The 55,878-nt window shown below is 71.9% G+C and carries 55 protein-coding genes (1 of these 55 only partly in view); 36 read left to right on the top strand and 19 right to left on the bottom strand.

Features of this window, described 5'->3' with window-relative positions; genetic code table 11:
• Both eat and ABTX60_RS19075 read right to left on the bottom strand, forming a co-directional pair.
• Positions 1-1,386, bottom strand: the 5' portion of a protein-coding gene (gene eat / locus ABTX60_RS19080) for an ethanolamine permease (protein WP_352098185.1). The gene continues 60 nt to the left of window position 1, outside the view; only the first 1,386 of its 1,446 coding nucleotides appear in the window; it begins with the start codon at positions 1,384-1,386; the stop codon falls past the left edge of the window.
• A 155-nt stretch (positions 1,387-1,541) separates the two neighbouring features.
• Positions 1,542-2,279 (bottom strand): FadR/GntR family transcriptional regulator, encoded by a 738-nt coding sequence (locus ABTX60_RS19075; RefSeq protein ID WP_352098184.1) that lies wholly within the window; start codon positions 2,277-2,279, stop codon positions 1,542-1,544.
• 98 nt (positions 2,280-2,377) lie between these two features.
• Here ABTX60_RS19075 and ABTX60_RS19070 point away from each other — a divergent pair, with 98 nt between their 5' ends.
• From ABTX60_RS19070 to ABTX60_RS19055, 4 genes are read left to right on the top strand one after another with little or no spacing between them, the layout of a single operon-like run.
• Positions 2,378-3,742, top strand: coding sequence for a glutamine synthetase family protein (locus ABTX60_RS19070; protein ID WP_352098183.1), 1,365 nt, complete (start codon positions 2,378-2,380; stop codon positions 3,740-3,742).
• 8 nt (positions 3,743-3,750) lie between these two features.
• A complete protein-coding gene (locus ABTX60_RS19065; RefSeq protein WP_352098182.1) occupies positions 3,751-5,124 on the top strand; it encodes an aldehyde dehydrogenase family protein in 1,374 nt (457 codons plus the stop codon).
• Positions 5,121-5,906, top strand: coding sequence for a 3-oxoacyl-ACP reductase (locus ABTX60_RS19060; protein ID WP_352098181.1), 786 nt, complete (start codon positions 5,121-5,123; stop codon positions 5,904-5,906). Before ABTX60_RS19065 ends, ABTX60_RS19060 begins: the two co-directional genes overlap by 4 nt.
• A 42-nt stretch (positions 5,907-5,948) precedes the next feature.
• A complete protein-coding gene (locus tag ABTX60_RS19055; protein ID WP_352098180.1) occupies positions 5,949-6,854 on the top strand; it encodes a DUF2510 domain-containing protein in 906 nt (301 codons plus the stop codon).
• A gap of 3 nt (positions 6,855-6,857) precedes the next feature.
• On the opposite strand, the gene ABTX60_RS19050 is transcribed toward ABTX60_RS19055, so the two are convergent.
• A complete protein-coding gene (locus tag ABTX60_RS19050) occupies positions 6,858-8,060 on the bottom strand; it encodes an amino acid deaminase/aldolase (protein WP_352098179.1) in 1,203 nt (400 codons plus the stop codon).
• A gap of 267 nt (positions 8,061-8,327) precedes the next feature.
• Here ABTX60_RS19050 and ABTX60_RS19045 point away from each other — a divergent pair, with 267 nt between their 5' ends.
• From ABTX60_RS19045 to ABTX60_RS19035, 3 genes are read left to right on the top strand one after another with little or no spacing between them, the layout of a single operon-like run.
• Positions 8,328-10,334, top strand: a complete 2,007-nt coding sequence (locus ABTX60_RS19045; protein ID WP_352098178.1) for a hypothetical protein — start codon at positions 8,328-8,330, stop codon at positions 10,332-10,334.
• Positions 10,331-11,548: a type VII secretion-associated serine protease mycosin gene (gene mycP, locus ABTX60_RS19040; RefSeq protein ID WP_352098177.1), complete on the top strand. Its 1,218-nt coding sequence runs from the start codon at positions 10,331-10,333 to the stop codon at positions 11,546-11,548. The genes ABTX60_RS19045 and mycP overlap by 4 nt, the downstream gene beginning before the upstream one ends.
• A 42-nt stretch (positions 11,549-11,590) precedes the next feature.
• The gene (locus ABTX60_RS19035; RefSeq protein ID WP_352098176.1) at positions 11,591-12,319 is read left to right on the top strand and encodes an SseB family protein; all 729 of its coding nucleotides are present in this window, start codon (positions 11,591-11,593) and stop codon (positions 12,317-12,319) included.
• Between the two features lie 8 nt (positions 12,320-12,327).
• Here the strand turns inward: ABTX60_RS19035 and ABTX60_RS19030 are convergent, their stop codons facing one another.
• A complete protein-coding gene (locus ABTX60_RS19030) occupies positions 12,328-12,684 on the bottom strand; it encodes a DUF1844 domain-containing protein (RefSeq protein ID WP_062925865.1) in 357 nt (118 codons plus the stop codon).
• Positions 12,685-13,078: 394 nt separating this feature from the next.
• Here ABTX60_RS19030 and infC point away from each other — a divergent pair, with 394 nt between their 5' ends.
• The 10 genes from infC to ABTX60_RS18980 all read left to right on the top strand — a co-directional run bounded on the left by infC (position 13,079) and on the right by ABTX60_RS18980 (position 23,977).
• On the top strand, positions 13,079-13,729 hold the full coding sequence (gene infC / locus ABTX60_RS19025) for a translation initiation factor IF-3 (RefSeq protein WP_107458419.1): 651 nt from the start codon (positions 13,079-13,081) through the stop codon (positions 13,727-13,729).
• Between the two features lie 108 nt (positions 13,730-13,837).
• The gene (gene rpmI, locus ABTX60_RS19020; RefSeq protein WP_003977225.1) at positions 13,838-14,032 is read left to right on the top strand and encodes a 50S ribosomal protein L35; all 195 of its coding nucleotides are present in this window, start codon (positions 13,838-13,840) and stop codon (positions 14,030-14,032) included.
• A gap of 98 nt (positions 14,033-14,130) precedes the next feature.
• On the top strand, positions 14,131-14,514 hold the full coding sequence (rplT, locus tag ABTX60_RS19015) for a 50S ribosomal protein L20 (RefSeq protein WP_003989074.1): 384 nt from the start codon (positions 14,131-14,133) through the stop codon (positions 14,512-14,514).
• Between the two features lie 87 nt (positions 14,515-14,601).
• Positions 14,602-15,462: a TrmH family RNA methyltransferase gene (locus ABTX60_RS19010; protein WP_352098175.1), complete on the top strand. Its 861-nt coding sequence runs from the start codon at positions 14,602-14,604 to the stop codon at positions 15,460-15,462.
• Positions 15,463-15,515: 53 nt separating this feature from the next.
• Positions 15,516-16,667, top strand: a complete 1,152-nt coding sequence (locus ABTX60_RS19005; RefSeq protein WP_352098174.1) for a sensor histidine kinase — start codon at positions 15,516-15,518, stop codon at positions 16,665-16,667.
• A gap of 165 nt (positions 16,668-16,832) precedes the next feature.
• Positions 16,833-17,960, top strand: coding sequence for a phenylalanine--tRNA ligase subunit alpha (gene pheS / locus ABTX60_RS19000; protein WP_352098173.1), 1,128 nt, complete (start codon positions 16,833-16,835; stop codon positions 17,958-17,960).
• Complete coding sequence (pheT, locus tag ABTX60_RS18995; protein WP_352098172.1) at positions 17,960-20,473, top strand: phenylalanine--tRNA ligase subunit beta; 2,514 nt, start codon at positions 17,960-17,962, stop codon at positions 20,471-20,473. The genes pheS and pheT overlap by 1 nt, the downstream gene beginning before the upstream one ends.
• A 221-nt stretch (positions 20,474-20,694) precedes the next feature.
• On the top strand, positions 20,695-21,726 hold the full coding sequence (locus tag ABTX60_RS18990; RefSeq protein ID WP_352098171.1) for a PP2C family protein-serine/threonine phosphatase: 1,032 nt from the start codon (positions 20,695-20,697) through the stop codon (positions 21,724-21,726).
• 258 nt (positions 21,727-21,984) lie between these two features.
• Complete coding sequence (locus tag ABTX60_RS18985) at positions 21,985-23,325, top strand: NsdA family TPR-like regulatory protein (protein ID WP_352098170.1); 1,341 nt, start codon at positions 21,985-21,987, stop codon at positions 23,323-23,325.
• 106 nt (positions 23,326-23,431) lie between these two features.
• Positions 23,432-23,977: an NUDIX hydrolase gene (locus ABTX60_RS18980; RefSeq protein WP_352098169.1), complete on the top strand. Its 546-nt coding sequence runs from the start codon at positions 23,432-23,434 to the stop codon at positions 23,975-23,977.
• A gap of 15 nt (positions 23,978-23,992) precedes the next feature.
• Here ABTX60_RS18980 and ABTX60_RS18975 read toward each other — a convergent pair whose 3' ends face one another.
• The gene (locus ABTX60_RS18975) at positions 23,993-24,250 is read right to left on the bottom strand and encodes a hypothetical protein (RefSeq protein WP_234847293.1); all 258 of its coding nucleotides are present in this window, start codon (positions 24,248-24,250) and stop codon (positions 23,993-23,995) included.
• A 220-nt stretch (positions 24,251-24,470) separates the two neighbouring features.
• On the opposite strand from ABTX60_RS18975, the gene ABTX60_RS18970 reads away from it, so the two are divergent.
• Positions 24,471-24,698 (top strand): hypothetical protein, encoded by a 228-nt coding sequence (locus tag ABTX60_RS18970; RefSeq protein ID WP_352098168.1) that lies wholly within the window; start codon positions 24,471-24,473, stop codon positions 24,696-24,698.
• Positions 24,699-24,719: 21 nt separating this feature from the next.
• Here ABTX60_RS18970 and ABTX60_RS18965 read toward each other — a convergent pair whose 3' ends face one another.
• On the bottom strand, positions 24,720-25,595 hold the full coding sequence (locus ABTX60_RS18965) for a 3-hydroxybutyryl-CoA dehydrogenase (protein WP_352098167.1): 876 nt from the start codon (positions 25,593-25,595) through the stop codon (positions 24,720-24,722).
• 181 nt (positions 25,596-25,776) lie between these two features.
• Between ABTX60_RS18965 and ABTX60_RS18960 the strand changes: the two genes are divergently transcribed.
• On the top strand, positions 25,777-27,036 hold the full coding sequence (locus ABTX60_RS18960; RefSeq protein ID WP_502992351.1) for a glycoside hydrolase family 10-like protein: 1,260 nt from the start codon (positions 25,777-25,779) through the stop codon (positions 27,034-27,036).
• A gap of 178 nt (positions 27,037-27,214) precedes the next feature.
• Here the strand turns inward: ABTX60_RS18960 and ABTX60_RS18955 are convergent, their stop codons facing one another.
• Together ABTX60_RS18955 and ABTX60_RS18950 are read right to left on the bottom strand one after the other, a co-directional pair.
• Positions 27,215-27,415 (bottom strand): DUF1918 domain-containing protein, encoded by a 201-nt coding sequence (locus tag ABTX60_RS18955; RefSeq protein ID WP_053668217.1) that lies wholly within the window; start codon positions 27,413-27,415, stop codon positions 27,215-27,217.
• A gap of 92 nt (positions 27,416-27,507) precedes the next feature.
• The gene (locus ABTX60_RS18950; protein ID WP_352098165.1) at positions 27,508-28,428 is read right to left on the bottom strand and encodes a DMT family transporter; all 921 of its coding nucleotides are present in this window, start codon (positions 28,426-28,428) and stop codon (positions 27,508-27,510) included.
• Between ABTX60_RS18950 and ABTX60_RS18945 the strand changes: the two genes are divergently transcribed.
• From ABTX60_RS18945 to ABTX60_RS18935, 3 genes are all read left to right on the top strand, one after another.
• Positions 28,427-29,863: an aminotransferase-like domain-containing protein gene (locus tag ABTX60_RS18945; protein ID WP_352098164.1), complete on the top strand. Its 1,437-nt coding sequence runs from the start codon at positions 28,427-28,429 to the stop codon at positions 29,861-29,863. The two genes, ABTX60_RS18950 and ABTX60_RS18945, sit on opposite strands and share 2 nt — an antisense overlap.
• A 40-nt stretch (positions 29,864-29,903) precedes the next feature.
• On the top strand, positions 29,904-30,344 hold the full coding sequence (locus tag ABTX60_RS18940) for a GNAT family N-acetyltransferase (protein ID WP_352098163.1): 441 nt from the start codon (positions 29,904-29,906) through the stop codon (positions 30,342-30,344).
• 73 nt (positions 30,345-30,417) lie between these two features.
• Positions 30,418-31,014 carry a histidine phosphatase family protein gene (locus tag ABTX60_RS18935; protein ID WP_352098162.1) on the top strand — a complete coding sequence of 199 codons (597 nt, stop codon included), beginning with the start codon at positions 30,418-30,420 and terminating at the stop codon, positions 31,012-31,014.
• Here ABTX60_RS18935 and ABTX60_RS18930 read toward each other — a convergent pair.
• Positions 30,996-31,442 carry a DUF6314 family protein gene (locus ABTX60_RS18930; RefSeq protein WP_352098161.1) on the bottom strand — a complete coding sequence of 149 codons (447 nt, stop codon included), beginning with the start codon at positions 31,440-31,442 and terminating at the stop codon, positions 30,996-30,998. The genes ABTX60_RS18935 and ABTX60_RS18930 overlap by 19 nt on opposite strands.
• A gap of 132 nt (positions 31,443-31,574) precedes the next feature.
• Here ABTX60_RS18930 and ABTX60_RS18925 point away from each other — a divergent pair, with 132 nt between their 5' ends.
• Positions 31,575-34,061, top strand: a complete 2,487-nt coding sequence (locus ABTX60_RS18925; protein WP_352098160.1) for an alpha-L-arabinofuranosidase family protein — start codon at positions 31,575-31,577, stop codon at positions 34,059-34,061.
• A gap of 24 nt (positions 34,062-34,085) precedes the next feature.
• On the opposite strand, the gene ABTX60_RS18920 is transcribed toward ABTX60_RS18925, so the two are convergent.
• Complete coding sequence (locus ABTX60_RS18920) at positions 34,086-34,778, bottom strand: DUF6215 domain-containing protein (protein ID WP_352098159.1); 693 nt, start codon at positions 34,776-34,778, stop codon at positions 34,086-34,088.
• Positions 34,779-34,949: 171 nt separating this feature from the next.
• On the opposite strand from ABTX60_RS18920, the gene argC reads away from it, so the two are divergent.
• From argC to ABTX60_RS18895, 5 genes are read left to right on the top strand one after another with little or no spacing between them, the layout of a single operon-like run.
• Positions 34,950-35,978, top strand: a complete 1,029-nt coding sequence (gene argC, locus ABTX60_RS18915) for an N-acetyl-gamma-glutamyl-phosphate reductase (RefSeq protein ID WP_189589450.1) — start codon at positions 34,950-34,952, stop codon at positions 35,976-35,978.
• Positions 35,975-37,126, top strand: a complete 1,152-nt coding sequence (argJ, locus tag ABTX60_RS18910; protein WP_352098158.1) for a bifunctional glutamate N-acetyltransferase/amino-acid acetyltransferase ArgJ — start codon at positions 35,975-35,977, stop codon at positions 37,124-37,126. Before argC ends, argJ begins: the two co-directional genes overlap by 4 nt.
• Positions 37,123-38,037, top strand: coding sequence for an acetylglutamate kinase (argB, locus tag ABTX60_RS18905; RefSeq protein WP_352098157.1), 915 nt, complete (start codon positions 37,123-37,125; stop codon positions 38,035-38,037). The genes argJ and argB overlap by 4 nt, the downstream gene beginning before the upstream one ends.
• On the top strand, positions 38,034-39,233 hold the full coding sequence (locus ABTX60_RS18900) for an acetylornithine transaminase (RefSeq protein ID WP_352098156.1): 1,200 nt from the start codon (positions 38,034-38,036) through the stop codon (positions 39,231-39,233). Before argB ends, ABTX60_RS18900 begins: the two co-directional genes overlap by 4 nt.
• A gap of 7 nt (positions 39,234-39,240) precedes the next feature.
• The gene (locus tag ABTX60_RS18895) at positions 39,241-39,786 is read left to right on the top strand and encodes an arginine repressor (RefSeq protein ID WP_352098155.1); all 546 of its coding nucleotides are present in this window, start codon (positions 39,241-39,243) and stop codon (positions 39,784-39,786) included.
• A 158-nt stretch (positions 39,787-39,944) separates the two neighbouring features.
• Here ABTX60_RS18895 and ABTX60_RS18890 read toward each other — a convergent pair whose 3' ends face one another.
• The 6 genes from ABTX60_RS18890 to ABTX60_RS18865 form a co-directional block, all read right to left on the bottom strand.
• Positions 39,945-40,748 carry an FAD:protein FMN transferase gene (locus ABTX60_RS18890; protein ID WP_352098154.1) on the bottom strand — a complete coding sequence of 268 codons (804 nt, stop codon included), beginning with the start codon at positions 40,746-40,748 and terminating at the stop codon, positions 39,945-39,947.
• Positions 40,741-41,817, bottom strand: coding sequence for an FMN-binding protein (locus ABTX60_RS18885; RefSeq protein ID WP_352098153.1), 1,077 nt, complete (start codon positions 41,815-41,817; stop codon positions 40,741-40,743). The genes ABTX60_RS18890 and ABTX60_RS18885 overlap by 8 nt, the downstream gene beginning before the upstream one ends.
• Before the next feature lie 40 nt (positions 41,818-41,857).
• A complete protein-coding gene (locus ABTX60_RS18880; protein WP_352098152.1) occupies positions 41,858-43,240 on the bottom strand; it encodes a ferredoxin reductase family protein in 1,383 nt (460 codons plus the stop codon).
• A 125-nt stretch (positions 43,241-43,365) separates the two neighbouring features.
• The gene (locus tag ABTX60_RS18875) at positions 43,366-44,082 is read right to left on the bottom strand and encodes a L,D-transpeptidase family protein (RefSeq protein WP_352098151.1); all 717 of its coding nucleotides are present in this window, start codon (positions 44,080-44,082) and stop codon (positions 43,366-43,368) included.
• A gap of 3 nt (positions 44,083-44,085) precedes the next feature.
• Complete coding sequence (locus tag ABTX60_RS18870) at positions 44,086-44,673, bottom strand: pyridoxamine 5'-phosphate oxidase family protein (protein ID WP_352098150.1); 588 nt, start codon at positions 44,671-44,673, stop codon at positions 44,086-44,088.
• Positions 44,674-44,813: 140 nt separating this feature from the next.
• A complete protein-coding gene (locus ABTX60_RS18865; protein ID WP_352098149.1) occupies positions 44,814-45,674 on the bottom strand; it encodes a hypothetical protein in 861 nt (286 codons plus the stop codon).
• Between the two features lie 223 nt (positions 45,675-45,897).
• Here ABTX60_RS18865 and argH point away from each other — a divergent pair, with 223 nt between their 5' ends.
• From argH to ABTX60_RS18845, 4 genes are all read left to right on the top strand, one after another.
• Positions 45,898-47,334 carry an argininosuccinate lyase gene (gene argH, locus ABTX60_RS18860; RefSeq protein ID WP_352098148.1) on the top strand — a complete coding sequence of 479 codons (1,437 nt, stop codon included), beginning with the start codon at positions 45,898-45,900 and terminating at the stop codon, positions 47,332-47,334.
• 169 nt (positions 47,335-47,503) lie between these two features.
• Positions 47,504-48,475, top strand: coding sequence for an aldo/keto reductase (locus ABTX60_RS18855; RefSeq protein WP_352098147.1), 972 nt, complete (start codon positions 47,504-47,506; stop codon positions 48,473-48,475).
• 88 nt (positions 48,476-48,563) lie between these two features.
• A complete protein-coding gene (locus tag ABTX60_RS18850) occupies positions 48,564-49,115 on the top strand; it encodes a TetR/AcrR family transcriptional regulator (RefSeq protein WP_352098146.1) in 552 nt (183 codons plus the stop codon).
• The gene (locus tag ABTX60_RS18845) at positions 49,112-50,644 is read left to right on the top strand and encodes an MFS transporter (RefSeq protein WP_352098145.1); all 1,533 of its coding nucleotides are present in this window, start codon (positions 49,112-49,114) and stop codon (positions 50,642-50,644) included. The genes ABTX60_RS18850 and ABTX60_RS18845 overlap by 4 nt, the downstream gene beginning before the upstream one ends.
• Positions 50,645-50,843: 199 nt before the next feature.
• Here the strand turns inward: ABTX60_RS18845 and ABTX60_RS18840 are convergent, their stop codons facing one another.
• Positions 50,844-51,518: a lysophospholipid acyltransferase family protein gene (locus ABTX60_RS18840; RefSeq protein WP_352098144.1), complete on the bottom strand. Its 675-nt coding sequence runs from the start codon at positions 51,516-51,518 to the stop codon at positions 50,844-50,846.
• Between the two features lie 386 nt (positions 51,519-51,904).
• Here ABTX60_RS18840 and ABTX60_RS18835 point away from each other — a divergent pair, with 386 nt between their 5' ends.
• The 3 genes from ABTX60_RS18835 (at position 51,905) to ABTX60_RS18825 (ending at position 54,214) form a co-directional block, all read left to right on the top strand.
• Entirely contained in the window at positions 51,905-53,074 is a 1,170-nt protein-coding gene (locus tag ABTX60_RS18835; RefSeq protein ID WP_352098143.1) for a glycerophosphodiester phosphodiesterase, read from the top strand.
• 91 nt (positions 53,075-53,165) lie between these two features.
• Complete coding sequence (locus ABTX60_RS18830) at positions 53,166-53,660, top strand: RNA polymerase sigma factor (protein ID WP_352098142.1); 495 nt, start codon at positions 53,166-53,168, stop codon at positions 53,658-53,660.
• 56 nt (positions 53,661-53,716) lie between these two features.
• Positions 53,717-54,214: a GNAT family N-acetyltransferase gene (locus ABTX60_RS18825; RefSeq protein WP_352098301.1), complete on the top strand. Its 498-nt coding sequence runs from the start codon at positions 53,717-53,719 to the stop codon at positions 54,212-54,214.
• 70 nt (positions 54,215-54,284) lie between these two features.
• On the opposite strand, the gene ABTX60_RS18820 is transcribed toward ABTX60_RS18825, so the two are convergent.
• Together ABTX60_RS18820 and ABTX60_RS18815 are read right to left on the bottom strand one after the other, a co-directional pair.
• Positions 54,285-54,713 (bottom strand): hypothetical protein, encoded by a 429-nt coding sequence (locus tag ABTX60_RS18820; RefSeq protein ID WP_352098141.1) that lies wholly within the window; start codon positions 54,711-54,713, stop codon positions 54,285-54,287.
• A complete protein-coding gene (locus tag ABTX60_RS18815; RefSeq protein ID WP_053668244.1) occupies positions 54,694-55,053 on the bottom strand; it encodes a hypothetical protein in 360 nt (119 codons plus the stop codon). Before ABTX60_RS18815 ends, ABTX60_RS18820 begins: the two co-directional genes overlap by 20 nt.
• 69 nt (positions 55,054-55,122) lie before the next feature.
• On the opposite strand from ABTX60_RS18815, the gene ABTX60_RS18810 reads away from it, so the two are divergent.
• Complete coding sequence (locus ABTX60_RS18810; RefSeq protein ID WP_352098140.1) at positions 55,123-55,773, top strand: HAD family hydrolase; 651 nt, start codon at positions 55,123-55,125, stop codon at positions 55,771-55,773.
• The last annotated feature ends 105 nt before the right edge of the window (positions 55,774-55,878 follow it).

Here is a 55,878-nt window from a genome sequence, read left to right as displayed (position 1 = left end):
CTTCGCCACCAGGCGCTTGCGGCTGTACAGGCCGAAGTAGGCGACGGCCACGGCGTACACCAGCAGGGCGATCAGCGCCGCCGTCACGTCCACCAGGAACGTCGCCACCAGTGCGGCGCACGCGAGTACCAGGGCGACCGACGACGTCAGCACCCCGCCCGGCGTGCGGTACGGCCGCTCCAGCTCCGGTTCCCTGCGGCGCAGCACGATGTGCGACAGGGACATCAGCGCGTAGGAGATGGTCGCGCCGAACACGGCGATGTTCAGCATCCGCGCGCCGTTGCCGGAGACCGCCGCCAGCAGGAAGCCGATCGTGCCGGGCACGAGCAGGCCCAGGTACGGCGCCTTGCGGCGGCTGGTGAGCGACAGGAACCGGGGCAGGTAGCCCGCGCGGGACAGGGCGAACAGCTGGCGCGAGCCCGCGTAGATCAGGGAGAAGAACGACGCCACCAGGCCGGCGAGGCCCGCGTAGTTCACGATCCGGCTCAGCGTCGTCGCCTCGCCCTTCGGCTGCAGCGCCTCGACCAGCGGGTTGCCCGCCTCCTGGATCGCGTCGGAACCGCGCGCCCCCGCCGCCGCGAAGAAGGTGACCACCGCGAGCACCACCAGGATGCCCATCGACCAGCGGATCGCCTTCGGCAGCGTGCGCGCCGGGTCCTTGGTCTCCTCGGCGGCCAGCGGCACGCCCTCGACACCGAGGAAGAACCACATGCCGAAGGGGAACGCCGCCCAGATGCCGAGCAGGCCGAACGGCAGCCAGGAGCTCGACCCCGCGGCGGAGGAGTCGACCGGGATGTCGTCCAGCGACGCGAAGGAGAAGTCGGGCAGCGCCGCCAGCGCGAACACGATCAGGGCCACCACGGCGATGCCGGTGACGACGAAGCTGAAGCGCAGCGCCTCGCCCACGCCCCACAGGTGGATGCCGAGGAAGATCACGAAGCAGACCAGGTACACCGGCCAGCCGGACTCCAGGCCGAACAGGCCCAGCGACTCGACGTAGTCGCCGATGAAGATGACGATCGCGGCGGGCGCGAGGACGTACTCGATCAGGATCGCCGTGCCGGTCAGGAAGCCGCCCCAGGGGCCGAGCGCCCGCCGGGCGAAGCCGTAGCCGCCGCCCGCGGTGGGCAGGATCGAGGACAGCTCGGCGAGCGCGAAGACCATGCAGGCGTACATGGCGCCCATGAGCACCATGGCGATCGCAAGGCCCCCGAATCCGCCTTCCGCCAGGCCGAAATTCCAGCCCGAGTAGTCGCCGGAGACGACGTAGGCGACGCCGAGACCGGTCAGCAGCACCCAGCCGGCGCTGCCGCGGCGCAGTGCTCTGCGCTCCAGATAGTCGTCGCCCTCCGGGGCGGCGGGTGTGACGGTGGGTTCCTGGGGCATGGGCTAACTCCCGACGGGGCGGCGGCGGTCACGGGATCGAGTGGGCTCCGACTCAATGGAATGGAGCCATACCTTTGCGGGCCGACCGGGGGATGGCAATACCCGTGCGTTAATCGCCCGTAAATCCTCACCCGGCGACGACACCGCCGCCCGGCTCAGCCGAGGAAGCCCCGCAGCAGTGCCGCCGTGCCGCCGCAGTGCTCGCGCATGACCTCCCGCGCCTGGTCGGGCTCGCCCTCGATCACCGCCTCCACCAGGGCGGTGTGCTGCCGCTGGGAGTGCTCCAGGTTGCGCACCAGCAGCGGGATGCAGTCGAGCAGGTCGTTGACCGTCGCCCGGACGGCCGCGTACTGGGCGGTGAGCGTCGGGGAGCCGGACAGTTCGGCGATCGTGAGGTGCAGCAGCGTGTCCAGGCGGCGGTACTCGGCGAGCGGCGCGTCGTGCGTGCGCGCCAGGGCCTCGCGGAGCCGGCCGGCCTGCTTCTCGTCCAGCCCGTGCGCCGCGCACAGCCCCGCCGCGCCGACCTCCAGCACCTCCCGGAACCGCAGTACGTCCTCGATGTCGACCTCGGCGACCCGGCGCCGCAGCTCGTCCTCGCCGACCGCGTCGGCGCGCGGCAGCACGAACGTGCCGCCGTACCGGCCGCGCCGCGACTCGACCAGCCCCTGGTCCTGGAGCACCTTCAGCACCTCGCGCAGCGTCACCCGGCTGATCCCGAGCCGCTCCGCCAGCTCCCGCTCGGCCGGCAGCCGCTCGCCCCCCGGCACCAGGCCCAGCCGTACGACCTGCAGGATCTGCTCCAGGGCCTCCTCGAAGCCGTTGCCCGCGCGCACCGGCCGCAGCACCGGCGTCAGCCCGTCCCGCACCTCGTCGCCCCCAGCTTCCTCCGGCATGTGGCCGTACCCCCTTCCCAAGCAATGGTTCTCGGCAATACCTTATGGCTCCCGGCGGATCCAAGGCAGCGGATCCAAGGAGCCTAGGAGGCCTTCCCGTGGCAGACCGCACACCCCCGCTGAGCGTCGAGGAGCTGCACACCCTCGTAGCCGGCGGTGAGATCGACACTGTCGTCCTGGCCTTCCCCGACATGCAAGGGCGACTCCAGGGCAAGCGGTTCGCCGCACGCTTCTTCCTCGACGAGGTCCTCCGGCACGGCACCGAGGGCTGCAACTACCTGCTCGCCGTCGACACCGAGATGAACACCGTCGACGGCTACGCGATGTCCTCCTGGGACCGCGGCTACGGCGACTTCGCCATGCACCCCGACCTCACCACCCTGCGCCGAGTCCCCTGGAACGCGGGCACGGCCATGCTCCACGCCGACCTCGCCTGGAGCGACGGCTCCCCGGTCGTCGCCGCCCCCCGCCAGATCCTGCGCCGCCAGCTGGAGCGCCTGGCCGAGCTCGGCTACACCGCCCAGGTCGGCACGGAGCTGGAGTTCATCGTCTTCAAGGACACCTACGAACAGGCCTGGGACGCCGGCTACAAGGGCCTGACCCCGGCCAACCAGTACAACATCGACTACTCGGTCCTCGGCACCGGCCGCATCGAGCCCCTGCTGCGCCGCATCCGCAACGAGATGGCCGGCGCCGGCCTCACCGTCGAGTCCGCCAAGGGCGAGTGCAACCCCGGCCAGCACGAGATCGCCTTCCGCTACGACGAGGCCCTGGTCACCTGCGACCAGCACTCGGTCTACAAGACCGGCGCCAAGGAGATCGCCGCCCAGGAAGGCATGTCGATCACCTTCATGGCCAAGTACAACGAGCGCGAGGGCAACTCCTGCCACATCCACCTCTCGCTCGCCGACGCCGACGGCACCAACGCCATGGCCGGCGACCTCGAAGGCGGCATGTCCGAGGTCATGCGGCACTTCCTCGCCGGACAGCTCGCCGCACTGCGCGACTTCTCCCTGCTCTACGCCCCCAACATCAACTCCTACAAGCGGTTCCAGCCCGGCTCCTTCGCCCCGACCGCGGTCGCCTGGGGCCAGGACAACCGCACCTGTGCCCTGCGCGTGGTCGGCCACGGCCGCTCCCTGCGCTTCGAGAACCGCCTGCCCGGCGGCGACGTCAACCCCTACCTCGCCGTCGCCGGACTGGTAGCGGCCGGACTGCACGGCATCGAGCAGAAACTGGAGCTGCCCGAACCCTGTCCCGGCAACGCCTACGCCGCCGACCTGGACCACGTCCCCACCACCCTGCGCGAGGCCGCCGAGCTCTGGGAGAACAGCCCCATCGCCCGGGCCGCCTTCGGCGACGAGGTCGTCGCGCACTACCGCAACATGGCGCGCGTCGAACTGGACGCCTACGACGCCGCGGTGACCGACTGGGAGCTGCGCCGCTCCTTCGAACGCATGTGAGGTCCTTCGTGTCTTCCGAGCACCTTCTGGAAGTACTGAACCCCGCGACCGAGGAGGTCGTCGCCGCCGTCGCCGGGGCGAGTCCGGCCGACGTCGACGCGGCCGTCACCCACGCCGCCAGGGCACAGCGGATCTGGGCCGCCCTGCCCCCCGCGGACCGTGCCCGGCTGCTGCGCCGCTTCGCGGCCACCGTCGACGAGCACCTGGAGGAGCTGGCCCGGCTGGAGGTCCGCGAGGCCGGCCACCTCATCGGCAACGCCCGCTGGGAGGCCGGCAACGTCCGCGACCTGCTGGACTACGCGGCCGGGGGAGTGGAGCGGCTCACCGGCCGGCAGATCCCGGTGCCGGGCGGCCTGAACGTCACGATCCTCGAACCGCTCGGCGTCGTCGGCGTGATCGCGCCGTGGAACTTCCCCCTGCCGATCGCCGCCTGGGGCACCGCACCCGCCCTCGCGGCCGGCAACGCCGTCATCCTCAAGCCCGCCGAGACCACCCCGCTCACCGCGCTGCGCCTCGCCGAACTCGCCCTGGAGGCCGGGCTCCCGGAGCACCTCTTCCAGGTGCTGCCGGGACGCGGCGACATCACGGGCGACGCCCTGGTGCGCCACCCCGGAGTCGCCAAGATCGTCTTCACCGGCTCCACCCGGACCGGGACACGCGTCGCGGCCCTCGGCGCCGAGCAGGTCAAACCCGTCACCCTCGAACTCGGCGGCAAGAGCCCCAACATCGTCTTCGCCGACGCCGACCTGAAGACCGCCGTCGACCCCTTCTCCTTCCTCGACAACTCCGGCCAGGACTGCTGCGCCCGTACCCGCGTCCTGGTCCAGGAGCAGGTCTACGACGAGGTCCGCGAACTCCTCGCGAAGACCCTGGCCGCCGTGGTGGTGGGCGACCCGGCCGACGAGAAGACCCAGATGGGCCCGCTGATCTCCCGGCAGCAGCTCGACCGCGTTCGCAGCTTCGTGCCCGACACCGCCGAGGCCCTGCGCGGCAGCGCACCCGAGGGGCCGGGCTTCTGGTTCCCGCCGACCGTCCTCACCGGGGAGAGCCCCGACTCGGCCGCCGCCTGCGAGGAGATCTTCGGCCCGGTCGCCGTGCTCCTGCCCTTCACCGACGAGCAGGACGCGATCCGGCTGGCCAACGACACCCCCTACGGCCTCTCCGGCTCCATCTGGACCCGCGACGTCGGCCGTGCCCTGCGCGTCTCCCAGGCCGTCCGCGCCGGCAACCTGTCCGTCAACTCCCATGCCAGCGTCCGCTACTGGACCCCGTTCGGCGGCTACAAGCAGTCCGGCGTCGGGCGCGAGCTCGGTCCCGACGCCCTGGCCGCCTTCACCGAAACCAAGAACGTCTTCATCAGCACGGAGGGCCCCGCACAGTGACTGCCCAGGAGAACATCTGCCGCCGCCTGGTCGGCCGTACCGCCGTCGTCACCGGAGCCGGCAGCGGCATCGGCCTCGCCGCCGCCCGCCGCCTCGCCTCCGAGGGCGCCCACGTCGTCTGCGGCGACGTCGACGACACCCGCGGCAAGGCCGCCGCCGAGGAGGTCGGCGGCACCTTCGTGAAGGTCGACGTGACCGACCCCGAGCAGGTCGAGGCCCTCTTCAGGACCGCCCACGACACCTACGGCAGCGTCGACATCGCCTTCAACAACGCCGGCATCTCCCCGCCCGACGACGACTCCATCCTGGAGACCGGCCTGGAGGCCTGGAAGCGCGTCCAAGAGGTCAACCTCACGTCCGTCTACCTGTGCTGCAAGGCCGCCATCCCCTACATGCGGCGCCAGGGCCGGGGCTCGATCATCAACACCGCGTCCTTCGTCGCCAGGATGGGAGCGGCGACCTCGCAGATCTCCTACACGGCCTCCAAGGGCGGCGTCCTCGCCATGTCCCGTGAGCTGGGGGTGCAGTTCGCCCGCGAGGGCATCCGCGTGAACGCCCTGTGCCCGGGCCCGGTCAACACCCCGCTTCTCCAGGAGCTGTTCGCCAAGGACCCGGAGCGGGCCGCGCGCCGCCTGGTGCACATCCCGCTGGGCCGGTTCGCCGAGGCCGAGGAGATCGCCGCCGCCGTCGCCTTCCTGGCCAGCGACGACTCCTCCTTCGTGAACGCCACCGACTTCCTGGTCGACGGCGGGATCGCCGGGGCGTACGTCACACCCCTTTAAGCGGGTGTCCGCGGGGGCCGCGTCGCGCCCTACAGTGCCGGGATGAGCCCGACGCCGCCGCCCGGCTGGTATCCCGACCCGCACGCCCCGCACCAGCAGCGCTGGTGGGACGGCAGGGCCTGGACCGAGCACCGCCGCGCGCCCGAAGCGCCCGCCGTCCCGCCGCCGGGCGGCGGCCCGGGCCGGACGAAGGCGGTCGCCCTGACCGCCGTCGGCGCCGTCCTGGTCGCGGCGATCGTCACCGGAGCCGTCGCCCTCGACCGGGGCGACGGCGACGGCACGGAGACCAGGACGGCCCCGACCTCCGCACCCGGGACCACGCCCGGCTCGCCGCAGCCGACCCCCGAGGCGTCCACCTCGCAACCGTCCGCCGACGACCCCGCGCTCGTCGAGGACCAGCTCAACGGCATCACGTTCCCGCTGCTCGACGGCTGGGTCCGCCCGCAGTACGTCGCCGAGGACGACGTCGTCATGACGACCGACGGCACCTACGACTGCCCCGGCGGCGTGGGCCTGTGCCGCCACGGCATGGTCTTCTCCCGCACGGTGACCGAGAACGACGAGAAGTCCCCCGAGGCCTTGGCCCAAGCGGACATCTCCGAGGCCGCCGACGAGGCCTACGACAGCGACCGGCTCGGCCGCGAACTCCACGGCGGCCTGGAGTCGCACCGGCTCGTGAAATCCGGGCCGGTCGCGGTGGCGGGCCGCGCCGGGTACCTCGTGCGCTGGCGCGTCACGACCGCCAAGGGCCCCGGCGGCTACGTCCAGTCGCTGGTCTTCCCCTCCAGCGTCGGCACCGAGTCGCCGGTCCTCGTCCGGTACGTCTTCGACGCAGGCGAGGACGGTCCGCCGCTCGCCGACATGGACCGCATCACCAAGGGCATCCGCCCCTTCGGCGACGCGGACACCGGCGGCGGCGTGGGCAGCAGCATCGGCCCGGCCGGCTGACGCCTACAGGAACGTGTGGCCCTCGCCGCGATAGGTCGGCACCGTCGCGGTCACCGCGTCGCCCTCGATCAGGTGCAGCCGGTCGAACCGCTCGCACAACTCACCGGCCTTCGCGTGCCGGAACCACACCTTGTCGCCGATCAGCAGATCGTCGGCGGGCGAGCCGAGCAGCGGCGTCTGCACCTCGCCGGCGCCCTCCTGCGGGTCGTAGCGCAGCCCCTCGGGCAGGTACGGCACCGGCGACCGGTCGGCACCCGCCGCACCCGAGGCGGGATACCCACCGCCCAGGACCGTCACGACTCCCACGCCCGGCCGCCGCACGACGGGCTGGGCGAAGAGGGCCGACGGACGGCCGCTGAAGGACGTGTAGTTGTCGAACAGGCGCGGCACGTACAGACCCGACCCGGCGGCGATCTCGGTCACCGCCTCCTCGGCCGCCGTGTGCTGCACCGAGCCGGTACCGCCGCCGTTGACGAACTCCAGCCCCGGCACGACGGCCCGCACCGCACGCACCACCTCCGCACGCCGCTCGGCCAGTTCACGCTTGGCGGCGGCCTGCATCAGCCGGATGGCACGGGACCGCAGCGGACGCCCGGCCAGCGAGTCCCCGACACCCGCGACATGCCCCTCGTAGGCCATGATCCCCACGACCTCGAAGCCGGGCCGCCGGGCCACCGCCCGCGCCACCTCGGCGACTTGGGCGGGGGAGTGCAGCGGCGAGCGCCGGGCCCCGACCCGCACCCGCCCGCCGAGCAGCCTCAAGGAGGTGTCCAACTCCAGGCACACCCGCACCACTTCACGCCCGCCACCCCGGGAGGCGTCGATCAGATCCAGCTGGGCGACGTCGTCCACCATGACGGTCACGGCGGCGGCGAGCTTGGGATCAGCGGCCAGTTCGGCGTACCCGGCACGGTCGGCGGACGGGTACGCGAGCAGCACGTCGTCGAACCCCGAGCGGGCCAGCCACAGCGACTCGGCCAAGGTGAACGACATGATCCCCGCGAAGCCGTCGCGGGCCAGGACGCGCTCCAGCAGCGCCCGGCAACGCACGGACTTGCTGGCTACCCGGACGGGCTTGCCTCCGGCGCGGCGCACCAGGTCGGCGGCGTTGGCGTCGAAGGCTTCGAGGTCCACGATCGCGAGGGGGGCGTCGAGATGGGCGGTGGCCCGGTCGTAACGGGCCCGGTCGGAGGCGCGCGCAGTCATGAACGCAGCCTGCCAGACCCGATTACCGCAGGGTAGGGGGACGTTCCGGGCAGATGCCCCGCCGTTGTGGACTGGTTCCCGTTCGCCCAGGAACAAGCCGTAGAGTGACGCGCACGTACGGCGGATGACGCCGGCCGGGGATCCGCGCCGGGATGACGCTCCCTCCGTACGGGTAGGTGTGCCCGGGACGACTGTGTGCCGGGCTCGGGCAGGACGACACCGGCCCGCGCGAGACGAGCGGCCCGGGCATGCGGAAACGGGGGGTGCATGAGCACGGAAGCGCAACGCGCCTCTTTCCCCCCACGCCCCACCGCCCCACCGCGCCCGTCACACCCCCCGGCCGCGTCGGAGGACTCGGCGACGGACCCGCCGAAGGAATCACCGAAGGATTCGCCGAAGGGCGAGCGGAAGACCCCGGGCACGTCCTCCGAACCCGCCACCGGACCGGCTGCCGGGGCGGAACCGTCCCGGGGCGGCCGCCCCCGCTTCCCGAGCCTCGGTGTCCCGGCCCCCGGTGCCACCACCCCCCAGCACACCGGGTCCGCTTCGCTGCCCCCGCCCCGCGCCTCCACGCGCTTCCCGGACCAGCCGCCCAGCGTCGGCCGCGAGGCACGCACCGCACCCGGAGCACCTCAGCCCCCGTCGCGGCCGCGTCACCTCCCCACGCCGGACTCCGTCGGCCGGGCAGGCATTTCGGGCACCCAGGACGGGGCCTTCGCACAGTCCTCCGGCCGGGCAGGCGCCGGCACCCAGAACGGGACCTCGTCACAGTCCACCGGCCGGGCAGGCGGTTCGGGCCCCCAGGACGGGGCCTTCGCACAGTCCTCCGGCCGGGCAGGGGCGGGCACCCAGAACGGGACCTCGTCACAGTCCACCGGCCGGGCAGGCGGTTCGGGCCCCCAGGACGGGGCCTTCGCACAGTCCTCCGGCCGGGGAGCGACGGGCACCCAGAACGGTATCCCGTCGCAGTCCTCCGGCCGGGCGGCGGCTTCGGGCCCCCAGGACGGGACCTCGTCGCAGTCCTCCGGCCGGCCCTTCCGCCTCTCCGCGCCCGGGCGTCCCGACGCTGCGGCCGGAGCGGCCCCGGAGACGACCGGCCGGCCGTTCCGCCTGCCCCCGCCCCGCCATCCCGGCGCCCCCGGCGACCACGCGTCCGAGACGACCGCACGCCTGCGCCCCGTCCCCGCGGACCCGGGAGCGGACGAACCCGCCGCACCCTTCGGCCGCCCCGCCCCGGAGAGGACGACGGCGGCCCGCCCCGGATCCGCGCGCCCCACCCCGCCGCGCCCCGCCCACGAGCCGCCGGTACCGGCGGGAACCGGCACCGGCGCCACCACAGGGCGGGACCTGAGCGTGCCCCCGGCGCCCACCCGGCGGCCCGCCCCCTCCGCACCACCACTCCGCAACCCCGCCCCCGTCTCTCCCGACCCCGCCCTCTCCTGGAGCGCCACGCGCCCCGTGGTGTCCTTCGGTGAGCCCGAGGGCTACGACGGCGACGCGCGGCCCCGGCCGCTCGGCCGGCGCGGAACCCCCCGGGCCGCCGCGGCCGCCGCCTGCCTCGTGCTCGGGCTGGGGCTCATCTCGGGAGCGGCCACCGGCAGCTGGCTCGTCGGGGGCTCCGGCGACGAGGGCTCACCCAGCACCTTCGCCGCGGCCCGCGACCTCTGGCACAGCGTCCCGGTCGACCAGCTGTTCCCGCCCACCGTGCAGGGCCGGGGCGCCGGCCCCGGCGGAGCGGACCGCACCTGGACCCGGATCGCCGTCGCCCCGGACAGCGGCTGCAAGGACGCCTTCGACCCGCTGCTGCGCAAGGCCCTCGCCCCCGTCGGCTGCGAGCGCCTCCTGCGCGCCACCTACACCGACGCCACCGAGAGCTACGTGACCACCGTCGGCCTGCTCTTCACCACGGCGGACGCCCCCGGCACGACCGCCCTCGCGAACCGTTTCCGCAAGGAGCGCCTGGACCGCCGCAGCGACCTGATGCCCCTGCCGTACGCCGCGCAGGGCACGCCCGCCGCCGGCTTCGGCACCCGGCAGCGTGCCTCCTGGACCGTCTCCGTGCTCACCGAGGTCCCCGTCGTCGTCTACGCCGTCTCCGGCTGGGCCGACGGCCGCACCGTCGACGAGCCGCAGCCCGCAGGGGACGCCATGGAGGCCGACGCCACCACCGCCGTCGCCCAGGCCGGCCTCGGCAACGAGGCGCAGGGCCTCGCCGACCGCGTCGAACGCGACCTCCGCAGAGACGCCCGATCGGCCTCGGAGCAGCCCTCGTGACCGCCGCGCACGCCCCGGCCGGGAAACACCCGCGCAGGCCGTCCCGCAAGGCCGCCGCCCTCGGCGCCCTGCTCACCGTCGGCCTGGTCCTCCTCCCCGCGGCCACCGCCCACGCCGACGGCATCCGCGCCCAGCAGTGGGCCCTTGCGGCCATGCACACCGAAGAGGCCTGGCAGACCACGAAGGGCCGGGGCATCACCGTCGCCGTCCTGGACACCGGCGTCGAGGCCGACCACCCCGACCTGGTCGGCAACGTCCTGCCCGGCAAGGACCTGGTCCGCTTCGGAGCCGAGCCCGGCGACCGCGCCTGGGCCCGGCACGGCACCGCCATGGCCGGGATCATCGCCGGCCACGGGCACGGCCCGGGCGACGCCGACGGCGTCATCGGCATCGCCCCCGAGGCGAAGATCCTCCCCGTGCGCGTGATCCTGGAGGACGGTGACCCCTCCCGGGCCAAGGCCCGCAGCACCCGCGGCAACGCCCTCGCCGAGGGCATCCGCTGGGCCGCCGACCACGGCGCCGACGTCATCAACCTCTCCCTGGGGGACGACTCCGCCTCCGCGCACCCCGAACCCGCCGAGGACCAGGCCGTCCAGTACGCCCTGGGCAAGGGCGTGGTCGTCGTCGCCTCCGCGGGCAACGGCGGCGAGAAGGGCGACCACATCTCCTACCCGGCCGCCTACCCGGGCGTCATCGCCGCAACTGCCGTCGACCGCGCCGGGACCCGCGCCTCGTTCTCCACCCGCCGCTGGTACGCCACCGTCAGCGCCCCGGGCGTCGACGTCGTCATCGCCGACCCCGACCACAAGTACTACGAGGGCTGGGGCACCAGCGCCGCCGCCGCCTTCGTGTCCGGCGCCGCCGCCCTGGTCAAGGCGGCCCACCCCGGGCTGGCCCCGGCCCAGATCAAGTCACTCCTGGAGGACACCGCCCGCAACGCCCCCACCGGCGGCCGGGACGACTCCCGGGGCTACGGCTTCGTCGACCCGGCGGCCGCCATCAGGGCGGCCGGCCGGCTCAAGCCCGAGGATCTGCAGTCCGCGTCCCACGGGACCAAGTACTTCGGCAGCGGACCGGACGACGATGCCTCCGGCGACGGCACCGCCGCCTGGGCCGCACCCCTCGCGGGCGGCGCCGGCGGCGTCCTGCTGGTCGCGGCGGTCGTGCTGTGGCGCGGCAGCCGCGGGAGCCGCGGGAGCCGCGAGGACTTCTGAGCCGCTGCCGGGAGCGCACCGCCCGGCGGATAGGGTCGACGCGTGGCGAACAAGAACATCCCGGACTCCGGCTTCTCCGACGACGACGGCTCCGCCGACCCCCGGCTGGGCGCGGCACTCGCCGCCTGGGCCGAGGACCGGAGCGCGGTGGGCCCGGTCCTCGCCGCCCTCAAGGGCGCCCGGCTGCTCGTGCCCGTGGTGGCGGTGCTCGGCGAGGTCGAGGAGGACGAGAACGGACTGCGCCGCGAGAAGACCAGCGACATGGCCGTCCCCACCCTCAAGGCCGGCGACCGCACCGCCCTGCCGGCCTTCACCTCCACGGACTCCCTCGCCCGCTGGGACCCGCAGGCCCGCCCCGTCGCCGTACCGCTGCACCAGGCCCTGCAGGCCGCCGCGCACGAGAAGGCGGACACGGTCGTGCTCGACATGGCCGGACCGGTGCCCTTCGAGCTGACCGGCCCCACCCTGCTCGCCCTCGCCGAGGGCCGTGCGAGCACCGACCCGCTCACCGACCCGGCCGTCGTCGGGGCCGTACGGGACGCCGTCGCCGCCGAGCCCGCCGTCGTGCGCGCCCACCTCGGCCCCGGGCAGGCCGACGGCACGCTCGCCCTGGTCCTCGACCCGTCCGCGGTTCCGGCCGAAGCCGCCCGGGCGGTCGCCCAGCGGCTGGCGGCGGACGAAACACTGAGGGCCCGCCTGGTGCGCGGTCTCGACCTGGCGCTGCTGCCGGCCGAGGCGGCGCCACCCGGCGAGCCCCTCTTCGTGCGCTGAGGTCCCGGCTAGCCGTAGACCGGGCCGGTGTACTTCTCGCCCGGCCCCTGGCCCGGCTCGTCCGGGACGAGCGAGGCCTCGCGGAAGGCCAGCTGCAGCGACTTCAGACCGTCGCGCAGGGGAGCCGCGTGGAAGGAGCTGATCTCGGTCGCCGTCGCGTCCAGCAGACCGGCCAGGGCGTGCACCAGCTTGCGGGCCTCGTCCAGGTCCTTGTGCTTCTCGCCCTCCTCGGTCAGACCGAGCTTCACGGCGGCGGCGCTCATCAGATTGACGGCGACCGTCACGATCACCTCGACCGCGGGGACCTCGGCGATGTCACGGGCCATGGCGTCGAAGTCGGGGGACTCAGGAGGGGTCTCACTCATGCCCCACACGATAGGCGCAGTGCGCGGCCGGCCCCCACGTGACCCCGGCACGCCCCAATTGGCCGTTCCTGGCCCTTGCTGGTAATCTCGTGTAACGACCGGTCGGACACGTGTGCCTCACAGCCCGCGAGACCGACCCACAAGTGGAGGCTTTCGAACTCCCACCCGATCACCCTCAGGGCGGCGGGTCACCGGTCAGGCGGTCCCGTCCCAGCGGCGGCGATCCGTCCGAAAGCGCGCCCCGCGGCCCCCGCGGCGGTGCTCCGGTAGTTCGAGGAGCCCCGCCTGGGATCGTCCGGGGCATTTTTGTTGCCTCGGCGCGGTTAGGTCTATCGATACAAGACGTTACGCGGCCGTCCGCCAGACCGTCGCGTGGTGCTACCGAGGAGGATCCATCAGCGCCGAGCCCCGCATCAACGACCGGATTCGCGTTCCAGAGGTGCGACTTGTCGGTCCCAGTGGCGAGCAGGTGGGCATCGTCCCCCTGGCCAAGGCACTGGAGCTTGCGCAGGAGTACGACCTGGACCTGGTCGAGGTGGCGGCTACCGCCCGTCCGCCTGTGTGCAAGCTCATGGACTACGGGAAGTTCAAGTACGAGTCGGCCATGAAGGCCCGTGAGGCGCGCAAGAACCAGGCGCACACGGTCATCAAGGAGATGAAGCTCCGGCCGAAGATCGACCCGCACGACTATGACACCAAAAAGGGTCACGTCGTCCGGTTCCTCAAGCAGGGCGACAAGGTCAAGATCACGATCATGTTCCGTGGTCGCGAGCAGTCCCGTCCCGAGCTGGGCTACCGACTGCTGCAGCGTCTCGCGGAGGACGTCCAGGACCTCGGTTTCGTCGAGTCGAACCCGAAGCAGGACGGCCGGAACATGATCATGGTTCTCGGTCCGCACAAGAAGAAGACCGAGGCGATGGCCGAGGCTCGCCAGGCGCAGGAAGCCCGCAAGGCGGATGCGAAGGCCAACCCCGGCAAGTCGCAGAACGCCGCGGAGAACGAGGCGCCGGCTGAAGAGCCCGCCGAGGAGCCCGCCGAGGCGTGACTCCCGGGACGCCAGTCCCAGGAAGCAACCGATACAAGACGACGCTCCACCTGTGCCCGGTTTCACGACCGGGCACCGGAGCGCCACCGACGAGGAGAGTACGGCGCTATGCCGAAGAACAAGTCGCACAGCGGTGCCAGCAAGCGCTTCAAGATCACCGGCTCCGGCAAGGTGCTGCGCGAGCGCGCCGGCAAGCGCCACCTGCTCGAGCACAAGTCGTCCCGTGTGACGCGTCGCCTCACCGGCAACGCCGAGATGGCCCCGGGCGACGCCGCGAAGATCAAGAAGCTTCTCGGCAAGTGACGTCCGGGCGCGTGAGCGCCGGACGTACGTCAGACCGGGACCCAATCGATTTCGGGTCGTGTGAGCACCCCCACGACCCCGCTACAAGGAGTTAACAAGTGGCACGCGTCAAGCGGGCAGTCAACGCCCACAAGAAGCGCCGGGCGATCCTCGAGCAGGCCTCCGGCTACCGCGGTCAGCGCTCGCGCCTGTACCGCAAGGCCAAGGAGCAGGTCACCCACTCGCTGGTCTACAACTACAACGACCGCAAGAAGCGCAAGGGCGACTTCCGTCAGCTGTGGATCCAGCGCATCAACGCCGCTGCCCGCGCCAACGGCATGACCTACAACCGCTTCATCCAGGGTCTGAAGGCCGCCAACGTCGAGGTGGACCGCAAGATCCTGGCCGAGCTGGCCGTCAACGACGCCGGTGCGTTCGCCGCCCTCGTCGAGGTCGCCCAGAAGGCGCTGCCGAGCGACGTGAACGCGCCGAAGGCTGCGTGACGCCGGCTCCGAGCCGATGTGACTGAAGGACCCGCAGACCGGATGGTCTGCGGGTCCTGCTGTGCAGCTACAGAGAAAGCGAACCGGATGCCTCCCGCCACCCCCGAGCTCATCTCCCCCCGCTCCCCCCGCGTCCTGGCCGCGCGGCGGCTGGCCAAGCGGAACTTCCGGGGGAAGGACCGGCTGTTCCTGGCGGAGGGCCCGCAGGCCGTGCGGGAAGCCGCCGGGCATCGGACCGGCGGCACGGCGACGCTCGTGGAACTGTTCGCCACGCCGGAGGCCGCCGAGCGCTACGCCGACATCGTCGGCGCGGCCCGGGACGCCGGAGCCCGGGTGCACCTCGCCGCCGAGCAGGTCATCGCCGACATTTCCACCACCGTCACCCCGCAGGGGCTCGTCGGCGTCTGCCGGTTCCTGGACACGCCCTTCGAGCAGGTCCTCGCGGCCCGGCCCCGGCTCGTCGCCCTTCTCGCCAACGTCCGCGACCCGGGCAACGCCGGAACCGTGCTGCGCTGCGCCGACGCCGCCGGCGCCGAGGCCGTCGTCCTGACCGACGCCTCCGTCGACGTGTACAACCCCAAGGCCGTCCGCGCCTCCGTCGGCTCCCTGTTCCACCTGCCGGTCGCCGTCGGCGTGCCCGTGGAGAGGGCCGTCGGCGCGCTGCGGGACGCCGGTGTCCGGGTCCTGGCCGCCGACGGGGCGGGCGACCGCGACCTCGACGACGAGCTCGACAAGGGCACCATGGGCGGGCCCACCGCCTGGGTCTTCGGCAACGAGGCCTGGGGCCTGCCGGAGGAGACCCGCGCCCTCACGGACGCCGTCGTGCGCGTCCCGATCCACGGGAAGGCCGAGAGCCTGAACCTCGCCACCGCCGCCGCCGTATGTCTCTATGCGTCGGCGCGTGCACAGCGCGCCCTTGGAGGGTGCCGCTCCGTCACCGGGAACTAGTAGGGTGACCAGCTCAGGGACCCCTCTGCGAGCCTTGGAGGTGGGGTACGGGGATGACCGTCGGCACGAGCAGCGCACCGGGAGCCCAGGACGCCGGGAGCCCGCCCGCCGCGTCCCGGCCACCCGGTGACCACGCCGGCCTCGGCATCGACCCCGACCAGCTGCCCGACGGGCTCGTCGTCGCCGACGAGCAGGGCCGTGTCGTCTGCTTCAACGCCGCCGCCGAGCGCATCACCGCCGTCCGGGCCCGGGACGCGCTCGGGCAGCGCCTGGAGAAGGCCCTGCCGTTAGAGGACCTGGAGGGCCGGCGCTGGTGGCAGCTGACCGATCCGTACGGCGGCCTCGCCATCCGCGTCGGACAGCCCGAGCGCAACCTGCTCCTGCCCGGTGGCCGTGAGGTGCTGGTCTCCGCGCGCTACGTCCGTACCCGGCCGACCGGACCCGTCCGGCGCCTGGTCGTCACCCTGCGGGACACCGAGGCCCGCCGCCGCACCGAGCGCAGCCACGCCGAGCTGATCGCCACCGTCGCCCACGAACTGCGCTCCCCGCTCACCTCGGTCAAGGGCTTCACCGCCACGCTGCTCGCCAAGTGGGAACGCTTCACCGACGACCAGAAGCGCCTGATGCTGGAGACCGTCGACGCCGACGCCGACCGGGTCACCCGGCTCATCGCCGAGCTGCTCGACATCTCCCGGATCGACTCCGGCCGCCTGGAGGTGCGCCGCCAGCCCGTCGACATCGGCGCCGCCGTCGGACGGCACATCCAGGCCTACGTCGCCGCCGGGCAGCCCGCCGACCGGTTCCTGCTGCGCGTCCAGCAGCCGCTGCCCGACCTGTGGGCCGACCCCGACAAGATCGACCAGGTGCTGAGCAACCTGCTGGAAAATGCCGTGCGGCACGGCGAGGGAACTGTCACGATCGACGTCACGGCCACGGCGTCCCCCCGCGAGGGCGAGTACGCCGAGAACGCAGCTACGTCGGTCACGGTGAGCGACGAGGGGCCCGGCATCCCGGAGGAGTCCATGAACCGCGTCTTCACCCGCTTCTGGCGGGGCAGCAAGCGCGGCGGGACGGGCCTCGGGCTCTACATCGTCAAGGGCATCGTCGAGGCCCACGGCGGCACCATCACGGTCGGCCGCGCCCCCGGCGCCGGCGCCGAGTTCCGATTTACGTTGCCCGTGAGCGCTCCGGCCTACCTCGCCTGAGCCCGCGGGCGCATTCCTGTACCTGAGGGGCCCTCCCGGACCGGGCGTCCTGGAGGGACCCTCCACCCCGTTAGACTCGGCCATTGGCACCTTTGTGTCCCTTCAGGCGGCCGTCCGAGTCGGAGACGGGGACCTCCAGCCAGCCAATCGGAAGCACGGGAAGAGATGTCGGCACCGAATAAGTCGTACGACCCTGTCGAGGTCGAGACGTTGAAACCGGAAGAGATCGAGCGCATGCGGGACGAGGCGCTCGCCGCCTTCGCCGCCGCGGACTCCCTCGACGCGCTCCACGAGGCCAAGGTCGCCCAGACCGGCCCCACCTCGCCGCTGGCCCTCGCCAACCGCGAGATCGGCGCCCTGCCCCCGCACGCCAAGGCCGAGGCCGGCAAGCGCGTCGGCCAGGCCCGCGGTGCCGTGAACAAGGCCCTCGCCGCCCGCCAGGTGGAGCTCGAGGCCGAGCGGGACGCGCGCGTGCTTGTCGAGGAGGCGGTGGACGTCACGCTGCCCTACGACCGCGTACCGGCCGGCGCCCGGCACCCGCTCACCACCATGATGGAGCGGGTCGCGGACGTCTTCGTGGCCATGGGCTACGAGGTCGCCGAGGGCCCGGAGGCCGAGGCGGAGTGGTTCAACTTCGACGCCCTGAACTTCCTGCCCGACCACCCGGCCCGGCAGATGCAGGACACCTTCTTCGTGCAGGGCCCGAAGGGCACCGACGAGTCGGGGTCCGGCGTCGTGCTGCGCACCCACACCTCCCCGGTGCAGGCCCGCGCGCTGCTCGACCGTGAGCTGCCGGTCTACATCGTCTGCCCCGGCCGCGTGTTCCGCACCGACGAGCTCGATGCCACGCACACGCCCGTCTTCCACCAGATCGAGCTGCTCGCGATCGACGAGGGCCTGACCATGGCGGACCTCAAGGGCACGATGGACCATATGGTCCAGGCCCTGTTCGGCGCGGACATGGAGACCCGGCTGCGGCCGGCCTACTTCCCGTTCACCGAGCCGAGCGCCGAGATGGACATGCTCTGCTACGTGTGCAAGGGCGAGTCCGCCGGCAACCCCGACCGCCCCTGCCGCACCTGCTCCTCCGAGGGCTGGATCGAGCTCGGCGGCTGCGGCATGGTCAACCCGCGGGTGCTCACCGCCTGCGGCGTCGACCCCGCGAAGTACAGCGGGTTCGCCTTCGGGTTCGGCATCGAGCGGATGCTGATGTTCCGGCACAACGTCGAAGACATGCGAGACATGGTCGAGGGTGACGTCCGGTTCACCCGGCCGTTCGGGATGGAGATCTGATGCGGGTCCCGCTTTCTTGGCTGCGGGAGTACGTCGACCTGCCGGAGACGGAGACCGGTCGTGACGTGCAGGCCAAACTCATCTCGGCCGGTCTCGAGGTCGAGACCGTCGAGCAGCTCGGCGCCGACCTCAAGGGCCCGCTGGTCGTCGGCCAGGTGGCGACGATCGAGGAGCTGACGGACTTCAAGAAGCCGATCCGCTTCTGCACCGTCGACGTCGGCCAGGCCAACGGCACCGGCGAGCCGCAGGAGATCATCTGCGGCGCCCGCAACTTCGCCGTCGGCGACAAGGTCGTCGTGGCCCTGCCCGGCGCCGTCCTGCCCGGCGACTTCCAGATCGCCGAGCGCAAGACGTACGGCCGGATGTCGCGCGGCATGATCTGCTCCAGCGACGAGCTGAACATGGGCGACGACGGCACCAAGGGCATCATCGTCCTGCCGCCGGAGACCGAGATCGGCAAGGACGCCGTCGAACTGCTGGAACTGGTCGACGAGGTCCTCGACATCGCGGTCACGCCCGACCGCGGCTACTGCCTGTCGCTGCGCGGCGTGGCCCGTGAGACGGCCACCGCCTACGGCCTGCCGCTGCGCGACCCGGCCCTGATCGACGTGCCCGCCCCGAACGCCTACGGCTACTCGGTGCAGATCTCCGACCCCACCGGCTGCGACCGCTTCACCGCCCGCACGGTGACCGGCCTCAGTGCCGAGGTCCGCTCCCCGATCTGGCTCCAGCGCCGGCTGCAGAAGGTCGGCATGCGCCCGATCTCCCTCGCCGTCGACGTCACCAACTACGTGATGATGGAGCTCGGCCAGCCGCTGCACGCCTACGACCGAGGCCTGGTCCAGGGCACGATCGGCGTACGCCGGGCCGAGGCGGGCGAGAAGCTCACCACCCTCGACGGTGTCGAGCGCACGCTGGACGCCGAGGACCTGGTGATCACCGACGACCGCGGCCCGATCGGGCTCGCCGGCGTCATGGGCGGCGCCAACACGGAGATCGCCGACCACGACGACCCGGAGAACGCCACCGCGGACGTCGTCATCGAGGCGGCGCACTTCGACGCGGTCTCCATCGCGCGTACGGCACGCCGCCACAAGCTGTCCTCCGAGGCGTCCCGGCGCTTCGAGCGCGGTGTGGACCCGCAGGCCGCCGCGGCCGCCGCGCAGCGCACCGTCGACCTGCTGGTGCTGCTCGCGGGCGGCACCGCGGAGGCCGGCGTCACCGAGGTCCTCGCCCCCTCCGCGCCGCGCACCATCACCCTTCCGGCCGACCACCCGGACAAGGTCGCGGGCGTGGCCTACGGCCGCGAGACCGTCGTACGCCGCCTCCAGGAGGTCGGCTGCGACGTGTACGGCCAGGACGAGCTGGTCGTCACGGTGCCGTCCTGGCGGCCCGACCTCACCGACCCGAACGATCTGGCCGAAGAGGTCATCCGGCTGGAGGGCTACGAGAACCTGCCCTCCACGCTGCCCAAGCCGCCGGCCGGCCTCGGCCTGACGGACCGGCAGCGGCTGCACCGCCGCGTCGGCCGGGCCCTGGCCGGCGCCGGATACGTCGAGGCGCTGAACTACCCGTTCATCGGTGAGCAGGTCTTCGACCAGCTCGGCCTGGAGAAGGACGACCCGGCCCGCCGCGTCGTGAAGCTCAGCAACCCGCTGAGCGACGAGGAGCCCGCGCTGCGCACCTCGCTGCTGCCGGGTCTGCTCGCCGCCCTGCGCCGCAACGACGGCCGGGGCTCGCACGACCTCGCGCTGTTCGAGACCGGCCTGGTCTTCCGCCCGCGCGAGGAGCAGCGGATCGCGGCCGTGCTGCCCGTCGACCGCCGTCCGTCCGACGAGGAGCTCGCCGAGCTGAACGCGGCGCTGCCCGAGCAGCCGCGGCACGTGGCCGTGGTCCTCGCCGGTGCGCGCGAGCAGGCCGGCTGGTGGGGCAAGGGCCGTCCGGCCGACTGGGCCGACGCGGTCGAGGCCGCCCGGTCCGTCGCGCGGGAAGCCGGGGCAGAGCTCGTCATCCGCAAGGGACAGTACGGCCCCTGGCACCCGGGGCGGTGCGCCGAGCTGGCGGTCACCATGGACGGCGCCGAGCGGGTCGTGGGGCACGCGGGCGAGCTGCACCCGCGGGTCGTGAAGGCCCTCGGGCTGCCCGCGCGCACCTGCGCGATGGAGATCGACCTGGACGCGGTGGAGACCGCCGGTGACGCCACGGCCGCGGCGCCCCGGATCTCCACGTTCCCCGTCGCCACGCAGGACGTCGCCCTGGTCGTCGACGCGTTCGTGCCGGCGGTGGACGTCGAGGCGGCGCTGCGGGACGGGGCCGGGGAACTGCTGGAGTCCATCCGGCTGTTCGACGTGTACGAGAACGCCGAGCAGCTGGGGGAGGGGCGCAAGTCGCTCGCCTACGCGCTGCGGTTCCGCGCATCCGACCGGACTCTGACCGTGGACGAGGCTTCCGCGGCCCGGGACGCGGCGGTGGCCCTCGCGGGCGAGCGAGTGGGTGCGGAGCTGCGGAGCTGAGTGCCCACGGGGCAGGGAGCTGCGGTGTGGTGGCGGCTGCGGATTCGTCGTGGTCGTTCGCGCAGTTCCCCGCGCCCCCAAGACAGGGTCGGGTCACCTCACTCGTATGAGTGGTAAAGGTGGGTGATCTCCCCATTTTCGGCGTGCTGTCGACAGAATCGGACCGGCCTTCTCGGGCCGGTCCGATTCTGTGTGTCAGGGCCTATTGGGGGGCCATCGGCATGATCCGCATCAGGGGTCGGGTGCGCAGCCTCGGTCTGCCCACGGTCTGGGGCGCGGCGGCCGTCACGTACAAGCTGGCCTGTCCGCTCGCCCAGGAGACCGATCTCCGGGCGCGGCTCGTCACCAGTGCGGTGTTCTTCGCGGTCGGGACCGGGCTGATCCTGCAGGTGCGGCACGCGCTGATGCGCGAGCTGCGGCAGATGCGCCGGGTCGCGGGTGCCGCACAGCGCGCGCTGCTGCGGCCGTTGCCCTCACGGGTCGACGGGCTGGACGTGGCGGCCGTCCAGGTGTCGGCGGAGCGTGGCGCCTCGGTCGGGGGCGACCTCTACGAGGTCGTCGCCACCGAGCACGGTGTCCGGGCCGTGATGGGTGACGTACGCGGACACGGGATCGGCGCCCTGGGGACCGTCGCCGCCGTGCTCGGCTGCTTCCGCGAGGCGGCGCACTACGAGGAGGACCTCGGCGGGGTGCTGCGCCGGCTGGAACGGGCCCTGGACCGCCATCTGCGCCAGGAGCATCCCGCGAGCGCCGCCGAGGAGTTCGTGACGCTGCTGCTCGTGGAGATCCGGCCCGACGGGGAGATGCTCGCCCTGAACTGCGGCCATCCCTGGCCGTACCGGCTGAGCCGTGGCCGGGTGGAGCAACTGGCCCCCGACGATCCGCACCCACCGCTGGGCCTGTTCCCCCTCCCGACTGCTCTGCCGACGCTGAACCTTGGCTGTCTGGAACCCGACGACGCCCTGTTCCTCCACACGGACGGAGCCCAGGACGCACGGGACGCGCATGGCCGGTTCTTCCCCCTGGCGACTGTTCTGGAAGACGCGGTACGGGACGAGCCGGACTCATCGCATACGGTCCTCGGCAGGGTTTCCACCGCCCTCCGGCACCACACACGCGGCGAACCGGCGGACGACATCGCCCTGCTCATCCTCACCAACGGCCGGCACATGTCCCTCAGGGGCGCGGGGAACTGCGCGGACAGCCACGACGCGCCCGCAGTCGACGGCACACCGCTGACACAACGGCGATGACTCGCCCGGCCCGGCCGGCGGAGCCGTCCGCCCCGCCACGGAGTGTCGGGCAGGCAGCCGGGCGGACGGCGGTAGCGGGCCGCCGCACTGTACGAGGGGGAGCCGGCGGCCCGGCCGGCCTCTTTCGAGGCAGTTCAGTCAACCGGCCCGCGACTCTGAGCGACAGCGCACACACCCTGCGGATTCGAGCACTCGGTTCACACCCCGTGTGAAGGCGGAACCACTACTCTGTCCGCACCGAGCCACCGGGGGGCCCACATGCAGCCCAACACTCTGCTCGACGCGATCCTGGACGAGGCCGGGATCTCGCACGCGGGGCTGGCCGCACACGTCAACCAGGCGGGACGGGCCCGTGGCCTGTCCCTGAGGTACGAACACACCGCCGTCGCCCGGTGGTTGAAGGGGCAGCGCCCCCGGGGCCAAGTGCCCGACCTGATATGCGAGGTGCTCGCCGCCCGGCTGCAACGGCACGTCACCCTCGACGACATCGGCCTCGGCGTGCCCGGCGAGCCGTCCGCCCCGCACACCGGCACGCTGTCCGGGTTCGTCGAACGGGCCACCGCCCTGTGGCGCTCCGACCAGCAGCAGCGCCCGCACATCCTGGGCGCGCCCGCCCTCACCGGCACGCCCGCGGTGATGCCGGTGTGGGAGTGGGAGAACCCACCCGAGGACGTGGACGTCTCGCGGGGCGGCAGACACCGGGTCACCGCGGGCGACCTGGAGATGCTGCGGGCCGCCCGTACGCACTACGAGCAGCTGTACCGCAAGGCCGGGGGCATCGCCACCCGGGCCCGGATCGTCGGCTTCCTCAACGCCGAGGCCGCCCCGCTGCTGCGCGGCAGCTACACCGACGAGACCGGCCGTCAACTGCACCGGGCCACCGGCGGATTGGTGGCGGTCGCCGGCATCTGCGCCTACGACTCCGACGCGCACGGGCTGGCCCAGCGCTACTTCCACCAGGCGCTGCGGCTGGCGAAGGCCAGCGGCGACCGGGGACTCGGGGCGTACGTCATCGCCCTGCTGGTCAACCAGTCGCTGTTCATGCGGGAGTACCGGCAGGCCGTCGCCTTCGCGGAGGCCGCGCTGCGCGCCGCCGGCAAGCACATCACCCCGGCGCTCTCCTCCGACCTGTACGCGATGCAGGCCAAGGCGTACGCGCATCTCGGCGACGGCACGAGCGCGCTGTCCCGCATCCGGCGGGCCGAGCAGGCGGCCGAGCGCATCCGGCGCGGCTACGAACCGGACGAGACCGGCTATGTCCAGCCCGGGCTCGTGAACGTCCAGGTGGCGGAGGCGCTGCTGAGCCTGGGCGAGATCGCGGCCGCCGGGGAGCACGCCGCGGCCGCCGTGGACAACCCGGCGCACGACCGCGGCCGGGTGCACCGGCTGGCCATGCTCAGCACCATCGAGCTGCGGCAGGGCAACGCCGACAAGGCGGTGGTCATCGCCGTGCAGATGGCCGAGCAGGCCCGGGGCATGGAGTCCCAGCGGCTGCGCGACCGGCTGCGCGCGGTGCGGGAGCACCTGGTGCGCAGTGGCTGCGCGGGCACGGCCGAGGCCGCCGAACTCATCGACGGGGCACTGCGCGTACCGTTGTAGATCCGGGCCAGGGTGCCCGTATCGCTCCGAGGCGCTTCCCGTGCGCCTGCTGTCCATCCGTCGCTGCTGCGATATTGCCACTTACTCGACGGAAGGTGGCAGAACCGTGCAGTGGACGAAACACAACGAGCAGACTGTGTACTCAAACCGCTGGTTCAGCGTCAATCTCGCGGATGTCGAACTGCCGGACGGCAGGCATCTGGACCACTTCCTCATACGACTGCGGCCCGTTGCGGTGGCCACGGTCGTGAACGAGGCCAACGAGGTGCTGCTGCTCTGGCGGCACCGCTTCATCACCGACAGCTGGGGGTGGGAACTAGCGGCGGGAGTGGTCGAGGACGGTGAGGACATCGCCCGTGCGGCCGCCAGGGAACTGGAGGAGGAGACCGGCTGGCGGCCGGGACCTCTGCGCCACCTCATGAGCGTGGAGCCGTCCAACGGGCTCACCGACGCCCGGCACCACGTGTACTGGGCCGACAACGGCGAGTACGTCGGGCACCCCGTGGACGACTTCGAGTCGGACCGCCGGGAATGGGTGCCCCTCAAGCTCGTCCCCGACATGGTCGCCCGCGGCGAGGTCCCGGCCGCCAACATGGCGGCCGCGTTACTCCTGCTGCACCATCTCAGGCTCGGCCAGGACACGTTGCCCTGATCCCGCCTGTCGCGGCTAGCGTCCCAGCGCCTGCCAGATCGTCACGACGAGGGCACCCACGGCGGTGAGGGCGGCGACCGCGGGCAGCGGCCAGCGCGCGTGCTCCAGCGAGTTGATCCGGGTGTTGAGCTCGTCGAGTTCCTTGGCGGTCTCCTCGGTGCGATGGCTGAGCAGAGCCAGCCCGCCCTCGACGCGGGCGTAGGCCACGTCGAGGCGGCGCCGTAACTCTGCGAGTTCTCCATGGACGACGGGATGCTCGGGATCGGCGGTCACGAGTCCGCTCCTTTCTGTAGTCGTTGCACATCCCTTGCATGCGCATGAGGAGTCAACTCGCCTGGTGGGCGCATGGGGAGAGTGTGCGGAGGGCATATGCGAGCCCGGCGCGCACACGGTGTGTGAATGCCGCGGGCCCGGCACCAACTCCGGTGCCGGGCCGGCTGCTTGGCCGAAATATGACCGTACGTAATCGGCCTCCCGGGGTACCCGGGACATCATGACGAAGTGGCGGAAGAACGCGGCGTACACGCTGGCGCTCTACGGGCTGACCGTCGTCATGCTCCGGTTCTCCTCCGGGGAGGGATGGGGCAGGGCGCTGCTGATCGCGCTCGTGATCACACCGCTCGCCTTCTGGATCGGCTGGCTGCGCCGCCGCATGAGCGAGCAGGCGCAGGAATGGGGACGCCGCCGCCTCCGGCCGTGGCCGGAGGAGCGGCGGCGGTGACGTGGCTGCGCCGGCCGGGCGTCAGGCGTACGTGTAGAAGCCCGAGCCCGTCTTGCGGCCCAGTCGGCCCGCGTCGACCATGCGCTGCAGGAGCGGAGGAGCGGCGTACAGGGGCTCCTTGAACTCCTCGTACATGGACTGTGCGACCGAGGCGACCGTGTCCAGGCCGATCAGGTCGGACAGCTTCAGGGGGCCCATCGGGTGGGCGCAGCCCATCTCCATGCCGTTGTCGATGTCCTCGCGGCTGGCGATGCCCGTCTCGAACATCCGGATCGCGGAGAGCAGGTACGGGATCAGCAGCGCGTTGACCACGAAGCCGGAGCGGTCCTGGGCGCGGATCGCGTGCTTGCCGAGCAGCTTCTCGGTGAAGACCTGAGCGCGGCTGATCGTGCCCTCGGACGTGGTGAGCGCCGGGATCAGCTCGACGAGCTTCTGCACCGGGGCCGGGTTGAAGAAGTGGATGCCGATGACCTGGTCGGGGCGCGAGGTCGCGACCGCCAGCTTCACGAGCGGGATCGAGGAGGTGTTGGACGCCAGGATCGCGTCCGGCCGGGTCACGACCTGGTCGAGCACCTGGAAGATCTCGGTCTTGACCTGCTCGTTCTCGACGACGGCCTCGATCACCAGGTCACGGTCGGCGAACTCGCCGAGGTCCGTGGTGAAGCTCAGGCGGGCCAGCGTGCCCTCCTTCTCCTCCTCGGTGATCTTGCCGCGCTCAGCTGCCTTGGCCAGGGAGGTGAACAGCCGGGTACGGCCGATCTCCAGGGCCTCGCCGGTGGTCTCGGCGACCATGACGTCCAGGCCGGCCCGGGCGCACACCTCGGCGATGCCCGCGCCCATCTGACCGCAGCCCACGACTCCGACGCGTGCAATGTCTCCCGCTGGGATGTCCGTCACATCGTCCCTTTCGCTGCTGATCTACGTCCGGGCAGACCGGCCGGGTCCCGGCGCCTGCTCCGTTCGTGCACGTTACTCCGAAGTATCGATGATCGATCGCGGGGGTGCGGGTCCGCATCGGGCATGCTGACCCCGGAGCGATCCGCGGCCGGGCGGATCCGCGGCTTTCTGGAGCATGCGGATGGGACGAGTCTCACGCAGGGCGTTCGCGGTCGCGGCGCTGTCGGCTTTCACCATGGTGCCTCAGGCGTCGGCCGCGAGCGGACGCGGACGCGGGGGCGGGGGCGGGGGCGGGGGCGGGGGCGGGGCGCCGGGCTCCGAGATGCGGGGTGTCTGGATCGCGTCCGTGGCCAACCGTGACTGGCCGTCCAAGCCGGGTCTGACCGCCTCGCAGCAGCGCTCCGAACTGCTCACCCACCTCGACACGGCGGTCAGCAACCGGCTCAACACCGTCTTCTTCCAGGTCCGGCCCACGGCGGACGCCCTGTGGCCCTCACCGCACGAGCCGTGGTCGCAGTACCTCACCGGCACCCAGGGCAAGGACCCCGGCTGGGATCCGCTGGGCACGGCCGTCCGGGAGGCGCATGCCCGCGGTCTTCGGCTGCACGCGTGGTTCAACCCGTACCGGATCGCCGCCCACGCCGACCCGGCCCGGCTCGCCGCCTCTCACCCGGCGCGCAAGAACCCCGACTGGGTGGTGACGTACGGCGGGAAGCTCTTCTACAACCCGGGGCTGCCCGAGGTCCGCGCCTTCGTGCAGGACGCGATGCTCGACGCGGTGGCGAAGTACGCCGTGGACGGTGTCCACTTCGACGACTACTTCTATCCCTACCCCGTGGCGGGCCAGACCTTCGACGACGACGACGCCTACGACGAGCACGGCGATGCCTTCCCGGACCGGGCCGCCTGGCGGCGGGACAACATCGACCGGCTGGTGCGCGAGACCGCGGACCGGGTGAAGGAGGTCCGGCCGGGCGCCCGTTTCGGCATCAGCCCGTTCGGAGTGTGGCGCAACGCCTCGACGGACCCGGCCGGTTCGGACACCCGGGCCGGTGTGCAGACGTACGACGACCTGTACGCGGACACCCGGAAGTGGGTGCGCGAGGGCTGGATCGACTACCTCGTCCCGCAGTTGTACTGGAACATCGGCTTCGCCGCCGCCGACTACGCGAAGCTGGTGCCCTGGTGGGCGAAGGTGGCGCGCGACAGCCCGACGCAGCTGTACGTGGGGGAGGCCCTGTACAAGGCCGGCGACCCGGCGCAGCCCGCGGCCTGGCAGAAGACGGCTGAACTGTCCCGGCACCTGACGCTGGCCGGGGAGTATCCGCAGGTGCGCGGACACGTCTGGTTCGCCGCCAGGGACGTGGCGGCCGACCGGATCGGGGCGATGGCGCGGGTGGTCGCCGATCACTACGGCCGACCGGCGCCGCCCCCGCTCTGAGTCGCCTCGCGCCGAGTGCCACCACGGGTGGGGCACTCCGCGCCGGGTCGCCCGGCGCGGAGGAGCCATTGGCCGGCCGGGTACCCCACGCCGAGTCGCCTCGCGCGGTGCCCGGCGAGGCTCGTCCCGCACCGAGTCGCCGTCCCCTGCGGACAGCCCACGTCGCCCGCGCGCAGGGTCACGGGCCGGTGGTGGTCTCCCTGTGCCGGATCTCCGTGTCGGGTCCCGGGGAGCACACGCCCTCGTGCCCGTCCTCGAACCGGACGCGGTACGGGGGGTTCCCCTCCTGGCCGAGCACTTCGACGATCTCGCCGATCTTGTCGTGCTGACCGACCACCCTGCCGTGCTGGACAAGCTGGTCGCCCACGGTTGCGCGCATCTGGGGCCTCCTCACGATGTGCGGAGCAGCGGTCCTCGGCCTTGCCTTCAGGTGGGGTGCGCCGGTCGGCAGTGGCCGTGCACCCTCCCCGATCAGCCGCGTGATCGCTGTGTGACGGCGATGCAGACGAGCACCGCCGCGGCCGTCAGCGGGGCGGCGACCGTGAGGTGTTCGCCCAGCAGCAGCACCGACCACACCAGTGTGAGCAGCGGCTGGGCGAGCTGCAACTGGCTGGCCTTCGGGATGCCGATGGCTGCCATGCCGCGGTACCAGACGACCAGCCCGGCGAACTGCGAGCCCGCCGCGACCCACAGCAGTCCGGTGACGCTGTGCGCGGTCAGCCGCACGGGTTCGTGCGCCAGGGCGATCGAGGCCACGGGCACGGTCAGGGGCAGGCACAGCACCAGCGCCCAGCCGATCACCTGCCAGCCCGGCATGACCCGGGCCAGCCGGCCGCCCTCGGTGTAGCCGGCCGCGCAGACCAGCAGCGCGGCGAACAGGTACAGATCGGCGGTGGTCAGGGCGCCGCCGCTCTGCTGCACGGTGAAGGCCAGCACGGCCGCCGCACCCGCGAGGGCGGCGATCCAGAAGATGCGCGAGGGCCGGGTGCCGACGCGCAGGGCCGAGAAGAGCGCCGTGGTGAGGGGGAGCAGGCCGACCACGACGGCGGCGTGCGCGGTGGTGGAGGTCTCCAGCGCCAGGGTGGTCAGCAGCGGGAAGCCGAGGACGACGCCGGCTCCGACGACCGCGAGGCCCGGCCAGTGCCGCCGGGCGGGCAGTGGCACCCGCAGGGTCAGCAGAGCGGTGCCCGCGATCACCGCGGCCAGGACGCTCCGCACGGCGACGAGCGACCAGGGGCCGAAGCCCTCCAGTCCCCAGGCGGTCGCGGGGAACGTGAGGGAGAAGGCGACAACGCCGAGCGCCGCCTGAAGGGTGCCGAGGCCGTGACTCTCCCGGCCCGGGGTGGCGACTGCTATCCCAGGCGGCGCAGTAGCGCTACTCTGTGCTCTCATGCAAGAGCGTAGCAGTGTGGGTGAACTGGTGGAACAGCTGCGACGGGAGCTCGACCGCTACTCACCTGGTGGAAAGCTGCCGTCGAGCCGGGCCCTCGTCGAGCGGTTCCGGGTGAGCCCGGTGACGGTGTCGCGGGCCCTGGCGCAGCTCGCCGCAGAGGGCCTCGTGATCACCCGGCCCGGCGCGGGCGCGTTCCGCGCGCAGGCCCGGACGGCGCCGGCCCCCACGGGTGACACCTCCTGGCAGGAGGTCGCGCTGAGCGCCGACGGCGCCGCCGACCTCGTGCCGCGCTCCGTGGACGCCTCCGGGGTGCTGGTGTCGCTGGCCGCGCCGCCGCCCGGCGTGATCGAGTTCAACGGCGGCTATCTGCACCCGTCCCTGCAGCCCGAGCGGGCGATGGCCGCCGCCCTCGCGCGCGCCGGACGCCGTCCCGGCGCCTGGGGGCGGCCGCCCATGGAGGGGCTGCCGGAGCTGCGCGAGTGGTTCGCGCGGAGCATCGGCGGCCCGGTCTCGGCCGCCGAGGTGCTGGTCACCGCCGGCGGGCAGTCCGCGCTCACCACCGCCCTGCGCGCCCTCGCCCCGCCCGGGGCACCCGTCCTGGTCGAGTCGCCCACCTACCCCGGCATGCTCGCCATCGCCCGCGCCGCCGGCCTGCGCCCGGTGCCCGTCCCGGTGGACGCCGACGGCGTACGTCCGGCGCTGCTCGCGGACGCCTTCCGGGTCACCGGCGCCCCAGCCTTCGTCTGCCAGCCGCTCTTCCAGAACCCCACGGGCGCGGTGCTCGCGCCCGAGCGGCGCGCCGAGGTGCTGCGCATCGCCCGGGAGGCGGGCGCGTTCGTCGTCGAGGACGACTTCGTGCGGCGGCTCGTGCACGAGGACGCGGAGCCGCTGCCGCGCCCGCTGGCCGCCGACGACCCCGACGGCGTCGTCGTCCACGTCTCCTCGCTGACCAAGGCGACCTCGCCGAGCTTCCGGGTGAGTGCCCTGGCCGCCCGCGGTCCGGTCCTGGAACGGCTGCGCGCGATCCAGGTCGTCGACACGTTCTTCGTGCCGCGCCCCCTCCAGGAGGCCGCCCTCGAACTCGTCGGCTCGCCGGCCTGGCCGCGTCATCTGCGCGCCGTCTCCGCGGCGTTGAAGGCCCGCCGGGACGCGATGACCGGCGCCCTCGCCCTGCGCCTGCCGGAACTCGCCCTGCCGCACGTCCCCTCCGGTGGCTACCACCTGTGGCCACGCCTGCCCGACGGCACGGACGAGTCGGCCCTGACCTCCGCGGCCCTGCGTGCCGGCGTCGCCCTCGCACCCGGCCGCCCGTACTTCAGTGCCGAACCCCCGGCCGCGCACGTCCGGCTGAGCTTCGCGGCGGTCGCCGGGACCGGTGAGATCGCGGAGGGCGTACGGAGGCTGCGTACGGCCTGTGACGAGGTGCTGGGATAACCGCTCGACGCCCTTCGCGCGGCCTGCGAGCATCGCGGACATGACCGACACGCCGAGCCTGCCCGAGGGCTACGAGATCTCCACCGACCCCGCCCGCGTCGACCGCGAGCGCGTGCACCACTGGCTGTCCACCGACGCCTACTGGGCGCTCGGTCGCTCCCGGGAGCAGCAGGACCGGGCGATCGAGGGGTCACTCAACTTCGGGGTGTTCGACTCGGTGTCGGGAGAGCAGGTCGCCTACGCCCGGGTGATCACCGACCGGGCGACGTTCGGGTGGCTGTGCGATGTGTACGTCGGTCCGGCGGTGCGCGGCAAGGGCGTGGGAAGCGCGCTCGTGGCCGCCGTGCGCGAAGAGCTGCGCTCGTCCGGGGTGCCGCGGGTCCTGCTCGCCACGCAGGACGCGCACGGGGTGTACGAGAAGATCGGATTCGCCCCGCTGGAGCGGCCCGAGCGGTGGATGGCGCTCATCTTCGCCCAGTGAGAGCCGGGGCACCCTGGGTAACTCGTAGGTAACGGCTCTTGACCTGCGTACTTGGTGCGCCCACGATCGCCGCATGCCACTTCGGGTCACCTTCGTCGCCGCCGCGCGCAGCTCCCCGCTGCTCGCCGAGCGTTTCGAGGACGACCGGCCGCTGGACCAGGCCGGCTGGGGCGAGGTGGAGCGCGCCGCCCGGGACCTGCTGCCGCTCGCCGCGGCCGAACTGCGCTACTGCTCGCCGACTCCCCGCAGCCGGGCGACGGGGGACGGGCTCGGATACGCGCCGTTGGTGCAGCTCGGCCTGCGCGACTGCGACATGGGCCGCTGGCGCGGACTGACCCTGGGCGAGGCGATGGCCCGGGAGCCGGATGCCGTGGACGCCTGGCTCGCCGACCCCCGCGCCACACCGCACGGGGGTGAGTCGCTGGTCGACTTCATCACCCGCGTCGGCGGCTGGCTCGACACCCGGCCCGTCGAGGACGGCTGCCGGGTCGTGGCGGTGGCCGAGCCCTCCGTGATCCGGGCGGCCCTGGTGTATGCCCTGAAGGCGCCGCCGTCGACGTACTGGAACATCGACGTCCGCCCGCTGTCGACGACCGCCGTGACGGGCCGGGCGGGCCGCTGGAACCTGCGCTTCGACGGCGGGGCGCCGGCTCAGCCCTCGCGCACGTAGTCGGTGGACAGGACCAGGTCCTTGGCGGGGCCGCGGACGCGCCACACCGTCCGCCAGTGGTCGCTGTCGTGGACGGCGAACTCGCCTCGGTAGAGGTCCGCCGCACAGGGATGGCCGGCGACATGCCGGCCGGACGTCAGGTCCAGGTCGTGGAACGGCCGCCCGTCGGCGAACCGCACGTCCGCCGTGCCGCCCGGGCCGGGAAGGAACCGCAACGTCCGCTCGGCGGGCCGGGCGACGCCCTGCCAGACGAAGGTGCCGGACTCGTGGTGCAGCAACCCGCCGGGCCCCTCCGTGTCCTCACGGAACTCGGTGGTTCCGCTGAACTCCCCTTCCGCACCGCTCGCGAGATCCCGCACCGACCGCGACACCCTCCAGCGCCCGGCCAGAAACGAGAGTGCGTCCGGCACTGGCCAGAACTCGCCCATCCTGCTCCGCTCTCCGTCCCGGCGTTGTCGTGCGCCCCATTGACGCGCTTCCGTCCCCTCCCTATCTTGCCGTTCGAAGTGCTGATCATTGTCTGATATTTCGAACCTCTAGCAGAGAGCCGCGGAGTATCCATGCCACGCACCGACGCCCGCACCCGATGGAGACTCGGTCTCACGACCACCGCCCTCCTGACGGCAGCAGCCCTCTTACCGGCCCCCGCGCACGCCGAGGACGTCGCCGACTACACGATCACCGTCGACCCGTCCGCCCGGGGCGCGAAGATCGACGACACGATGTACGGCGTCTTCTTCGAGGACATCAACCGCGCCGCCGACGGCGGTCTCTACGCCGAGCTCGTGCAGAACCGGTCGTTCGAGTACTCCACCGCCGACAACGGCTCCTACACGCCCCTGACCTCGTGGACGGCCGGCGGCACGGCCCAGGTCGTGAACGACTCCGGCCGTCTGAACGAACGCAACCGCAACTACCTCTCCCTGGGCGCCGGCTCGTCCGTCACGAACGCCGGCTACAACACCGGCATCCGGGTCGAGCAGGGCAAGCGGTACGACTTCTCCGTATGGGCCCGCGCCGAGAGCGGCAGCACACTCGCCGTCTCCCTGAAGGACGCCGCGGGCAGCCTGGCCACCGCCCGCCAGATCGCGGTGAAGGGTGGCTGGGCCAAGTACAAGGCCTCCTTCACGGCGTCGCGCACCAGCAACCGCGGCCGTCTCGCCGTGGCCTCCACGAACGCCGCCGCGCTCGACGAGGTGTCGTTGTTCCCGCGCGAGACGTACAAGAACCAGCCCAACGGCCTGCGCAGGGACCTCGCCCAGAAGATCGCCGACCTGCACCCGGGGTTCGTGCGCTTCCCGGGCGGCTGCCTGGTCAACACCGGCTCCATGGAGGACTACAGCGCGGCCTCGAACTGGCAGCGCAAGCGCAGCTACCAGTGGAAGGACACCGTAGGCCCGGTCGAGGAGCGAGCCACCAACGCCAACGTCTGGGGATACAACCAGAGCTACGGCCTCGGCTACTACGAGTACTTCCGCTTCTCAGAGGACATCGGCGCCATGCCGCTGCCCGTCGTCCCCGCCCTGGTCACCGGCTGCGGGCAGAACCGGGCCACCGACGACGAGGCGCTGCTCGAGCGGCACATCCAGGACGCCCTCGACCTCATCGAGTTCGCCAACGGCCCGGCGACCTCGGAGTGGGGCAAGGTCCGCGCGCGGATGGGCCACCCCAAGCCCTTCCACCTGACCCACATCGAGGTCGGCAACGAGGAGAACCTCCCGAAGGAGTTCTTCGCCCGCTTCCAGAAGTTCCGGGCCGCCATCGAGGCGAAGTACCCGGACATCACCGTCATCTCCAACTCGGGCCCCGACGACGCCGGTTCGACCTTCGACACCGCCTGGCAGCTCAACCGCGAGGCCGGGGTCGACATGGTCGACGAGCACTACTACAACAGCCCGAACTGGTTCCTGCAGAACAACGACCGCTACGACTCCTACGACCGCAGCGGCCCCAAGGTCTTCCTCGGCGAGTACGCCTCCCAGGGCAACGCCTGGAAGAACGGCCTGTCCGAAGCCGCCTTCATGACCGGCCTGGAGCGCAACGCGGACGTCGTCAAGCTCGCCTCGTACGCCCCGCTGCTCGCCAACGAGGACTACGTGCAGTGGCGGCCGGACCTGATCTGGTTCAACAACCGGGCCTCCTGGAACTCGGCCAACTACGAGGTCCAGAAGCTGTTCATGAACAACGTCGGCGACCGTGTCGTGCCGTCCAGGGCCACCACCACCCCGAACGTCAGCGGCCCCATCACCGGTGCCGTCGGCCTGTCGACGTGGGCGACCAGCGCCGCGTACGACGACGTGAAGGTCACCTCGGCGGACGGCTCGACCCTGCTCAGCGACGACTTCTCCGGTGACGCCTCGAAGTGGACCACCAGCGGCCGTGGCAGCTGGAGCGTCCAGGACGGGGCCTACGTCCAGACCGACACCGCCGCCGAGAACACCATGGTCACGGCGGGCGACCCGGCCTGGAAGGACTACGACCTGCATGTGAAGGCCACCAAGAAGTCCGGCAAGGAGGGCTTCCTCGTCGCCTTCGGCGTCAAGGACACCGGCAACTACTACTGGTGGAACCTGGGCGGCTGGAACAACACCCAGTCGGCGATCGAGCAGGCCGTGGACGGCGGCAAGGGCACCCTGATGACGAAGCCCGGGTCGATCGAGACCGGCCGGGCCTACGACATCGACATCAAGGTGCGCGGCCGCCAGGTCACCCTGTTCCTCGACGGCAAGGAGTGGGGCAGCTTCGAGGACGACAAGCCGGCCGAGCCGTTCCGCCAGGTCGTCACACAGGACGCCCGGACCGGGGACCTGATCGTCAAGGTCGTCAACGCCCAGTCGGCCGAGGCCCGTACGGCCGTCGACCTCGGTGACGCCAGGGCCGCCGCCACGGCCCGCGTCACCACGCTGGCCGCCGACGAGACGGCCGTGAACACCGAGACGGACACCCCGGTGACCCCGGTGACGTCCACCTTCCGGGGCGTGGCCAAGAAGTTCACGTACACGTTCCCGGCGAACTCGGTGACGTTCCTGCGGTTCAAGCAGAAGTAGGACCCCGGACCTCGCGGGGCGGGCTCAGCCCCGCGAGGTCCACCCCGGGAGCGTCTGCAGCACCCGCTCCGCGACCCGCAGCAGCACCGCGTCGTCCGGCACGGCTCCGTCCGCGCGCCACAGGGTGACGTCGACGGACCCACCGCGGTCCTTCGCGTCCTGGGCGACGGTGAGGGCCCGGGCCGGAACGCCGGGACCGCTGTCCGCGTCGCCGCCGTCCAGCCGGAAGCTGATGCTGATGGTGCGGGTGGAGTAGAGAACCCCGGGGCGGCCCAGTACCTTCTGCGGGCGGGCGTAGCTACCGAGCAGTCCTTCCGACCCGGCCACGGGAAGGCCGTCGTAGGTCGCCGAGAGCGTCACGGTGTACGTCTCGAACTCGACCTGGGCCTGCGGGGTGGCGATCTTCTTGCCGCCGGGGGACCCGAAGGAACTGTCGCTGCCGGAGGCGGTCTTCGCGATCTCCGTCGGTGTGCCGAGCAGGGCGGCCAGGTCGGGCCGGTTCAGCGCCTCGCACAGTCGCGCGCCGGTCAGGCGCTTGCCCTTCGGGGCGGGGGACTCCTCCGCGGAGCAGGTGGCGGGCTTCGGCTCGCTCTCCGCGGCGGATGTCTTCGCGAGCCACCAGAAGCTCCCGCTGAGCGCCCCCACGAGCGCCACCGCCGCGAGCGCCTGCCCCCATGCGCTCGGGCTCTTGCCGTGCGCGTCGTCTTCCTCGGCCATGTCCCCCACCCGCCATGATCCCCTGAAATGTGCCCGGGGACCTTACCCTGTGGTCATGGCCAGGACAAAGCCGGTTTCCCCGGCCGCAGTTCGGCCGTCGCGCCGCTCATGCACGGGATTGCATAAACGTGCAGCGAAACGTATAGTCATGCCCTCTAAGGAGGAGGATCCATGGCGGTACGAGCGGCAGTGGCCGGAGCGAGTGGGTACGCGGGCGGAGAACTGCTGCGTCTGCTCCTGGCGCACCCCGAGGTCGAGATCGGTGCCCTGACCGGCAACTCCAACGCGGGGCAGAGGCTCGGTGCGCTCCAGCCGCACCTGCTGCCCCTGGCCGGCCGAGTCCTCCAGGAGACCACCCCGGACGTCCTCGCCGGTCACGACGTCGTCTTCCTCGCGCTCCCGCACGGGCAGTCCGCCGCCGTCGCCGAGCAGCTCGGCCCGGACGTGCTCGTCGTCGACATGGGCGCCGACTTCCGGCTGACCGACGCCGCCGCCTGGGAGCGGTTCTACGGCTCCCCGCACGCCGGAACCTGGCCCTACGGCCTTCCCGAACTGCCGGGTGCCCGCGCCGCGCTGGAGGGGTCCAAGCGCGTCGCGGTGCCCGGTTGCTACCCCACCGCCGTCTCCCTCGCCCTCTTCCCGGCGTACGCGGCGGGCCTGGCCGAGCCCGAGGCCGTGATCGTCGCCGCGTCCGGCACGTCCGGCGCGGGCAAGGCGGCCAAGCCGCACCTGCTCGGCAGCGAGGTCATGGGCTCGATGTCCCCCTACGGCGTCGGCGGCGGGCACCGGCACACCCCCGAGATCACCCAGAACCTCAGCGCGGCGGCGGGGGAGACGGTCTCCGTGTCCTTCACACCGACCCTCGCGCCGATGCCCCGCGGCATCCTCGCCACGTGCAGCGCCAAGGCCGCCGACGGCGTCACGGGCGAGTCCCTGCGCGCCGTCTACGAGAAGGCCTTCGCCGACGAGCCGTTCGTGCATCTGCTCCCCGAGGGCCAGTGGCCCGCCACGGCGTCCGTCTACGGTTCGAACGCCGTTCAGGTGCAGGTCGCGTACGACGCGGACGCCGGCCGGATCATCGTGATCAGCGCCATCGACAACCTCACCAAGGGCACCGCGGGCGGTGCCGTCCAGAGCATGAACATCGCCCTGGGTCTCGACGAGACCACCGGACTGACGACGATCGGAGTTGCGCCGTGAGTGTGACGGCAGCAAAGGGATTCACGGCGGCGGGCATCGCCGCCGGGATCAAGGAGAATGGCAACCCCGACCTGGCCCTCGTGGTCAACACCGGCCCCCGCCGTGCCGCCGCCGGCGTGTTCACCTCCAACCGCGTGAAGGCCGCGCCGGTCCTGTGGTCCGAGCAGGTGCTGAAGGGCGGCCAGGTGTCCGCCGTCGTCCTCAACTCCGGTGGCGCCAACGCCTGCACGGGACCAAAGGGCTTCCAGGACGCGCACGCGACGGCCGAGAAGGCCGCCGAGGTCCTCGGTCGCGGCGCCATCGAGGTGGCCGTCTGCTCGACCGGCCTCATCGGCCTCCTGCTCCCCATGGACAAGCTGCTCCCGGGTATCGAGACGGCCGCCGGGTCCCTGAGCGAGCACGGCGGTGAGAAGGCCGCCATCGCCATCAAGACCACCGACACCGTCCACAAGACGGCCGTCGTCACCAAGGACGGCTGGACCGTCGGCGGCATGGCCAAGGGCGCGGGCATGCTCGCCCCCGGCCTCGCCACCATGCTCGTCGTCCTCACCACCGACGCGGCCCTCGACGACGAGGTGCTCGACAAGGCGCTGCGGGCCGCCACCCGCACCACCTTCGACCGGGTCGACTCCGACGGCTGCATGTCCACCAACGACACCGTGCTGCTGCTCGCCTCCGGTTCGGCCGAAGTCACCCCCGGGTACGAGGAGTTCGCCGAGGCCGTACGGCAGGTCTGCGACGACCTCGGCCAGCAGCTCATCCGCGACGCCGAGGGCGCCAGCAAGGACATCAAGGTCGAGGTGATCAACGCCGCGACCGAGGACGACGCCGTCGAGGTGGGCCGCTCCATCGCCCGCAACAACCTCCTCAAGTGCGCGCTGCACGGCGAGGACCCCAACTGGGGCCGGGTGCTCTCCGCCATCGGCACCACGCAGGCCGCCTTCGAGCCCGACCGGCTGAACGTCGCCATCAACGGCGTCTGGGTCTGCAAGAACGGCGGGGTCGGCGAGGACCGCGACAAGGTCGACATGCGCTACCGCGAGGTGCACATCGTCGCCGACCTCGCCGCCGGGTCCGAGACCGCCACCATCTGGACCAACGACCTCACCGCCGACTACGTCCACGAGAACAGCGCGTACTCGTCATGAGCACCGGATCGACGCGTAAGCACACCGCCCTGCCCAAGGCGCAGATCCTCATCGAGGCACTGCCCTGGCTGGTCCGGCACAACGGCAAGACGGTCGTCATCAAGTTCGGCGGCAACGCCATGATCGACGAGGACCTCAAGGCCGCCTTCGCCCAGGACGTCGTCTTCCTGCACCACGCCGGCCTCAAGCCCGTCGTCGTGCACGGCGGCGGCCCGCAGATCAGTCGGGCGCTCGATCAACACGGCATCGTCAGCGAGTTCAAGGCCGGCCTCAGGGTCACCACCGAGGACGCCATGGACGTCGTCCGCATGGTCCTGGCCGGGCAGGTCCAGCGCGAACTGGTCGGGCTGCTCAACGAGCACGGGCCGCTCGCCGTCGGCCTGACCGGCGAGGACGCCCACACCATCACCGCCACCAAGCACCAGCCCGAGATCGACGGCGAGCTCGTCGACATCGGGCGGGTGGGCGAGATCACCGCGATCGACACGGGCGCGATCGAGGCCCTGCTCGCCGACGGCCGCATCCCGGTCGTCTCCTCGATCGCCCGCTCCCAGGACGACGGACATGTCTACAACGTCAATGCTGATACGGCGGCTGCGGCACTCGCTGCTGCACTGGACGCCGAGACCCTCATGGTCCTCACCGACGTCGAGGGCCTCTACGAGGACTGGCCGCACAGCGACGAGGTGATCAGCCGCCTCACCGCGACCGAACTGGAGCGGCTGCTGCCGGACCTGTCGTCCGGCATGGTGCCGAAGATGGAGGGCTGCCTGCACGCCGTGCGCAACGGCGTCACCACCGCCCGCGTCATCGACGGCCGGGTCCAGCACTCGATCCTGCTGGAGATCTTCACTGACGAGGGCATCGGCACGATGGTCGTGCCCGACGAGCACGAGGGGGACACCGTATGACCGCGCAGCAGGAGTACGCCGGGCGGTGGCAGGGCGCGCTCATGAACAACTACGGCATCCCGCTGCTGCCCCTGGAGCGCGGCGCGGGCACCAAGGTGTGGGACGCCGACGGCAACGCGTACCTCGACTTCGTCGGCGGCATCGCCACCAACGCCCTCGGCCACGCCCACCCGGCGATCGTGGAGGCCGTCAGCCGGCAGATCGGCTCCCTCGGCCACATCTCCAACTTCTTCATGGCCGAGCCGACCGTCGCCCTCGCCGAGCGGCTGCTCAACCTCTTCGGCCGGGACGGCAAGGTCTTCTTCTGCAACTCCGGCGCCGAGGCCAACGAGGCCGCCTTCAAGATCGGCCGGCTGACCGGGCGGACCCACATCGTGGCCACCGAGGGCGCCTTCCACGGGCGGACCATGGGCGCCCTGGCGCTGACGGGCCAGCACGGCAAGCGCGAGCCGTTCCTGCCGCTGCCCGGCGACGTCACCCACGTGCCGTTCGGTGACGCGCAGGCCCTGGCCGCCGCCGTCACCGAGGAGACCGCGCTCGTCATCCTCGAGCCGGTCCAGGGCGAGCTCGGCGTCGTCGTCCCGCCCGCCGGCTACCTCAAGGCGGCCCGGGCCATCACGGCGGCGACCGGGGCGCTCCTCGTCCTCGACGAGGTCCAGACCGGAATCGGCCGGACCGGGCACTGGTTCGAGTACCAGGCCCACGAGGGCGTGCTGCCCGACGTGGTCACCCTCGCCAAGCAGCTGGGCGGCGGGCTGCCGCTCGGTGCGACCGTCGCCTTCGGGCGCGCGGCCGACCTGCTCCAGCCCGGCCAGCACGGCACGACCTTCGGCGGCAACCCGGTCGCCTGCGCCGCCGGGCTCGCCGTCCTCGACACCATCGAGAACGAGGGGCTGCTGGAGAACGTCAAGCGCCAGAGCGAGCGGTTGCGGGACGGAATCGAGGGCCTCGGCCATGAGTTGATCGATTTCGTCCGGGGTACGGGACTCCTCCTGGGTATCGTGCTCACCGAGCCGCTCGCGCCCCAGGTGCGCCAGGCGGCTCAGGAGGCCGGATTCCTGGTGAACGCGCCCGCCCCCGACGTCGTCCGGCTGATGCCGCCGCTGAACCTCGGCGACGACGAGGTGGACGCGTTCCTCGGGGCGCTGCCCGGCATCCTCCAGGCAGTGAGCGGGGACGGACGATCCGGGGAATGAGACGACGATGAGCCAGGCGCAGGACCACGAGCAGCCGGGGGCGAACGGGCCCGCCGTGCCGCAGACCCGCACCGCCCGCCACCGCCGGATCGTGGACATCCTCAACCGGCAGCCGGTCCGGTCGCAGAGCCAGCTGGCGAAGCTGCTCGCCGACGACGGGCTGAGCGTCACGCAGGCCACGCTTAGCCGGGACCTGGACGAGCTGAACGCCGTGAAGATCCGCAACTCCGACGGCGACCTGATCTACGCGGTGCCCAGCGAGGGCGGGTTCCGTACGCCCCGGGCGCCGCTGGGCGGTTCGGCGAAGGAGGAGCGGATGCGGCGGCTCTCGCAGGAGCTGCTGATCTCCGCGGAGGCCTCGGCGAATCTCGTGGTCCTGCGGACCCCTCCGGGGGCCGCGCAGTTCCTGGCCTCGGCCATCGACCAGGCCGAACTGCACGACATTCTGGGGACGATCGCCGGCGACGACACGTTGCTGCTGATCAGTCGGGAGCCGACGGGTGGGCAGGCGCTGGCCGACCATTTGCTGAGGTTGGCTCAGAACGGGCACTGAGCGCCGCAGGGGTGCCGGTGGTGGGTGTGTGCGGGTGCGCTGTGGCCGTTCGCGCAGTTCCCCGCGCCCCTGAGTTGGCCTGGCTGAGGGCGGCACGGGTGGGCGCAGCGGCATCCCGCTGGCGCGGGTGAGCGAAACGCCCTGTCCTCAGCCTCGACTCACCCCAGCCTCGCAGCCAGGCCCCCCGTACAACGCACCTCGTCCCCAGCCGTGATCAGCAGCGCTTCCACACCCGGCAGGGACTCCAGCCACGCCAGACCTTCCCGCGAGCCCATCGCGAACGCCGCCGTCGCCCAGCAGTCCACCCACGTCAGCCGCGGACCGACCACCGTCACGGCGACCAGGTCGGTCACGGCGGAGCGCCCCGTCCGGGGGTCGACGATGTGATCTCCCCGCTCCGCCGTCCCGGACGTGGCCACGGACAATTCCGATGCGCCCGCCGCGGAGACGACCGCCGCCAGGCCACCCGGCCGCAACGGGTCCGACACGCCCACGCGCCATGGCCGCTGCCCACCCGGTGTCCCGAGCAACTGCACATCGCCGCCGCCGTTCAGGTTCACCCCGCACACCCCGGGCACGTCCGCCAGCAGCCGCGCCGCCCGCTCGACCGCCCAGCCCTTCACGATGCCCGTCGGATCGAGGCGGCCCTGGTACGACGTACTGAACCAGCCGTCGCTCAGCCGCTCCGCCTCGGCGGCCAGTTCCAGCACCTCGGCGACCTCGGGATCGCACTCCGCGACGGTCACCTCACCGCGCTGCAGCCGCGAGATCTGGCTGTCCTCGCGGTACGTGCTGAACACCTCGTCGACCCGGTGCAACCCGGCCACGGCCTCGTCCAGGGCCGCGCGCACGGCGGCCGGTTCCCCGCCGCGGACGTCGAAGGAGAAGACGGTCCCCATCGTCTCCTCGGCATGACGTACCGCGGCGGGAGCCTGTGCGGAGTCGGCCACCGTGTCAGCCACCGGCCTGGTCCAGAGCGGACTGCAGGGACTGCTTGTAGCCCGTGCTGGTGTACGTCGCCCCGGACACGGCGTCGATCTGCGCGTTCCCGGCCGCGACGGCCGCCTGGTTGAGGCGGGGGACGGAGGAGGAGGTGATCTGGTCGCTGCGGCCGCCCTTGGGGGCCTGGACCGCCTCGGCCTTGGTGATCTTCCCCCCGGCGACGGTCACCCGGACCTGCACCGGCCCGTACTGCGTCTGCGCCACGCTGCCGGTCAGCGTCTGCGTCGTCGCCTGGCCGCCCCCCGAACCCGCGGCCTGCGAGGAACCGCCCTGGGCCGGCGCCTTGTCGAGCGCCGACTGGAGGGACTTCTTGTAGCCGGCGCTGGTGTACGTGGCGCCCGACACCGCGTCGATCTCCGCGGTACCGGCCGCGACGGCCGCCTGGTTGAGGCGTGGCACCGAGCTGGCGGTGATCTGGTCGCTGCGGCCGCCCTTGGGGGCCTGGACCGCCTCGGCCTTGGTGATCTTCCCGCCTGCGACGGTCACCCGGACCTGGACCGGCCCGTACTGCGTCTGCGCGACATCGCCGGTCAGCGTCTGCGCGCCGCCCGAGCCCTGCTGCGCGCCGCCCGAGCCCTGCTGCGCCCCGGCCGACGCCTTCGCCTTGTCCAGGGCCGACTGGAGGGACTTCTTGTAGCCGGCGCTGGTGTACGTGGCGCCCGACACCGCGTCGATCTCCGCGCTCTGCGCCGCGACCGCCGCCTGGTTCAGCCGTGGCACCGAGCCGGCGGTGATCTGGTCGCTGCGGCCGCCCTTGGGGGCCTGGACGGCCTCCGCCTGGGTGATCTTGCCGTTGCTCATGGTCAGCCGGACCTGCACGGCGCCGTACTGCGTCTGCGCCGCGTCACCGGTGACCGCGCCGTTCACGCCGCCCTGCGGGGCCTGTCCGGCCGCCGCGGGCGGGGCCTGCCCCGCCGCCTGGGCGGCCCCCGGGTCGGAGGCCGGCTTCAGGGACAGCAGCAGCACGATCCCGGAGACGGTGGCTGCGCCGGCGAGCACGGCACGCCGGACGGGGTGAGACTTCCTCATCGTTTCCCAAACTCCTGAAGGGCCGTTGGTGTCCCGTCGCTCACATCTCGAACGACTCGTGATGGATGCGGCGGGCGGGTACTCCCGCTCCGCGCAGTGCCTCGTAGACCGACTGCGCGAAACCGGGCGGCCCGCACATGAAGACGTCGTGGTCGTCGATGTCCGGGATCTTCCGCTGGAGGGACTCCGCGGAGATGTCCGGGCGTTCCCCCTCCGGACTGTTGACCGCGTACATCAGCCGGGCGCCGCGCTCGTCGGCGATCTTGGCGAGTTCGCCCCACAGGGCCAGGTCCTGGGTGGTGTTGGCCCGGTAGAGAAGGGTGATGTCACCGGACGCGCCGGGCAGCGTCTCGAACAGCGCCCGCATCGGCGTGATGCCGACACCACCCGCGACGAGGAGGACCTTGCCGCGGCTGCGGCGCTGCGCGGTCATCGCGCCGTACGGGCCCTCGGCCCACACCTTGGTGCCGGGCTCGAGGTCCCGCAGCCGGGAGGTGTGGTCACCGATCGCCTTGACCGTGATGCGCAGCATGTCCGGGCGGGGGGCCGCAGACAGCGAGTACGGGTGCGAACTGAAGCGCATGCCCGGCGCCTTGAACCGCCAGCGGAAGAAGTGCCCGGGCTCCGCGCCCATCCGGTGCAGCTTGCGCCCGCTGATCAGCACGGACACGATCCCCGGGGTCTCCTCGATGACCGCCGCGACGCGCATGCGGTGCCGCAGGTTCAGCCGGATCGGGGTGAGGATCCGGTACCAGACGACCAGCGCGGTCACCACGCCGTACAGCCCGTACCAGAAGGTCTTCGCGGCCGGCTCGACGGCGAACTCGTTGCCGGTCGTGATCTGGTGCCAGAACGTCATGTACACCGAGGCATACGTGAGCAGGTGCACGTGGTACCAGGTGTCGTAGCCGATCAGGCGGCGCACGCCGCCGATCGACAGGATCCCGATGAGGAAGAGCAGGCCCGTGCCGATGGCGGCCTTGCCCATGTCCGGCAGCTGGTTGATGGAGTCCGTCGTCTGCTGGACGATGTCGCCGAGCCCCTTGCCCGCCTGGAGCGCGTAGCCCCACATGGTGAGGAAGACGTGGGCCAGCACCAGACAGAGCGTGTAACGGCCGGTCATGGCGTGCCAGCGCGCGACCCGGTCGGTGCCCACCCGGCGCTCCAGCGCGGGCACCCGGGCCATCTGGAGCACCACCAGCGCCATGAGGTAGCCGGCGAGCAGACCGGTGATCCGGCCTGCGGCCAGGATCTTGCTCGTGTTGTCGGCGAGGGACGGTGTGTTGTCCCACCACAGCCACAGCACGGCCGCCGCACCGGCCCACAGGGCGATCAGCAGCGGAACGGCCGGGGAGCGGCGCGGGCGGATGCGGCGCATCGTCTGGCGGCGGGCGGCACGTCCGCCTGCGAGCGTGGTGGTCACGGTTCCTCCGTGGGGACTTGACCCTTGGCCCACAGATACGGACCGCGACACGGGAGTGTTCAGTCGTGCACCGAGTCGGGTGCGGACGGGAGTGACCGCTGGTCACGCTCACGCGGCCCAGTCCGTCACAGGCGGGTGACGGCCGTGCTCCCGTTCTGCGTGCCCACGGCGATGTGCGGCCGCCGCGTGGGGTCGGCCCACACGAGGATCCGCCGCATCGCCTTCTCGGACACGGAGACGCAACCGGCCGTCGCCCCCCGCCCGTGGACGTGGAGGAAGATGCCGGCACCGCGCCCCCGCACGGGCCGCTGGTAGTTGAAACCGATGACGAGCGCGTGCGCGTACTGGGGGGAGTAGGTGATCAAGTGCTCGGACTCGGCGGCCCGGCAGTCGGCCGCACGCGGCTCGCTCCAGCGGTTGTAGGACCGGGAGTCGTTGTCCTGGCACCACCAGGAATCCTGGTGCACCCGGCGGTAGGTGTACGCCGTTCCGCGCGGCGCGGCCTTGATGCCGAAGGCGTACGGCAGGCCGTAGAGACCGGTGGGCGTGGTGTTCGTGCCCTGCTCGCGGGTGGCGCCCGCGACGAGTCCGTTCGCTCCGAAACGGGCGGGTGCGGAGCCCCGCTTCACCCAGCGCCCGTCCTCGCGGTTCCACCAGGTGACCGTGCCCGTCGTCGAGGCCCGCTTCGGGGCCACCGCGGTGATCAACTGGGTGCCGCCGCCGGTGTGTGCCATCCGTGCCGGCAGCGGCAGCGGCAGCGGCAGCGGCAGCGAGGGGGCGGCCGGACCGGTGCCGAGCACGATCAGGGAGGAGACGGCGAGGGCGACGGCACCGGGGCGCATGCCTCAGACGGTAGAGGGAGGCAGCGGCAACGGCAGCCCGGGTAGTCCGTCCAGGCTGGTGGCGATGTGCTCCTTCTTGCTGAAGTACGCGCTGAGCGAGGCGTCGTCCTCCCGGGCGAACCGCTTGCCGTGCAGGTCCCGGTCCTCCTCGTACGCCATGAAGGGGACCCCGTAACCGCAGGTGTCGCGGACCAGCTCGGCGGTGACGACGATGATCGCGCGCAGGCCGTGCCGCGCCGGGTCGATGTCCGGGAAGTGCGCGAGCAGTTCCCCGAAGCGGGGATCGTCACGGAAGACCGGTTCGCCCCTGCCGTGCACGCGGACGATGTTCGGCGGGCCCTGGAAGGCGCACCACATCAGGGTGATCCGCCCGTTCTCCCGCAGATGGGCGATGGTCTCGGCGTTGGAGCCGGCGAAGTCGAGGTAGGCCACCGTGAGCTCGTCGAGCACCGCGAAGGAGCCTGTGAGGCCCTTGGGGGAGAGGTTGACCGTGCCGTCGGCGGCCAGGGGCGCGGTGGCGGTGAAGAAGACCGGCTGCGCCTCGATGAACGTGCGGAGCCGGCCGTCTATGCGCTCATAAGTCTTTCCCATGTCGAACGATTATGGCCGCATATCTTTCGACTGTCTAAGGAATTGCGGGGTCCGGTCACCTCTGCCGGGCCCCGCGGGCGGACGTCTGCCGTGGCCGCCCCGGCCGGCGCTCCCACGGGGCGGCCACGGCGCCTGTCACCTCACTTGTTGAGGGTGCAGGCGGCCAGGGAGTCCAGGCCCTGGGGCTTGGCGGCGGTCCGGCCGATGGCGGTGGCGATGCGGTTGACGGTCGAGACGCGCTTGTCCTTGAGGGGGCCGAGGATGGCGTTCTGGACGAAGTTGGGGCCGCCCTGGCCGACGGTGTTCACCAGACGCGTGTTGGCTTCCCGGATCTGGGTGTCGAGCAGGGTGAGGTTGCGGTCGACCTCGGCCTTGGCGGAGGCGGGCACCGCCGGGAGCTTCGAGCGGACGTCCGGGCAGGTGATCGTGCCGGCGGCGGCGTTGCCGGCATTGCCCGCGTTACCTGCATTCCCGGCGTTACCGGCGTTACCTGCATTGCCGGTGTTGCCGCCCGCCTGCGGCTTGCCGGCCGCGCCGCCGCCCGCGTTGGTGCCCGCGCCGTTCAGCGTGCAGGCGGCCAGGGCATCCAGGCCCTGGGGCTTGGCGGCGGTCCGGCCGATGGCGGTGGCGATGCGGTTGACGGTCGAGACGCGCTTGTCCTTGAGGGGGCCGAGGATGGCGTTCTGGACGAAGTTGGGGCCGCCCTGGCCGACGGTGTCGACCAGACGCTTGTTGGCCTCCTGGATCTGCGTGTTGAGCAGGGTGAGGTTGCGGTCGACCTCGGCCTTGGCGGAGGCGGGGACCGCCGGGAGCTTGGAGCGGACGTCCGGGCACGTGATGGTGCCGGGGCCCGCCAGCGTCCGGGCGTTCTTGGCGCCGCTGTCGGGCGACTCCCCGGCGAGGGCGAAGCCGGCGATGACCGTGCCGGACAGAGCCACCGCGGCGGCGCCGCCGATGAACGTGACGCGACGCTTGTTGTACTTCGGAAGAGCCCTGGACATGCGGATGCCTCACTAGGGGGTCGAGTGTCGTCGGTGTCGTAACGCGGCGCCTGCGTTCGGCGAGAGGTACGGGTAAGCGGTTTCCCGCGTTCAAAGGATCTTCAAATTCCTTTCACGTGACTGGAAACCGCTCGTCGACCCCGCCGAATTGACGAATCATGCAGCGGTCTGCATACTCATGCATGACGGTGAGGCACATCCACACCCCTTGAGGAGCGCGCAGGTGAGCAGCAACAGCGGTGACGTCCGGCTCTGGGGCGGACGTTTCGCCGACGGTCCCGCCGAGGCCCTGGCGAAGCTGTCCGCGTCCGTCCACTTCGACTGGCGGCTCGCGCCGTACGACATCGCCGGTTCGCGTGCCCACGCGCGCGTGCTGCACAAGGCGGGCCTGCTCACTCGGGACGAGCTGACCCGCATGATCGCCGGTCTCGATGAGCTCGAGGCGGACGTCGCCGACGGCTCCTTCGTGGGCACGATCGCCGACGAGGACGTCCACACCGCCCTGGAGCGCGGACTCCTGGAGCGCCTCGGCCCCGACCTCGGCGGCAAGCTGCGCGCGGGCCGCTCCCGCAACGACCAGGTCGCGACCCTCTTCCGCATGTACCTGCGGGACCACGCCCGGACCGTCGGTGGCCTGATCGCAGAGCTCCAGGACGCGTTGATCGGGCTCGCCGAGGCCCATCCCGACGTGGCGATGCCCGGCCGCACGCACCTCCAGCACGCCCAGCCCGTCCTCTTCGCCCACCACGTCCTGGCCCACGTCCAGTCCCTGTCCCGGGACGCGGAGCGGCTGCGCCAGTGGGACGCCCGCACGGCGGTCTCGCCCTACGGCTCGGGCGCCCTGGCCGGCTCCTCCCTCGGCCTGGATCCGGAGGCGGTGGCGAAGGACCTCGGCTTCGAGCACGGCTCGGCCGGCAACTCCATCGACGGCACGGCCTCCCGGGACTTCGTCGCCGAGTTCGCCTTCATCACGGCGATGATCGGCGTCAACCTCTCCCGGATCGCCGAGGAGGTCATCATCTGGAACACGAAGGAGTTCTCCTTCGTGACCCTCCACGACGCGTTCTCGACGGGCTCGTCGATCATGCCGCAGAAGAAGAACCCGGACATCGCCGAGCTGGCCCGTGGCAAGTCGGGCCGCCTGATCGGCAACCTCACGGGCCTGATGGCCACGCTCAAGGCCCTCCCGCTCGCGTACAACCGCGACCTCCAGGAGGACAAGGAGCCGGTCTTCGACTCCATCGACCAGCTGGAGGTCCTTCTCCCGGCCTTCACCGGCATGATGGCCACCCTCACCGTCCACCGCGAGCGTATGGAGGAACTGGCCCCGGCCGGCTTCTCCCTCGCCACGGACATCGCCGAGTGGCTGGTGAAGCAGGGCGTGCCGTTCCGCGTGGCCCACGAGGTGGCGGGCGAGTGCGTGAAGGTCGCCGAGTCCGAGGGCAAGGAACTGGACGCCCTGACGGACGAACAGTTCGCCAAGATCTCCGCCCACCTCACGCCCGAGGTGCGGACGGTCCTGAACGTCCCCGGCGCCCTGGCCTCCCGCAACGGCAGGGGCGGCACGGCCCCGAGCGCGGTGGCCGTCCAGCTGGCAGAGGTGAAGGCGGACGTGGCGATCCAGCACGAGTGGGCGGTGGCCAAGGGAAGCGCCCTCTAGGGGCGCGGGGCTGTATCGATGTGCGGCTCCGCCGCGTAGGCGCGACAAGCCACGACGAACCCGCACGCGCCGAACCACCGCTCGAACCGAGCGCTGATCGCGAGCGCCGAAGGTCATCGCGGGTACGTTGGTCGGAAGCCGTACCGGACCCGACCGAACGGAGCCCGCGATGCCCTTCGCTCGACTGGCAACCGCAACGACCCCCACCTGCCACATCGGACTGGGCCTCGCCGCCGTAGGACGCCCCGGTTATATCAACCTCGGCCGGGACGAGGACCTCGGAGAGGACCGCAGCGTCGAAACGCTGCGCAACCGCACCCACGAACTCCTCGACGCCGCCTACGCCCAGGGCGTCCGCTACTTCGACGCGGCCCGCTCCTACGGCCGCTCCGAGGAGTTCCTCGCCGGCTGGCTGAAGGACAGGCCCGGCCTCGACGACATCGTCGTGGGCAGCAAGTGGGGCTACACCTACACCGCCGACTGGTCCACCGACGCCGAGAAGCACGAGGTCAAGGACCACACCCTCGCCACCTACGAACGGCAGCGCGCGGAGAGCGACGCCCTGCTAGGGGACCGGCTCGACCTCTACCAGATCCACTCGGTGACGCCGGACAGCCCGGCCCTCACCGACAAGGAACTGCACACGAAGCTCGCCGAGGCCGCCGCGCAGGGCCTCACCGTCGGGTTCTCCACCAGCGGCCCCGCCCAGGCGGACGCCATCCGCGCCGCCCTCGCCGTGACGGTCGACGGCGAACCCCTCTTCCGTACCGTGCAGTCCACGTACAACGCGCTGGAGACCTCCGCCGGGCCCGCCCTCGCCGAGGCCCACGACGCCGGACTCACCGTGATCGTCAAGGAGGGCATGGCCAACGGCAGGCTCGCGGGGCCGCACGCCCCCGACGCCGTACGGGAGATCGCCGAGCGGGCCGGGCTGGGCTGCGACGCCGTCGCCCTGGCCGTCATCCTGCGGCAGCCCTGGGCCGGTGTCGTGCTGTCCGGCGCGGCCACCACCAACCAGCTCGCGTCGAACCTGCACGCGGCGGTCGTCGACCTCGACGACGACCAGCTCACCCGCCTCGCCGCGCTGGTGGAGGAGCCGCACGCGTACTGGCAGCGGCGCGCGCAGCTGCCCTGGCACTGATCACACCTTCCGTCACACGGCACGGCAGCCGTGAGCCATACATGCCCCGTGTGAGACGTGAGTGTCTCATATGGCTTATGCTTGTCTCATGGCTGTCGACCCCGAGCACGTGCTGCGCGCCGCCGCGGCCCTGCTGACCCGCAAGTCCACCGCGACCATGGACGAGGTCGCCAAGGCCGCCGGAATCAGCCGGGCCACGCTGCACCGGCACTTCGCCGGGCGGGACGCCCTCGTCCGGGCGCTGGAGGCGCTCGGCATCGCGGAGTGCGAGGCCGCTCTGGACGCGGCCCGGCTCGACGAGGGCACGGCGAGTGACGCCGTACGCCGACTGGTCGGGGCCATCGAGCCCGCCGCGGGACTGCTCGCGTTCCTCTACACCGAGAACCAGTTGTTCGAGGGCGAGGAGCAGAACGCCGGCTGGGCCACGATCGACGACCGGATCTCCGCCCTGTTCCGGCGCGGCCAGCTCGGCGGCGAATTCCGCATCGACCTCACGCCCGTCTGGCTGACCGAGGCGCTGTACGGCCTGATGGCCTCCGGCGCGTGGATGGTGCACAGCGGCAAGGGCGCGCCCAAGGACTTCCAGCACATGATCGTCGAGCTGTTGCTCGGCGGCGCACTCAGAAGAGAGGAATCATGACCAGCACCCTGCGGCCGGCGAAGACCACCGAGGCGGTGGAGCGTCCGGGCCGCTGGCTCGCGCTCGGCGTCCTCGTGCTCGCCGTGCTGCTGGTGGCCGTCGACGCGACCGTCCTCGGTCTCGCGACCCCCTACATCAGCGAGGACCTGAAGCCCTCCGGCACCCAGTTGCTGTGGATCGGCGACGTCTACTCGTTCGTCATCGCCGGTCTGCTCGTCTCCATGGGCAGCCTCGGCGACCGGATCGGCCGCAAGCGGATCCTGCTGATCGGTGCCACGGCGTTCGGCGCGATATCCGTCGTCAACGCCTACGCCACCACACCCGAGATGATGATCGTCGCGCGGGCGCTGCTCGGCGTCGCCGGAGCGACCCTGATGCCGGCCACCCTCGCGCTCATCCGCAACCTCTTCCACGACCCGCGCGAACGCAGCCTCGCCGTCGGCATCTGGGGCGCCACCGCCTCCGCCGGCACGGCGGTCGGCCCGATCGTCGGAGGGTTCCTGCTGGAGCACTTCTGGTGGGGCTCGGTCTTCCTGATCAACCTGCCCGTGATGGCCGTCCTGGTCCTCGTCGGGATCAGGCTGCTGCCCGAGTCGCGCACCGCGAACCCCGGCCCCTGGGACCTGGTCAGCGTCGTGCTGTCACTGGTCGGCATGATCGGCGCGGTGTACGCGATCAAGGAGGCCGCCACCCACGGCTTCGGGTGGAGCACCCTGGCCGCCGGGCTGCTGGGCGCGGCCGCCCTGTACGGCTTCGTCCGCCGTCAGCTCAGCCTGCCGACGCCGCTGCTGGACATGCGGCTGTTCCGTCACCGTGGCTTCAGCGGGGCGGTGCTCGCCGATCTGCTGACCATCCTCGGCCTGTCCGGGCTGGTGTTCTTCCTGTCCCAGTACCTGCAACTCGTCCAGGGCAGGCGGCCGTTGGAGGCCGGGCTGGCCGAGCTGCCCGCGGCCGTCGGTGCGGTGGTGGCCGGACTGGTCGCGGGGCGTGCGGCCCGGCGTTTCTCGGTGCGGGCCGTCGTCTCCGGGGGCCTCGCGGCGATCGGCCTCGCGCTGGCCGTGCTCACGATGCTCGACCGGTCCACCGGTTACCCGCTGCTCGGGACCGCGCTGCTGGTGGTCGGCGTGGGCGCCGGCTTCTCGTTCACCGTCACCGCCGACGTGATTCTCTCCAGCGTGCCCAAGGAGCACGCGGGCTCCGCGTCCGCCGTGTCCGAGACGGCGTACGAACTCGGTGCCGCGCTCGGTATCGCCGCGCTGGGCTCCATCGTCACCGGCGTCTACCGCGACTTCACCGGCCCCGCGGGCACACCGGCCGCGGCCCACGAGTCGCTGGGCGGAGCCGTCGAGGCGGCCGCGCACCTGCCCGCCCACACCGCCGCCCCGATGCTGGACGCGGCCCGCACGTCGTTCGTCGACGGCCTGGCCCTGGCAGCGGGCGCGGGCGCGGCGGTCCTGCTGGCAGCGGCGGTGGCGGCGTGGTTCCTGCTGCGCAACCAGAGCCTGGAAACCTCCCCGGACCACGCGTAACCCGACCGGACGGCACAACGCCCCTGAGGTCACTGCCTCAGGGGCGCGGGGAACTGCGCGAAACGGGCAACGGGCTGCACGTAGGCACGCCCTGAAGTTCACGCCCTCAGGCGCGCGGGGGAACTGCGCGACCAACCCCCACAAACCTGCAGCCGCCCACGGCCCCCGGCAGCCCGAGCCCGCACGCGCCCGGCAAGAACTACGCCGCTTCCTTCGCCTTGCTCGCGTACATGTCCACGTACTCCTGCCCGGACAGCCGCATGACCTCGGCCATCACCGAGTCGGTCACGGCCCGCAGCACGTAGCGATCCCGGTCCATCCCCTCGTACCGGGAGAACTCCATCGCCTCACCGAACCGCACCGTGACCTTGCCGGGCCGGGGCAGGCCGGCCCCACCCGGCTGCAGCTTGTCCGTGCCGATCATCGCGAAGGGCACCACGGGCGCACCCGTCATCAGGGTCAGCCGGGCGATCCCCGTCCGCCCCCGGTACAGCCGCCCGTCGGGCGACCGCGTCCCCTCCGGGTAGATGCCGAACACCCGGCCTTCCTCCAGCACGCGCCGCCCGGTCATCAGCGCGGCGACACCGCCCCGGCCACCGTCCCGGTCCACCGGGATCATGCCGACGCCGGTGAAGAACCAGGCCATCAGCCGGCCCTTGAGCCCCTTGCCGGTGACGTACTCGTCCTTGCCGATGAAGACGACCTGACGGTCGCAGACCAGCGGCAGGATCATCGAGTCGATGAACGTCAGGTGGTTGCCGGCCAGGATGACCGGGCCATCACCGGGAATGTGCTCCGCACCCTCCACCTGTGGGCGGAACATCAGGCGCATGATCGGGCCGAGCACTGCCTTGATGAGCACGAAGCGGGACAACGGACCCTCCGGTGTCAAGGGGTTCTGTATGAGTCTGTGCAGGTGAGGACGATACTCGTGGCCCCGGGTATCGCGCACATCGGGCACGGCGACTTCACCGAGGCCTTACGCACTGTTGACGCGCGTTTACCTGCGGTGGCACATCGCCGACGCTCCGAAACGCGGCCGACATGCTGTGACACACATCGCCCCGGAGCCCACCGCACGCGTTCCCAGAACGGCCGGGCCGAATCGAACAGAGGCGACGAACCGTCAAATCATCCTCCCCACCAGCCACTACGACATCCGACGTCACCCGCGTGTTCTGCCCGAGGTCTCCCACTCGTCATGTACGCGCCCCTACGATCGGCGCGCACGGACGAGCCGAACCGGCAGAGAGGGCGCTCATGGGAACGCGGGAGTCGAACGAAGAAACGAGTGGTACCGGACGACGGGCCCTGCTCGGCGCAGCGGTGCTCGGCGCCGGCGGAGCGGTCCTCGGCATGGCCGGAACGGCTCGCGCCGACAGTGCCCGGCACGGCGGCGGACACGGCGGAGTCAAGAGCCTGCCCAAGCCGACGATCATCGGCCACCGCGGCGCCAGCGGCTACCGCCCCGAGCACACCTTCGGTTCGTACCAGCTGGCCCTCGACCTGGGTGCCGACATCGTCGAGGCGGGCGACCTGGTCCCGACCCGGGACGGGCACCTGGTCTGCCGTCACGAGCCGGAGATCGGTGGCACCACGGACGTCGCCGACCACCCCGAGTTCGCCGGCCGCAAGAAGACCAAGCTGCTCGACGGCGTCTCCACCACCGGCTGGTTCACCGAGGACTTCACACTCGCGGAGCTGAAGACGCTGCGCGCGGTCGAGCGCATCCCGGCCAACCGCCCGCACAACACGCTCTACAACGGCCGCTGGGAGATCCCCACGTTCGAAGAGGTCCTCAGGTGGCAGGACGAGCAGACCCGCAAGCGCGGCAAGCAGGTGTGGATCTACCCCGAGCTCAAGCACCCCACCTACTTCCGAAAGCAGGGCCTGCCCCTGGAGGAGCGGGTCGCCAAGCTGCTGGGCAAGTACCGCAAGGACCGGCGCACCTCCCCGGTCATCCTCCAGTCCTTCGAGCCGACCAGCGTGCAGCGTCTGCACAGGCTCGTCGACAACCCGCTGGTGGTCCTGCTGTCCTCGGCGGACTCCCGGCCCTGGGACTTCGTCGAGACCGGCGACCCGCGCACGGTCGCCGACCTGGTCAAGCCGGCCGGCCTCAGGGAGATCGCCTCCTACGCGCAGGGCATCGGCCCGACCCTGGACCTGGTCGTCCCGCGCGACGCCCAGGGCAGGCTCACCAAGCCGACGACGCTCGTCTCCGACGCGCACAGGGTGGGCCTGATCCTGCACCCCTACACCATGCGCAACGAGAACCCCTTCCTGCCCGCCGACTTTCGCAAGGGCACGGACCCGGACGCCTACGGTGACGTCTTCGGTGCCTACCGGGCGTACTTCGCGACGGGTGTCGACGGCGTCTTCACCGACCAGCCGGACACGGGGCTGCTGGCCCGCGAGGACTTCACCGGCTGAGCCGCGTCAACCACCGGGTTCACACCCCTCGGTCGAGTGATGTTCGGCCGCCCGGGCAACCCGCCGCCCGGGCGGCCGCGTCGCTCCGCATATGACGCATGACCTGGTCACCGCGCTGCGCCCGTTGCTCACCGCCGAGGCCTCCGCCGAGGCATATTCCACCGGAACCGAGCCGGGTGACCTGGAGCAGGCGGTCTGGCTCCGTCTGCTGGAGCGGCTCGACGCCGAGGGTCCGCCGCTCGACCCCGAGCAGTGGCTCCGCCGCGCCGTCCGCTCCGAGGCGCGCCGCACCCGCCGGACGAGCCGCCTCGAACGGCCGTACTCCGGTGAACCGGTCGACGACGGGCACGGCGATCCCGAACAGCTCGCCCTCACCGCGGCCCGCGGCCGCGCCCTGCGCGAGGCCGTGCGCCGCCTCCCGGGCCGCTGCCCCCGGCTGATGGAGGCCCTGCTCTCGCCGGAGGACCTGACATACCGGGAAATCGCAGGGGAGTTGGGTATCTCACAGGGGAGTCTCGGCCCGGAACGTTCCAGATGCCTGGGATGTCTCAGGAGATTACTGACACCGGAGGTTGCGGCCCGCTGAGGACGGGGATAGGAGTGGGGACACCAGGTGATCAGATGAGCGGGAGGCGTGCGCACATGGGCATGAGCGTGACCATCTCTGCGGCGACCGAGCAGGACGCGGAGCAGATCTTCAGACTGCAGTACCTGTGCTTCCAGCCGGAGGCGGCGCTGTACGGGAACTACCGCATCGACCCGCTCGTCCAAACCCTCGACTCGGTCCGCGAGGAGGTCACCCGCGACTGCGTCTTCGTGGCCCGGCTCGGCGAGGAGGTCGTCGGCTCGGTCCGGGGCTCGGTCACCGAGGACGGCGCCGCCGCGATCGGCAAGCTCTGCGTCCACCCCCGCCTCCAGGGCCACGGCATCGGCGCCCGCCTCCTCAAGGCGGCCGAATCGGCCCTCGCCGGGGACCACGGCGCCACCCGTTTCCGCCTCCACACCGGCCACCGCAGCGAGGGCAACCTCCGCCTCTACCGCAAGGTCGGCTACGAAACGGTCGGCACGTCCCAGGGCGCGGACGGCGTCCCGATGATCGTCCTGGAGAAGCCGGCGAGCACGTACGCGGCGACGGCTTGATCGTCGCCCCTTCAGGGGCGCGGGGAACCGCGCGAGCAACCACACACGGCCCGCGGCCGCCTGACGCGTCTCAGGCGGCACCCTCGCTGGGCGCACCCTTCCGCAACCAGTAGATGGCGGACACCGGCAGGATCACGGGAATGAACAGATACCCCATCCCGAAGTCGGACCACACGGTCGCGTCCGGGAAGGCGGACGGCTCGACCAACGTCCAGGTCCCCACCGTCAGCACCCCCACCAACTCGGCGACACAGCACGCCAGTGCGACCCTCCGCGCCGTCTCCCCACCCCGCACCAGCGAGTACGTGATGAACCCGTACACGACACCGGCCACGGCCGACAGCGAGTAGGCCAGCGGCGCCCGGTCGAACTCCGTCGCGATCTGGAACGCGGACCGCGACACCGCTCCCACGACCATCACGCCGTACAGCCACACCAGCAGCGTGCCCGGTCCGCTGATCAGCCGGCGCCGGCTCATCTCAGCCTCCCCAGATGTCATAGAGACGCACCTCCAGCACCGCCAGCACCACACCACCGGCGGCCACCGTCACCGAACCCCACCGGGTCCGCTCGGCCAGCGACATGAACCCCGCCGCCGGGACACACGCGAACGCCCCCAGCAGATACGCGACGAAGATCGTCGTCCCCTGCTCCGGCTTCTCGCCCTGCGCGAGCAGCACGATCCCCACGACCAGCTGGACCAGCGACAGCAGGGTGACCACGGCCATCCCGATGAAGTGCCAGTCCTTCGTCGGCTGGTCGCGGTAGGCCGCCCAGCCGCACCAGGCGGCGAGCAGCAGCGCGGCGACGCCGGTCACCAGCGTCAGGGCATTCAGCATGCAGCGACCTTATTACGGCCGAAAAGGCCCCCTGCTTCCGGCCCTGGCCTGCACCGTAGGGTCGAGGCCATGACGATCCACGCGCAGGCCCTGCTGTTCGACAACGACGGAACCCTCGTCTCCTCCCTTGCCTCGGTGGACCGCTGCTGGACACGCTGGGCCGGGGAGTACGGGATCACCGCCGAGAGGTTCGCGCGCGTCGAACTGCATGGCCGGCCGGCCGCCGAGATAGCCGCCGACCTGCTGCCCGCCGAGGTGGTGCCGGCCGCCGTCGCGCGGATCGAGGACCTGGAGGTGGAGGACGTGCCCAACGGCGGGGTGCACCTGCTGCCGGGCACCCGGGCGTTCCTCGACGCGCTGCCCGCCGAGCGCTGGGCCGTCGTCACCTCGGCCACCCGGCGGCTCGCCGAGGCCCGGCTCGACGCCGTCGGCATTCTGCCCAAGACCCTCGTCGCCGCCGACGACATCACCCGCGGCAAGCCCGACCCCGAGCCCTACCTGCTCGCCGCCCGCGCGCTCGGCGTCGACCCGGCGCACTGCGTCGTCTTCGAGGACGCCCCGGCGGGCCTGACGGCCGGCCGCGCCGCGGGCATGACCACCGTGGCGTTGACCACAACCCATCAGGCCCACGAACTGCACGCCGATCTCGTCGTGGAGAATCTGTCGGCCCTGTCCGCGCTGGTCACCGCGCAGGGCGTGGAGATCTCCCGGCGCGGCTGACGGCCCCCGGACCCCGTCCACCGCTGTCCAGCATGCGGACAGCGGAGGGCCGATCAGGACCGTACGCGTGTTTTACTGACGACATGACCACGACGAGCGACCGCA

This window comes from Streptomyces sp. NPDC126510, assembly GCF_040302345.1.
Taxonomy (GTDB): domain Bacteria; phylum Actinomycetota; class Actinomycetes; order Streptomycetales; family Streptomycetaceae; genus Streptomyces.
Note: the sequence above shows the minus strand (reverse complement) of the source record. Positions and strands in the feature narration are given on the sequence as shown.

Coding starts and splice junctions, on each gene's coding strand:
- ABTX60_RS18845 (WP_352098145.1), top strand. CDS start 49,112: ATGACCAGCACCCTGCGGCCGGCGAAGACCACCGAGGCGGTGGAGCGT.
- ABTX60_RS18895 (WP_352098155.1), top strand. CDS start 39,241: ATGAGCCAGGCGCAGGACCACGAGCAGCCGGGGGCGAACGGGCCCGCC.
- ABTX60_RS18810 (WP_352098140.1), top strand. CDS start 55,123: ATGACGATCCACGCGCAGGCCCTGCTGTTCGACAACGACGGAACCCTC.
- argB (WP_352098157.1), top strand. CDS start 37,123: ATGAGCACCGGATCGACGCGTAAGCACACCGCCCTGCCCAAGGCGCAG.
- ABTX60_RS18990 (WP_352098171.1), top strand. CDS start 20,695: ATGATCCGCATCAGGGGTCGGGTGCGCAGCCTCGGTCTGCCCACGGTC.
- ABTX60_RS18935 (WP_352098162.1), top strand. CDS start 30,418: ATGCCACTTCGGGTCACCTTCGTCGCCGCCGCGCGCAGCTCCCCGCTG.
- ABTX60_RS18925 (WP_352098160.1), top strand. CDS start 31,575: ATGCCACGCACCGACGCCCGCACCCGATGGAGACTCGGTCTCACGACC.
- ABTX60_RS18875 (WP_352098151.1), bottom strand. CDS start 44,082: ATGCGCCCCGGTGCCGTCGCCCTCGCCGTCTCCTCCCTGATCGTGCTC.
- ABTX60_RS19005 (WP_352098174.1), top strand. CDS start 15,516: ATGACCGTCGGCACGAGCAGCGCACCGGGAGCCCAGGACGCCGGGAGC.
- ABTX60_RS18850 (WP_352098146.1), top strand. CDS start 48,564: ATGGCTGTCGACCCCGAGCACGTGCTGCGCGCCGCCGCGGCCCTGCTG.
- ABTX60_RS18830 (WP_352098142.1), top strand. CDS start 53,166: ATGACGCATGACCTGGTCACCGCGCTGCGCCCGTTGCTCACCGCCGAG.
- ABTX60_RS19045 (WP_352098178.1), top strand. CDS start 8,328: ATGAGCACGGAAGCGCAACGCGCCTCTTTCCCCCCACGCCCCACCGCC.
- ABTX60_RS18900 (WP_352098156.1), top strand. CDS start 38,034: ATGACCGCGCAGCAGGAGTACGCCGGGCGGTGGCAGGGCGCGCTCATG.
- pheS (WP_352098173.1), top strand. CDS start 16,833: ATGTCGGCACCGAATAAGTCGTACGACCCTGTCGAGGTCGAGACGTTG.
- ABTX60_RS18930 (WP_352098161.1), bottom strand. CDS start 31,442: ATGGGCGAGTTCTGGCCAGTGCCGGACGCACTCTCGTTTCTGGCCGGG.
- ABTX60_RS18970 (WP_352098168.1), top strand. CDS start 24,471: ATGACGAAGTGGCGGAAGAACGCGGCGTACACGCTGGCGCTCTACGGG.
- ABTX60_RS18940 (WP_352098163.1), top strand. CDS start 29,904: ATGACCGACACGCCGAGCCTGCCCGAGGGCTACGAGATCTCCACCGAC.
- argC (WP_189589450.1), top strand. CDS start 34,950: ATGGCGGTACGAGCGGCAGTGGCCGGAGCGAGTGGGTACGCGGGCGGA.
- ABTX60_RS19075 (WP_352098184.1), bottom strand. CDS start 2,279: ATGCCGGAGGAAGCTGGGGGCGACGAGGTGCGGGACGGGCTGACGCCG.
- ABTX60_RS18815 (WP_053668244.1), bottom strand. CDS start 55,053: ATGCTGAATGCCCTGACGCTGGTGACCGGCGTCGCCGCGCTGCTGCTC.
- ABTX60_RS19030 (WP_062925865.1), bottom strand. CDS start 12,684: ATGAGTGAGACCCCTCCTGAGTCCCCCGACTTCGACGCCATGGCCCGT.
- ABTX60_RS18885 (WP_352098153.1), bottom strand. CDS start 41,817: ATGAGGAAGTCTCACCCCGTCCGGCGTGCCGTGCTCGCCGGCGCAGCC.
- ABTX60_RS19050 (WP_352098179.1), bottom strand. CDS start 8,060: ATGACTGCGCGCGCCTCCGACCGGGCCCGTTACGACCGGGCCACCGCC.
- rpmI (WP_003977225.1), top strand. CDS start 13,838: ATGCCGAAGAACAAGTCGCACAGCGGTGCCAGCAAGCGCTTCAAGATC.
- ABTX60_RS18920 (WP_352098159.1), bottom strand. CDS start 34,778: ATGGCCGAGGAAGACGACGCGCACGGCAAGAGCCCGAGCGCATGGGGG.
- ABTX60_RS18855 (WP_352098147.1), top strand. CDS start 47,504: ATGCCCTTCGCTCGACTGGCAACCGCAACGACCCCCACCTGCCACATC.
- ABTX60_RS18825 (WP_352098301.1), top strand. CDS start 53,717: ATGGGCATGAGCGTGACCATCTCTGCGGCGACCGAGCAGGACGCGGAG.
- ABTX60_RS18945 (WP_352098164.1), top strand. CDS start 28,427: ATGCAAGAGCGTAGCAGTGTGGGTGAACTGGTGGAACAGCTGCGACGG.
- ABTX60_RS19055 (WP_352098180.1), top strand. CDS start 5,949: ATGAGCCCGACGCCGCCGCCCGGCTGGTATCCCGACCCGCACGCCCCG.
- ABTX60_RS18870 (WP_352098150.1), bottom strand. CDS start 44,673: ATGGGAAAGACTTATGAGCGCATAGACGGCCGGCTCCGCACGTTCATC.
- ABTX60_RS18985 (WP_352098170.1), top strand. CDS start 21,985: ATGCAGCCCAACACTCTGCTCGACGCGATCCTGGACGAGGCCGGGATC.
- ABTX60_RS18950 (WP_352098165.1), bottom strand. CDS start 28,428: ATGAGAGCACAGAGTAGCGCTACTGCGCCGCCTGGGATAGCAGTCGCC.
- pheT (WP_352098172.1), top strand. CDS start 17,960: ATGCGGGTCCCGCTTTCTTGGCTGCGGGAGTACGTCGACCTGCCGGAG.
- ABTX60_RS18955 (WP_053668217.1), bottom strand. CDS start 27,415: ATGCGCGCAACCGTGGGCGACCAGCTTGTCCAGCACGGCAGGGTGGTC.
- ABTX60_RS19010 (WP_352098175.1), top strand. CDS start 14,602: ATGCCTCCCGCCACCCCCGAGCTCATCTCCCCCCGCTCCCCCCGCGTC.
- ABTX60_RS18865 (WP_352098149.1), bottom strand. CDS start 45,674: ATGTCCAGGGCTCTTCCGAAGTACAACAAGCGTCGCGTCACGTTCATC.
- ABTX60_RS18835 (WP_352098143.1), top strand. CDS start 51,905: ATGGGAACGCGGGAGTCGAACGAAGAAACGAGTGGTACCGGACGACGG.
- ABTX60_RS18820 (WP_352098141.1), bottom strand. CDS start 54,713: ATGACATCTGGGGAGGCTGAGATGAGCCGGCGCCGGCTGATCAGCGGA.
- ABTX60_RS18960 (WP_502992351.1), top strand. CDS start 25,777: ATGGGACGAGTCTCACGCAGGGCGTTCGCGGTCGCGGCGCTGTCGGCT.